The following is a 55,522-nucleotide window of genomic DNA, read 5'->3' as shown; positions in this document are numbered from 1 at the left end:
GCGCGTGCCGGCAATGCCAGAGCGCCCAGAACGCGAGGATTTCAGGCAACAGCGAGTTGGTCCGGCTGAGGCCGAAGCAGGGCCTTACACGCGAAGGCGCGCAGGCTGCAGAGCGGAAAAAACGGAACAGGGACGCACTCATGCCCGCAGGCTCGCACAGGCCATGCGGGGCATTAAATTCGACTTTCTACACATTCAGTTGCGGCCCGACTAAACATTCCACCCCCTACTGCTCCGGCTTGTAGCCCAGGCGCAGGCCACCCCAGTGCCGGCCGTTGACATGGATCGGCACCGACAGGTCGTGCATCAGCTCGCCGGTATCGCGCATGTAGGTCTGCAGCAGCAACAGCTTCTCGTGGCTGCCACAACGGATGCCGGTGCGGTCGTTGAACAGGCGCTTGCTGCGGCTCTTCACGGTGTCGATGGCGCGGTCGCCCACTGGTGGATGGTTGAACGCGTTGTTATGGGTCGGCACGTAGCCTTCCGGTGTGGTGGCGATGGCGAACACCAGGCCTTCGTGACGGCTCAACAACGGCTCCTGCAAGGTCGGCAGGAGCTGGTCGGCGTAGCTGTCGAAACGGGTCTTGTACTTGGCCGGGAAGGTGTTGGGGATCGGCTGGTACTGGCGGTCGAACAGGTCCTGCTGGCTGACCCGCCCGGCGGCGATGTCCGCCTCGAAACGCGCGGCAATCGACGCCGCGCCTTCGCGGGCCAGGTCGTAGATGCGCTGGTGGTAATCGTCCAGGCCCACTTCGGCCAACTGCTCGCTGACGGTTTCCGCCAGGCCCACCAGGTGCTCGGCAGCAGTGCCCAGTTGCCGGGTCTGGCCTTCGCTGGCCAGGGCGTCGGCGCGCAGTTGCTCCACCGCGACGAACAGGCTGGCCAGGCGCTCGTGGTTGCTGGCCGTGCCGGAACTGATTTGCGCCACCTGCTCCTCCACGTCCACCGCCAGGGTGGCGATGCCCTGCAACTGCTCGCCGGTGTGCTCGACCTGGCGCGCTGCCTGGTCCAGCTCATCGGCCTGGCGCTGGATATGGGCCACCACCGCGGCGCTCTGCTGGCGGATGTCGGCGACCATCTGCCCCACTTCTTCGGTGGCGCTGGCGGTGCGGCCGGCCAGGTTGCGCACCTCGTCGGCCACCACCGCGAAGCCGCGGCCCTGCTCGCCGGCCCGCGCCGCCTCGATGGCGGCGTTGAGCGCCAGCAGGTTGGTCTGGCTGGCGATGGACTGGATCACCTGGGTGACCTGTTCGATCTGCTCGGTACGGGCGCTCAGGCCGTCGATCAATTCGCGGCTGGCGGCAGTCTGTGCGCTGAGCTGCTGCATCGCGGTGATCGCCTGTTGCAGCTCCTGCTGGCCGCTGGCGCTGTTCTGGCGCACGGTCTGCGCTGCGGCCAGGGTCTGCTCGGCGCGCAGGGCGTTGTCCTGTTCGGTGTGGGTGATGGCGTCGGCGCCCTGGCTGATCTGCTCGACCGCGCCAAGCTGCGATTGCAGCTTGCCCGCCAGCTGCTGCACGGCGTGGGACACCTGGGCGGCGGACAGGGCGTTGTGGCAGGTGTGGCGCGAGAGGTTCTGGCTCAGGCTGGAAAAGCGACCCTCTTCGGGCGTCGCTTCAGGCGCAGGCTCGTGCTGGCGTTGCCAGGGCCCGAGCCAGGGCCACAGGGCCAGCAGCAGGAAGGACGGGATGCTCACGTACCAGGGCATCACCACCTGTTGGTACACCGCCATCAGCGCGGCCAGCCCCAGCGCATGCAGCAGGCACGCCTGGGGGTAGCGGATAAACGCAGAACGCATGACAGACCTCGTTATTCTTATTCTGGCCATCCGGTGGCCAGGTAGGGTCATGGACGTGGCGGCCGTCTGGCGGACCGGCCACGGACTATCGCGTGCAATGTGTCTGACTACTGGATCGGCCTGAGCGGCGCAATCTGAAGGTCCGATCGGATGATGCCATCGCACGGGGCTGTCCAGCAGCCGTCGCGCGCCTGAGCCGATTCAACCACGGCAGGCCCTGCAGGCGCCATGGCACTTTGGTAGCACGGTCAGCCGGACAGGCTGTGGCGCTGCACGAAACTGCGGTCCAGGTAGTCCTTCCAGCGTCCGTAGAACTGCCCGCCGGCGCTCCAGTCGCGCCAGCCGAGCAGCGCGCCGCCATCGCCCGTGGCCAGCAGGGCTAGGCGTTGCCGATGAGGACGGTAACTGCGCAGCGGCGCACCCCGCAGCACCGCGCTCAGGTTGGCCGCGAGCACCGGTGCCTGGCGCTGCGCGTAGGCCATGCTGCGCTGGACGCCCGGCAGGCTGGCGCAATCGCCTACCGCGAAGAGATGGCCGTGGGAGTGGCTCTGCAGGGTCGGCGCCACCAGCACGAAGCCTTCGCTGTCACAGCTCAGGCCGCTCTCGGCCAGCCAGGGCAGCGCCTGGCTGCCGGTGGCGAGCAGCAGGCGCGCGGTGCGCCAGACCGGCTCGTCGGCACTGACCAGGCAATCGCCGTCGATCCGGTCCACCGGGCAGTGCTCGCGCACCTGCACCCGGCGCTGACGCAGATGGCCCAGGGCGCGCATGCGCAAGCCGGCCGGGTGGCCGTCCAGCAGCGGGCCGGCGCAGAACAGCGTCACCTGCGGCACCTGGCCAGCGATGGCCAGGGCCAGCTCCACACCCGCCGGGCCGCCACCGAGGATCGCCAGCGGTTGCGGGTCGGCCTGCCAGGCGCGCCAGCCCTGCAGGAAGGTAGCGAACGGCTTGACCGCCAGCACCTGCATGCCCTCGCCCGACTGCGGTGGGCAAACGGAGCCGGCACCGACGTTCAACGACAGCCAGCTGGCACCGAGGCGGCGGCCATCCTCGAGCAGCACCTGCTGCTCGGCGGCGGACAGCGCCTGCACGTTGCCCTGGATCAGCTCGACCTTGGCCGCCCGGCACAGCGGCGCCAGCTCGACCTGGCAATCCGCTGCCGGAAACCGCCCGGCCAGCAGCCCCGGCAGCATGCCCGAGCACCAGGTCTGGGGGTCGGGGCTGAGCAGGGCGATGCGACCGGGCGGCCGCTCGATCAGCGCCCAGCGCCGCAACACCCCGAGGTGAGCATGGCCGGCACCGATCAGCAGCAGGTCGTGGTGGTTCATGGGCGTTCGAGTCCTTCCCGGTACTGGCTGGGCGCCTGCCCGGTCCAGCGTTTGAATGCGCGACTGAAACTGCTGGTGTCGGCGAACCCCAGCAGGTAGGCAATTTCACTGATGCTGCAACGCGGGTCCCGCATGTGCTGCACCGCGAGGCTGTGGCGGGTCTCGCTGAGCAGGCTTTCGTACCCCGTGCCCTCATCGGCCAGGTGCCGCTGCAGGCTGCGCAGGCTCAGGTGCAGGGTCTGGGCGACACGCTCGGCCGACGGCTCGCCGTCCGGCAGCTGCGCCGCCAGGCAGGCCCGCACGCGGCTGCTCCAGGTTGCCGGTTGTAGACGCTCGAGACTGCGCTCCAGGGCACGCTCGTTGTGCTCGGCCAGCTCCGGGTTGCCGTCGTCCAGGCGCTGCTCGAAGGCCGTGCGGGAAAAACGCAGCAGGTTGTCCTCGGCGCCGAAGTGCACCGGGGCGCGGAACACCGCTTGCCAGGGCTGTGGGTCGGCCGGTTCGGGGCGTTGCAGGTGCACCGCCAGCGGCGCGAAATCACGCCCCAGGCGATTGCGGCAACTGCGCACGTAGATCGCGGCGAAGGCATCCAGCGCCTCGGGGGCCGGCGCCGGGCTGCCGGGCGGCACGCGAAAGCGGAATTCGTAGGCCTGGGGCGTTTCGTGCAGCACCAGCTCCAGGGCATCGCTGACCACCCGGTGGTAGCGCACGATGCGCTCGAACATCTCGCGCAGGCTGCTGCTGGCGAGCAGGGCGTAGCCCAAGGCATGGAAGGTGGTGGGGCTGACGAACTGCGAGGTCTTCAGGCCCAGCGCCGGATCGCCGCTGGCTTCGACCGCCAGTTGCCACAAGCGCGTGGTGCGCGACAGCGGGCAGCGCCCGTTGGGGTCGTCCAGCTGGCTGGGGTCGAGCCCGGCCGCCTGGCACAACGCCGTGCTGTCCAGGCCCAGCGCATCCAGCTGCTTGCGCAGGGCGCGGGTCCAGCTGGCCAGGGTCGTGGGTTCGTCAGTCATGCAGATTGGCGGGTCCGGTCAACAGGTTGGCGTTCAGGGTCAGGCGCTCGTTCGAGCCTGGCGGCACAGTGGCCGCACAGTCAACAAGAGGATGTAGGCATGTCCCATTCCCCTGCAAGTGCCCAGCAACGTGCCGCAATCATTCGCGAACAGGTGATGGCCCATGGCGTCGAGCTGCGCCAGCGCTTCCCGCTGCTCAAGCACCAGGACGCCCTCGGCGCCGGTATCCTGGCCTTCGCCCTGGCCGGCATGATCGGCTCGGCGGCGCTGTACCTCGGCGGGCACCTGGCCTGGTGGGCCTGCCTGCTGCTCAACGCGTTCTTCGCCTCGCTGACCCACGAGCTGGAGCACGACCTGATCCACTCCATGTACTTTCGCAAACAACCGGTGCCGCACAACCTGATGATGGGCCTGGTCTGGCTGGCCCGGCCGAGCACCATCAACCCCTGGGTGCGCCGCCACCTGCACCTCAACCACCACAAGCTCTCCGGCACAGAACAGGATCTGGAGGAGCGCGCCATCACTAATGGCGAGCCCTGGGGCATCGCCCGCCTGCTGATGGTCGGCGACAACATGATGTCCTCGTTCATCCGCTTCCTGCGCGCCAAGACCGCTCAGCACCGCTGGATGATCGTCAGCCGCACGCTGAAGGTCTATGCGCCGCTGGGCCTGTTGAACTGGGGCACCTGGTACGTGTTTCTGGGCTTTCATGCCATCGACGGCCTAGCCAGCTTGGCCGGCGCGCCCATCGACTGGTCGGCCACCACCCTGAGCGTGATGAACGCGGTGAACATCGCCGTGGTGGTACTGGTCGGCCCCAACGTGCTGCGCACCTTCTGCCTGCACTTCATCAGCTCGAACATGCATTACTACGGCGATGTCGAGCCGGGCAACGTGATCCAGCAGACCCAGGTCCTCAACCCCTGGTGGCTGTGGCCGCTGCAGGCGTTCTGCTTCAACTTCGGCAGCAGCCATGCGATTCACCATTTCGTGGTCAAGGAGCCGTTCTACATCCGCCAACTGACCGTGCCCTTCGCCCACCGGGTGATGCGCGAACACGGCGTGCGCTTCAACGACTTCGGCACCTTCGCCCGGGCCAACCGCTGGACGCAGCGCGAACAGGTCAGCCCCCTGGCCCAACAGTCGAACGCCTGAGCTCGCCGGGCCTTACTCCAGGGCGGCGGGCGGCGCAAGCGGACGATCGGCCAATGACGACTGCTGCCGAGTGAGACCGCCAGCGCAATCACGACTGTCGCGTTCGGCTAGACTGCAGGGGCGCCAGTCCGTCCCCGGAGCCCCGGAAAGACAGGGCCTGGCGCCATCGCAGTATGGATTTGGGCGCCAGGATGACTCAGCTGCTACGACATTTCGTGCTCGGCCTGCTCGCCGCCCTCTGGCTGCCGCAGGGGCTGGCCGCTGCCCTGCCGACGCTGCACCTGAGCGCCGAACAGCTGCAGACACCGGTCGCCATCCGCGAAGCCCTGCTGCTGGAAGACCCGCAAGGCCTGCTGACGCCCCTTGAAGCCCTCACCCGCATCCGCGCCGAGGGCGTACCGAGCGGCGGCCCGCCCAGCATGGGCTATTCCACCAGCGTCTGGTGGGCGGCGCTGAACCTCGAAGCCCCCGCCCTGCAACGCCTGAACCTGCTGATCGCCCACCCCTTCCTGGATGACGTGGAAGTCTGGCTGTACGACCGCGAACACTTCGTGGCTGCGCTCTACAGCGGCGATGACCGGCCCTTCCTGCAGCGCGGCGAACCCTACCCGCAGCTGATGCTGGCCCTGCCCCGCCTCGGCCAGGGCCCGCAGACCCTGCTGATACGGGTGCAGAGCGGCTCCTCGATCAGCCTGCCGATGCACCTGGTCAGCGCCGAGCAGAGCAACCTGCTGATCGCCCGCAGCTGGCTGCAGAGCGGCCTGCTGATCGGCGCCCTGCTGGGCATCGCGCTGTTCTACCTGGTCAAGTACAGCACCCTGCGCGAGCCGCAACTGGCCTACTACTGCATCACCGTATTCGGTGTGGCGGTGTACAACGCCTCGCTGCACGGCATCAACGCCATGCTGGTGCCGGACTGGCCCGGCTTCACCAGCCTGATGACCAACCTGTCGACGCCGGTGATGCTGATCTTCAGCACGCTGTTCCTCACCAGCGCCCTGAAGCTGCGCCTGGGCCGCCTGCGGCACCTGCGCAACGGGCTGTTCGTGCTGGTGGTGCTGGTTTGCGGCTGGAGCGCCGTGGAGGGCAGCGCCAATGCCTACCGCACCCTCAACGTGCTGATCCTGCTGACCGGCCTGGTGCAGCTGAGCTTCGCCCTGCTCGGCCTCTACCAGCGGCGGCCCTACGCCCTGGGCTACCTGCTGTGCTGGAGCACCGCGCTGGTGCTGATGCTACTGGTGCCGCTCAGCCGCGCCGGCTACATCCCGCTGCCGCCGGGCTTCAACTACCTGCACGCCTACCTGCCGGCGATCAGCATGCTGCTGTTCGGCGCCCTGCTCGACAAACAGCTGGAGCGGGTGCGCCGCGCCCTGCTGCACAGCCAGGCCCAGGCCATCGGCAACCTGGAGCAGTACCAGGCACTGTTCCGCAGCGCCAGCGAAGGGATTTTCCGCTGCACCCGCTCCGGCACCCTGCTGGAGGTCAACCCGAGCCTGGCGCGCTTCCTGGAGGCCAGCGAAAGCCCGGACGCGCTGGTCGGCACGCCGATCCAGCAACTGCTCGGCGACGACCAGTGGCAGGCCCTGGCCGCCAGCCTGAGCCCCAGCCAGACGGCGGTGAGCCAGGAATGCCAGGTCTTCGACCAGCAGGGCCAGGCGCACTGGATCTACCTGTCGCTGCACCTGCGCATCGCCCAGGACTGCATCGAAGGCATCGTCGTCGACCTCAGCGAGCGGCGCGCCCTGGAAGAGCGCCTGCAAGTGCTGGCCTCGCGCGATTCGCTGACCGGCCTGCTCAACCGCCGCGAGCTGGAGCGCCTGCTGCAGGACAGCCTCACCGGCAACAGCAAGCGCCGCTTCAGCCACCTGCTGTGCCTGGACCTGGACCAGTTCAAGCACGTCAACGACCTGTGCGGTCACTCCGCCGGCGACCAGTTGCTGCGTCAGCTCTCCGGCCACCTGCTCAGCCACCTGCCGCGGCACGCCGAGCTGGCGCGCATCGGCGGCGACGAATTCGCCATCCTGCTGCGCGAGGCCGACGACGCCGCCGGCATGCTGCAGGCCGAACACCTGCGCGCCTGCGTCGAGCAATTCGTCTTCACCTGGCAGGGGCGGCCGTTCCGGGTGTACGCCAGCATTGGCCTGCTGGCCCTGGGCGACGGCGTGAGCGACTGGGAAACCGCATTGAACTGGGCCGACAGCGCCAGCCAGCAAGCCAAACACCAGGGCCGCAATCGGGTGCAGCAGTTCAACCCCGGCGACGGCGCCCTGCTCGAGCACCAGCGCCAGCTGCAGTGGATCACCCGCCTGCGCGAAGCCATCGACCACGCGCATTTCGAACTGTTCTTCCAGCCGGTGATGCCGCTGCAGAAGCCGGCCGACGGCCTGCACTACGAAGTGCTGCTGCGCTACCACGATCCGCAGAGCGGCAAGTGGGTCAGCCCCGGCGAGTTCCTCAGCGCGGCGGAGCGCTATGGCTTCCTCGGCGCTATCGACCGCTGGGTGATCCAGCAACTGCTGCAGTGGCTGGCCAACAACCCGGAGCATGTGCGGCAGCTGGCCCAGGTCAACATCAACCTCAGCGCCAGCTCGCTGCTGGATGCCGAGTTCCACCACCTGCTGCACAGCGAACTGCAACGCCACCGGATACCGGCCAACAAGCTGTGCATCGAAGTCACCGAGATGGTGGCGCTGGGCGAGCTGGGCGTGTCGTCGCAGTGGATCAGCCAGTTGCGCGACCAAGGCCTCAAGGTGGCGCTGGACGACTTCGGCAGCGGCTTCGCCTCTTACGCGTACCTGCGTCACCTGCCGCTGGACATCCTGAAGATCGACGGCAGCTTCATCGTCGGTATCGAGAACGACCCGATCAACCAGGCCATGGTCCGCTCCATGCAGCAGATCGCCGAACAGCTCGGCCTGCAGACCGTGGCCGAATTCGTCGAACACCAGACCACCCTCGACTGCCTGCGCGACCTGGGCATCGACTACGCCCAGGGCTACTTCATCGACCGCCCCCAACCCCTGGTACGCCTGGCCGACGACGCCACCACCCCCGCCGAGCTCACCAACCCGTAGGGTGGGTTAGGCGCACGCCCACGCAGGATGCAACATCACACGAACCGGATGCGCCGTAACCCCACCAAGGCGCAGCCCGACCCGACGGCCAATGGTGGGTTACGGGACGCGCCGATTGCGCGGTTATCATCCAGACCCACCATGCGCCCCTAACCCACCCTACGAAAGCCCCACCAAACCCGTAGGGTGGGTTAGGCGCATGAGCCACGCACGACGCAACGCCGCACGAACCGATGGGCCGTAACCCACCAGAGCGCACCCCGGCCCGATGGCCAACGGTGGGTTACGGGGCGCATCGATTGCGCGGTTACCATCCAGTATCTCCAGGCGCCCCTAACCCACCCTACGAAAGCCCCACCAAACCCGTAGGGTGGGTTAGGCGCACGAGCACGCACGACGCAACGCCACATGAACCGGATGCGCCGTAACCCACCAGAGCGGACTCCGAGCCAATGGCCCATGGTGGGTTACGGGGCGCATCGATTGCGCGGTTACCTCCCAAGACCACCAGGCGCCCCTAACCCACCCTACGAATGCTTCCCACCAGAGCCGTAGGGTGGGTCAGGCGCACGAGCACGCACGACACAACACCGCATAAACCGGATGCGCCGTAACCCACCAGAGCGCACCCCGGCCCGATGGCCAACGGTGGGTTACGGGGCGCGTCGATTGCGCGGTTATCACCCAGACCCACCATGCGCCCCTAACCCACCCTACGAAGCCATCCCACCAAACCCGTAGGGTGGGTTAGGCGCACGAGCACGCACGGCGCAACACCGCATGAACCGAATGCGCCGTAACCCACCACATGCGCCCAGCGCGAGACCACCGATGGGTTATGACAGGCAAAAAAAGACCCGCCGAAGCGGGTCTTTTTATCCGGCTGGGAATCAGGCCAGTTCGTCGAAGCACTCGGCGATGATCGCCAGGCCCTTGTCGAGCAGGGCGTCTTCGGCGGTGATCGGCACCAGCACGCGCAGGACGTTGCCGTAGGTGCCGCACGACAGCAGGATCAGGCCCTTGTCGCGGGCCTTGGCCACCACCTGGCCGACCAACGCGGCGTCCGGCTTGTGGTGATCGCCACCCTGGAACACCTCGACCGCGATCATCGCACCCAGGGCACGCACATCACCGATCGATTTGTGCTTGGCCTGGATGGCCTTGAGGCCGGTCACCAGGCGCTCGCCGACAGCCTTGCAACGGTCCAGCAGGTGCTCTTCCTCGAACACCTCCATCACCGCCAGGGCCGCGGCGCAGGACAGCGGGTTGCCGGCGTAGGTGCCGCCCAGGCCGCCCGGGGCGATGGCGTCCATGTACTCGGCCTTGCCGCACACACCGGCCAGCGGGAAACCACCGGCGATGGACTTGGCGAAAGTGGTCAGGTCAGCGACCACGCCCATCTGCTCCATGGCGAAGAAGGTACCGGTACGGCCGGCGCCGGTCTGCACTTCGTCAGCGATCAGCAGGATGCCGTGTTGGTCGCACAGCGCACGCAGGCGCTGCATGAAGGCCTTCGGCGCCACGTAGAAACCACCCTCGCCCTGTACCGGCTCGATGATGATGGCGGCGATGTCCTTGGGCTCGGCGTCGTTCTTGAAGATGCGTTCGATGCTGGCAATGGCGTCATCCACGCTCACGCCATGCAGCTCGCACGGGTACTGGGCGCGGAAGATGCCGCCCGGCATCAGGCCCATGCCGGCGGAGTACGGCACCACCTTGCCGGTCAGGCCCAGGGTCATCATGGTGCGGCCGTGGTAGCCGCCGGTGAAGGCGATCACCCCGGCGCGGCCGGTGGCGGCGCGGGCGATTTTCACGGCGTTTTCCACCGCTTCCGAGCCGGTGGTCACCAGCAGGGTCTTCTTGTCGAAGTCGCCCGGCACCTTGGCGTTGATCTTCTCGCACAGCTCCACATAGGGCTCGTACGCCAGCACCTGGAAGCAGGTGTGGGTCAGCTTGCCCAGCTGCTCCTGCACCGCCGCGATCACCTTCGGGTGCAGGTGGCCGGTGTTGAGCACCGCAATACCGCCGGCAAAATCGATGAACTCGCGCCCTTCGACGTCCGTCACGGTGGAGTTCTTCGCCGACTCGGCGAAGATCGGGTGGATCTGGCCCACGCCGCGCGGAACGGCAGCGGTGCGGCGTTGCATCAGGGATTCGTTGGTCTTGCTCATGACGTCCTCATTCGCCGCTCATCGGTCGGCGTGGTTCAAGGATAATGACCGGGTTAGCGCCGCAGCAGCATACGATGATCGACTGCTACGGCCCTCCCGGCCACAGGGAAATTTACTGCCATCCCCTGTTCACTACGTCCTGTGCGGAGCGTAGCGAGCGAAGGTCAGGCAAGGCGGCGGGTTCGGAAAAAAGCGGAGTTGGCTCCTGCCAATGAGCATTTTTTCCGGGCCCGCCAACGCAGCATCACCGAAGCGCAGTAGCGACTTAGTTAAATGCCCAGGCAGAGGTACTTGATCTCCAGATAATCCTCAATGCCGTACTTGGAGCCTTCACGGCCCAGGCCCGACGCCTTCACGCCGCCGAACGGCGCCACTTCGTTGGAAATCAGGCCGGTGTTGATGCCCACCATGCCGTACTCCAGCGCTTCCGCCACGCGGAACACGCGGCCCAGGTCGCGGGCATAAAAGTAGGAGGCCAGGCCGAACTCGGTGTCGTTGGACATGGCGATCACTTCGGCCTCGTCCTTGAAGCGGAACAGCGGCGCCAGCGGGCCGAAGGTTTCTTCCTTGGCCACCGCAGCGGTCTTCGGCACGTCGACCAGAATGGTCGGCTCGAAGAAGCTGCCGCCCAGCGCGTGGGGCTTGCCGCCGGTGAGCAGCTTGGCGCCCTTGCTCAGCGCGTCTTCGATGTGTTCCTGGACCTTGGCCACGGCCTTGTCGTCGATCAGCGGGCCGGTGGTGGTGCCCTCTTCCAGGCCGTTGCCAATCTTCAGCTTGGCGACCGCGTCAGCCAGCTTCTTGGCGAAGGCATCGTACACGCCGTCCTGCACATAAATGCGGTTGGCGCAGACGCAGGTCTGGCCGTTGTTGCGGTACTTGGAAATCAGCGCGCCTTCGACGGCGGCATCCAGGTCAGCGTCGTCGAACACGATAAAGGGCGCGTTGCCGCCCAGCTCCAGCGACACCTTCTTGATGTCCTTGGCGCACTCAGCCATCAGCTGGCGGCCGATCTCGGTGGAACCGGTGAAGCTCAGCTTGCGCACGATCGGGTTGCTGGTCAGCTCACCGCCCACTTCACCGGCGCTGCCGGTCACCACGCTGAGCACGCCTTTCGGGATGCCGGCACGGTGCGCCAGCTCGACCAGCGCCAGGGCGGAGAACGGGGTCTGCGAGGCCGGCTTGATGACCATGGTGCAGCCAGCGGCCAGGGCCGGGCCGGCCTTGCGGGTGATCATCGCGGCCGGGAAGTTCCACGGGGTGATCGCGGCGGTCACGCCGATCGGCTGCTTCATCACGATCAGGCGCTTGTCCGGCTGGTGGCCCGGGATCACATCGCCGTACACACGCTTGGCTTCTTCGGCGAACCACTCGATAAAGGACGCGGCGTAGGCGATCTCGCCCTTGGCTTCGGCCAGCGGCTTGCCCTGCTCCAGGGTCATCAGGCGGCCGAGGTCGTCCTGGTTTTCCATCAGCAGTTCGAACCAGCGGCGCAGCTTGTTCGCGCGCTCCTTGGCGGTCAGGGCACGCCAGGCCGGCAGGGCACGGTCGGCCGCTTCGATGGCGCGGCGGGTTTCTGCTGCGCCCATTTTCGGCACGCTGCCGAGGATCTCGCCGGTGGCCGGGTTATTGACCTTGATGGTCTGGCCACTGTCGGCGTCCAACCAGGTGCCGTCGATATACGCCTGCTGACGGAACAGCTGGGTGTCTTTCAATTGCATGGCAGTCTCCTCGATCCGACACCCAGGCGTCGGACAGTTGTCATCAGCCACCGAAGGGCTTGGGAATGGTCATGGTCTGGCGTGCGCGACGCCTGTCAGTACTACGAGCGGGACAATTTGCCCTGAGTTCCGAAGCACGGCGGGGCGAGCGTTTGAAATCTCAAACGAATCCTAGGGTCGCGAGGGGTAAAGGGCAATACTCCGTTCGAAAAAATTAACGAAACAGCCGTTTGACTGACATTTTTCTGATCACCGGCCCGGTTGCGTCATCCTTTCGTGTGAAATCACGAACAAGCTGGCAGCATGGACGCGCACCAGCGAGATGCGTATGATTGCGCCCCGCAACGCACTCGTAGCTCAGCTGGATAGAGTACTGCCCTCCGAAGGCAGGGGTCGTGGGTTCGAATCCCGCCGAGTGCGCCAGACATGAAAAAGCCCCAGGTGAATGCCTGGGGCTTTTTCGTTTTCGGGCAGACGGATTTATCGGGAACCGGCGCTGGCAGCGCCTTGCAGCCTTCTCCTACCAGCCGTATCGATTAACACCGACCTTCTACTCCAGTGATCCGTCTTGCGCCTCTGGCTCCCGAACGCCTACAGTTCGCCCGTCGCTGCCAATTCAGCGACCGGGTTTGGTCACCTGAGAAAATCAAGGCGCATAAGCGCCACCGCATCGGAGTAGGCGCTTTTTTGTGTCTGCTGAACCGATTTATGGTGGCTGTGCGTGGGGCGCATTCGTGCGCGCCGGGTTCCTTGATTCCCGGTTGACCAACCTGCGTACAGCCGCCACCCATTTCGTTTGGTCACGAACGTGGCGGCTTCTCAAATCAAGGAGCCGTACTCATGAAGGATTCATGCAGCCCCACCCCAGCCGCCAGCGCGGCCAGAACCATCAGCACCCTGTTCCATCCATGCAACGCCGCTCGGCAGCCGCTTTTCGCCGTGCAGCCCGGCGTGCCGGTGGCCGATGCATTGGACAGTGCCTATTGCCTGCTGGATGTGGCCGAGGAACTGGCCCTTCAGTTGAACCACACCGACGCGCAACGCCGCGAGCAGATGGGCCATGCCTGCGCCTGCCTGGTAGAAATGGCCAAGGCCACGGTGCGGGCGTGTGTCGAGGGGATTGGCAAGGCGTCGCGGCAGCATTGAGTGCGCGGTGAGCGAGCGGCGCCGGGGCAACGATCGTCCCGGGTGTCGCTTCGCTCGACCCAGGCTACGGATGCAGAAAGCCCGGCATATGCCGGGCTTTTTTGTGCCTGTGGATAACCGCGCCAGCGGGCGCGCAATGGATCAATCCCACCACAGCCCCACAGCCTGGTGGGTCTGCAGCCAGCGTTGCAGGGCCTTGTAGGCGAAGTGCTTGTCGGCAGGATCGAGGCCTTGCAGCAGCGCTTGCTGGTCAGGGGCTGGGGTTTTCTGTTCGGCCATGGCGGCGAAGCTGTCGAGGGTGTCGGGGCAGAATTTGCCGATGTCCTTGGCCAGTTTGCCGAGGTCGTCGGGCAGGCGCTCGAACTGCACGGTGAGGCGGTCGGTGCTGACGTCGAGCACGTGGATGCCGTAGTCCTTGTCCCAGCGCTGCAGCTTTTTGACGATGGCCTCGGTGTTCAGGCCGTGGTTGGCGCCCTGGGTGTAGTGGCGGTAGAGGTCGAGGTACTTGGCCTTGGCGCCGCCGTTGAGGGCGGCCTTGGGAATGGGGCTGCGTTCGGCGCCCGGGTGCTGGGCGGCCAGCCAGTCGGCGACCTCGTGGTGACCGGCATCGCGCGCGTACCAGGCGGCGGTCTGGCAGCTGTCGGGGCCGTTCCAGGCGCGGCACACGTCGGCGCCGTGGCGCACCAGCAGTTGCACCATGTCCAGCAGTCCGTCATTGGCGGCGCTCATGAGCAGGGTCATGCCGTGTTCGTCGACCCCTTTGCCCTCGACCGAGGCCCCGCGCTGCAGCAGCAGTTCCGCCACGTCGCCGTGACCGTTGAACAGGGCCGCGCCCAGGGGAGCGGCGTGCGCTCCCTCCACCGGGCAGCCCTTGTCGAGCAGCGCCTGCACGGCGCGCAGATCGCCGGCAGCGGCCTTGTCTTCCAGGTCGAAGAGTTCCTCGCCACGGCGGTCGGCCTTGGCGGCTTCGAGCAGTTTGCGGATCTTGCGGTATTCGGTTTCCACCACACGATCCTGGCGGCGCATGAGGCAGGCCAGCCAGGGTGTCAGGCCGTTGCCGTCGGCGAGGTGCGGATCAGCGCCCAGTTCCAGCAGCAACTTGACCACCGGTGGATACCCCATGCCGCCGCTGATGGCTTCGGTCAGCGGCGTGCAGCCGTTGTCGTCGAGGCCGTTCAGGTCGGCGCCGGCGGCGTGGCGCTCGCGGATGCCGTCGAGGTCATGCCAGTACAGGCCTTGCAGCAGGGATGTGGTCATCAGACGTTCCTTGTTCGGTGAGAAGTGGCAAAGGGCCACGTTATTGTTCCCAACGCAGCACCCATTCTTACCGCAATGACGGGGCGGATTCAGTAGACCACCACACACTAAACGCGACAGATTGTCATTTGTGCGACAGGGTTTTTCGGGGAGGAATGGCTGGGAAGGGTGGGGGGGTGAGCGGTTCAAGGCGTAAGGCCGCTCCTACAGAGAACGCCGTCATGTAGGGTGGATCACGCTTCACCGATCCACCGCGGCGACACACCGGGTGAGCGACATCCACCCTACGGGTACACGGAGGCTTCCAGGCACACCAGCGTTCGCGGAAGCGGGCCACCCGCGCGCTTTTCTCGAATCGGAAATCGTTGAGGCTCGCGGCCGAGGCCGCTCCTACAGGGGATGTAGAAGCGGCTGGAGCGTGAGCGTGTCAGTACAGCTCCTTGTGCACGCGACCGGTGCTCACCAGGTCCTGGACGAAGGCTTCGGCGGCCTCGTCGTCGAGCTTGCCGTGCTGGCTGGCAACGGTGACCAGGGCCTGTTCGATGGCGCTTTCCAGGTTGGCCTTGTTGCCACACAGGTACAGGGGGGCGCCCTGCTCGATCAGCTCCCAGATGTAGGCGCCGTTGTCGATCAGTGCGTCCTGCACGTAGTAGCGCCGGTCGCTGTCGCGGGAGAAAGCGGTGAGCACCCGCTCCAGTACGCCACGCGCATGCCAGCCGGCCAGGCGCGGGCGGTAGAGATAGTCCGAGGCGCGGCGGCGGTCGCCGAACACCAGGCAGGTGCGGGCGGTGCTGTTTTCCCGTTCGCGCTGTTCCAGCAGGGCGATCAGCGGGGCGATGCCGGTACCGGTACCGATCAGCAGCAGCGGGTGCTGCGCGTCCCGGGCCAGGTGGAAGCGCGGGTTGCTGCGCACGAAGACCTGCACCTCTTGGGTGTCGCGGGTCAGGTAGCCGGTGGCCATGCCCGTGCGGTCGCGGCCTTCCAGGGAATAGGCGACCTCGCGGATGCACAGGTCCACATAGTCGGCGTGGTCGTGGGAGGCGATGGAGTAGGCCCGCGGCAGCCGCTCGGGCAGCCAGTCGGCCAGTTCCTGCAGGCTGAACTGCCCCGGCGCGCAGAAGTCCGTCAGCACGTCAAAGAGGTCCTTGCCGTACAGGTAGCCGTCGAGGTCCTTGCGCGCGCTGACCTTGAGCAGGTCCTTGAGGCTGTCGTTCTGCGAGGCCTTGGCGAGGTCGCGCAGGGTCGACTTGCCGATCTGCCGCAGTTCCTTGTGGCGCAGCAGGTCGCTGGGGGCGCTCAGGCCGAACCAGGCATCGATGCGCGCCAGCAGCGCCGGGTCGTTCTCGGCCAGCACGTAGAGGTTGTCGCCGGCGCGGTACTTGATGCCGCTGCCCTTGAGGTCGAGCCGCAGCTGGTAGGCGTAGGGCGCGGTGGCGTTGAGTTCGATGCGCGAGAGGATGCGCGCCGGCCAGGCAGCGTTCTCGCCATAGGCGGTGACTTGCAGGTCCAGGCGCAGGCCGGCCTCGGCATCGCCCTTGAGCACGGCGTCGAAGGCCGCGCACCAGGTGTCGAAGAAGCCTTCGAAATCGATGTCGGCATCCACCCGGTTCATGAAGGGGATGGCCTTCTTCTCCAGCAGGGCCGCGTCCACGGCCTTGGTGAAGCCGCAGAAGGTCGGGTAGGCGGTGTCGCCCAGGCCGAAGAGGGCATAGGGCACGCCCTCCAGGGTCGCGCATGCCGCCGCCTGGTCGAGGAAACGGTCGGCGTTGCCCGGCGGCTCGCCGTCACCGAAGGAGCTGGAGACGATCACCAGCCGGTCCCTGCGGGTGAGGCTGTCGAGGGACAGGCTGTTGAGATCCTGCACGACCACGGCGTACGGCTGCACGACGGGCAGGCGTGCAAGACGCTCCGCCAGCCCGTGTGCGTTGCCGGATTCAGAGCCATAGCCGATCACGATGCGTTCGATCGAGGCTGGCATGGCGGCTTACCTGTCGTAGTAGTCGTCGAATTGTTCCTTGGAGAATTCCAGGGCTTCGAAGTCGGCCATCAGGTCGTTGATGACCCGGCGGATGCTGATGTACTCGACGATGGCGCCCTGCTCGTCGAACACCGGCTGCACCGTGGTATCGACCACGTACAGGCCGCCGTTCTTGCCGACATTGGGGATCACGCCAGTCCAGATCTCGCCCTTCTTGATGGTGTCCCACATCTGCTTGTAAGTGGCCTTGGGCACGGCGGCGTGGCGCACCAGGCTGTGAGGCTGGCCGAGCAGCTCTTCGCGGGTGTAGCCGGTGAGCGTGCAGAACAGGTCGTTGACGTAGGTGATGTTGCCTTGAAGGTCAGTGGTGGAAATCACCATGACGTTCTCCAGGGCCTGCAGGACTTTGCTGTTGATCGCTTGCATCGGTCGGTTCCTAAGGCGGATGAAAAGAGGCCGGCGGGAACGCCGGCGCAAGAGTCACCTGGGGTATTTCAGAAACCGTGCCAACAAAAAACATCAGCAAAATCAGGCAATTGGAAAATTCATTGTCCTAATGACACCACGCTTTCCAAGTCATCATGACCCGTGGTTCGTCCTAATGACTCGACGGTCCGGGCAGCCGGAAACGACGAAGGCCCCGGGTTCGCACCCGGGGCCTTCGTGGTATCGCCGTCACGCCTGGTTCAGGAGGCTGGCGGCTCGCCGCCGAGGATGCTGCTCAAGCCTTCGATTTCGGCACGCGCCACCGCGCGCTGGTCGAGCTTGATCCGCGCTGCCTCGGGCAGGTCGGTGTACTGGATGATGCCCCGCTCCACCAGGACGCTGACCACATCTTCCAGTACGCGCACCAGTTCGAGATCCGAACTGTGCAGGCTGGCCAGTCGCGCACGTACTTCTTCCTTGGCGTTCAGCCAGGCTTTCAGTTCGTCGCTTTCCACCGCCAGGTTGTCGGTCATGCCGTCGAAGGGCTGATACTCGACCCGAAGCAGGCGTCCGTGCTCGTCACGCTGTACATAAACCATGGAATTCCCCCGCCATTGCCCCCTCAGGGGGCCGATCGCATCGTTCCTTGAGACCCACACAAACGCAAGATCGTTGCATAGTCTCCTGATGCCTGCACACAGCCCGATCATCGCATAAAGGCACAGTGCCACCATACTGGCGACATTATGAAGGCATCCGGGGTGTTGCTGTCGACCCCAGCGTGGGCCTTCGGGCTTGGGCGCAGGATAACCCGAACCGCATCGATTCATGAGCGGGAGCCTCGTTGAACTGTGACCGCGAAAACACTTGGGCGTAGCGACGCCCGGCAGCGGGGTGTCACGGACGGACCGGGCGGCCCGCCGCTCATGACAGCAGGCTGACCACCGCGAAACGCGTGAGGTTGGCCTGGGCCAGCACCGTCTGCGAGACCACCGAGTAGCCGGGCGACTTGCGTCCGCGCGTGTCGAACACCGAGGAGGCGAAGCCCAGGGCCCACTGTTTCTCGTCCTGGCTTTCCTGGCGGGCAAGGAAGTCGCGCACGTCGGCCTGGCGCTGGCTGAGCTGCTCACGCAGGGCGCCCACGCGGTCCAGGGCCGAGACCACCGAATCGAGCAACTGGCGCAATTCGCGGAAGGTGTCCTGGCCCAGCTCGGTGGGGAACGCGAGCAGGCCGTCGTCGTGGCTGGCGATCGGGGCGGCGACCTTGCTGAACAGCTTGCCCTCGCCCTGCATACGCAGCTGGCCCTTGATGGTCTGCCAGTCGCCTTCGGGGGCGGAGAATTTCAGGGCGCCGTCCTGATCCAGCTCGGCGCGCATGCCGGCCTGGCCCAGGCTGCTGTTGAAACGACGCAGCACCTGCTCGCTGCTCATGCCGTCGTCCAGCACCACGGCCAGCGGCTCGGCGAGGTAGCGCCCGGCGCTGAGCAGCAGGGTTTCCTTGCCGGAGCGCTGCACCGCTTCGATGGATTCCAGGCCCTGCAGGCTGAAACGGCTGCGCAGCGGCTCGTTGAGGCGCAGCTTGAAGGTGGCATCCAGCGATTCGCCGGAGCGCTTGGCGCGCTGCTCCAGCAGGCTGTTCACCTGCTGCAGGGAGCGGGCGATGCTGTCGCGCTCGTTGACCGTCTGCGGCGAGCTGATCTGCCGGCTGAGGTTGAGCTTGAGGGCCGACAGCTGGTCCGACAGCTCGCTGAGGTAGCGCTCGGCGGACTGCATGGACGACAGCTGCTGGTTGAGCTGCAGGCTGAAACCCGCGCCCTTGCCCAGCAGGCGCTCGGTGCCGGCGGCCAATTCGTTGGCCCGCGCCGGGGAGGCACGGCGCGGCACCAGGGGCGAATCCGGGAGCTGCGCCTGATCGCGCGCCCGCGGATCGAGAATGGTCGTGACCGGTAGCTGCTTGTCGATCTTCATGGCGCGGACCCCGGCGGCTTACAGCAGGCTGAACAACGACAGCTCGTTGACCCGCAGGTAGGTCTTCTGGGTCGCCTGCAGCGAGAGCTGGTAGTTGTTGAGGTCGATGGTGGCGCCGGCGTAGTCGAGCTTGGACAGCTCGCCGTCGATCTTCTGGTTGACCAGGGACACTTCCTCGTTGCTGTCGTTGAGCAGGCTCAGGGTGTTCTGCCGCCCGCCCAGCTCGGTGATTGCGCCCAGCACGCCGCCGTGGGTGGCGTCGAGCTGGTTGAGGGTGTCGGTGATCTGCTGGCGCACGGCCGGGTCGCTGGCATCCAACGCCGGGTCCTTGAGCATGGCGACCAGGCCGTGCAGGTCGTTGAGCATGTCCATGTTCGGTCCGAACACGTCCAGGGCGGTGACGTTCTCGGCCACCAGCACGCCGTTGGCCACGGCGGCCTGGCGGTGCTTGTCGTTGCCGGTCATCACGTAGGTGTCGGTGCCGGCGTCGTAGGTCACGGCCGGCACGTCGCTGAGGGTGCCGGAGAACAGGTAGCGGCCCTCTTCGTCGCGCACGTTGGCGAAGCTGAGGATGGTCTTCTCGATGTTCTCGAGCTCGCCGGCGATGGCCGCCAGGTCCTGGCTGGTGTTCGAGCCGTTGGAGGCCCACAGCAGCAGGTCGCGCACGTTGAGCATGGCGTCCGAGGTGGACTGCAGGTTGGCTTCCTGGGTCGAGAGGTTGCCGGAGACGTTGGCGATGTTGGTGCGGTACTGCTCCAGGCTCGCTTCTTCACGCTGGATGCGCAGCACCCGCACGCTGGCGATCGGGTCGTCCGAGGGCAGCAGGATGCGTTTGTTCAGCGCCATCTGCTGCATCAGCTTGGCCACCTGCGCAGAACTGCTGTTCATCGAGTTGTGCATCAGGGCGGTGGTCTGCGCGTTGGTAATCCGCATGGGTCGATTCTCGGCTGGTTAACGGCGCGGCATTCAGAAGGACGCGAGCATCTCGTCGAACAACTGGTTGGCGGTGCTGATGACTTTCATGTTGGCGGTGTAGGCCTGCTGGTAGGTCATCAGGTTGACCGCCTCTTCATCCAGGCTCACGGCGCTGACGCTGTCGCGCTGGGCCTGGGCCTGCTGGGTCACGGCGGTGGCGGACTTGAGGTCGGCCTGGTTCTGCCGGCTGGTGCTGGCCACCTGGCCGAGCAGCCCGGCGTAGGCGTCGTTCAGCGTCACCTGGCTGCCGCCCACGGTGATGGTCTGGCCCTTGAGCTGCAGCAGTTCCAGCAGCACTTCGTTGTTGCCGCTCTCGCCCGCCGCCGAGGACAGCGCCAGCTCTTCCGGCGACACGTCGTTCAAGGTGAGCATGGCGGTGGTGCTGGTGGCGTTGTAGGTCAGCAGCGGCTGGCCCGGGTTGCCGTTGAGGTCGAAACCGGTGGCCAGGGTGTCGTTGATCATCTGCGCCAACTGGCCGGCCATGTCGTGCAGGGCGTCCTGGGAGGTGCGCAGGCTGCCGTACTCCACGTCGTACAGGCCACCGAAGGCGCCGCCGAAACCGTCCTGCTTGAGCGGGAAGCTGGTGCCGGCGAAGGACAGTGCGACTTCCTGCTCGCCGGTCGGGGTCTTGGTGATCTGCAGACGCCCGGCGGTGGCGCCGGCCACCAGCGGCTGGCCGTTGGCAAGGGCGACACTGAGCGAGCCGTCCGGCACTTCGTTGACCCGCAGCTTGGCGTACTTGCTGAGGTCGTTGACCAGGCTTTCGCGGTGGTCACGCAGGGCCGAAGTGTCGCCACCGATGGACTGGGCTTCGACGATCTTCTTGTTGAGCAGCGCGATGTTCTCGGTCAGGCCGTTGATCTCGCTGCCCATGGCCGTGCGCTGGTCGTGCAGGGCGTTGATCTGCGCGTCGATGTTGCTGTTCAGGCCGTTGAAGCGCTGGCTGAGGTTGCGCGTCTCGCTGATGATCTGCTGGCGCAGGGCGACCGAACCCGGCGTGGCGCTGGCTTCGCTGAGCGCGGCGAAGAAGCGGTCGAGGCCGACGCTGATGCTCGAGCCGTCGCCGGACATCAGGCCTTCGAGGGAGGTCAGGTACTGCTGCGAGTTGCTGTAGTAGTTCTGCTCGGTGGTGGCACGCCACAGCTGCTGGGTCTGGAAGTCGTTGGAGAGCCGACGGATGCTGGTGACTTCCACACCGCCGCCGACGTTCAGCCCGCCCTGGCCCGACAGCGAGCTCATCACCGTGTGCAGGCGGCTGAAACCGGGCGTGTTGACGTTGGCGATGTTCTGTCCGGTGGTGGACAGCGCCACCTGGGCCGCGCGTACGCCGCTGAAAGCGATCTGGTTGAGGGTGCTCACGCGTCAATCTCCTTGCGCTCAATGCGGATCGATTGAGCAAATGCGGCGGAGCGGGATTGATGACCTGCGTCCGCCACCGAATGGGCTGTTCTCTCCGGTAAGGCGACGTAATCGGCCGGTAACTTAAATCGGTGGATCTGTGCCGACAGCGGCGCCTCGGCCGGCAGCGTGCGCGCCGGGGCGGCGGTGTCCAGGCGCTTGCTGGCGGCGCTGCCGAGCACCAGGCCCTGGTCGGCCCCGACCGCGGTGCCGAGCTGGGCCTGGGTCTGCCCCGACAGCGGGCTGACGTCGCCCTGCGGAGGGGACGCCGGCGTTTTATCCACAGGCGGCGCGGACGCTTGCAGGTCGCTGAGGATCTTGTGGGTGTAGTCGCGGGTTTCCTGGAACGGGATGCGCTGGATCCACGCGCCCACACTGATCTCGCCACGGCGCGGGTCGCCGTTGCGCTGCAGCCATTCGTCCACGCGGCCAGGACCGGCGTTGTAGGCAGCCAGGGCCAGCGCGTGCTCGCCGTCGTAGCGGTCGAGCATCTTGCCCAGGTAGGCGCTGCCCAGTTGCTTGTTGTAGCTGGCGTCGCTGGTCAGCCGCGCCTCGTCGAATTCCAGGCCCAGTTCGGCGGCCATTTCCCGGGCGGTGTCCGGCATCAGCTGCATGATGCCCCGGGCGCCCTTGGGCGACACGGCATCGACCCGGCCGCCGGATTCCTGCTGGATGACCCGGTCGACCAGGGCGACGAAGCCTTCGGAGCTGCGCTGCCAGGCGCTGCTCAGGGTGTCGACGCCACGCTGCCAGGTGCTGCGCAACGGATCGAGCAGGCTCGGCGAACGCTCCGGCAGGTCGGCGCTGCGGGCGGCTGCGGCGGCCTGTTCGAAGTCCAGGGGCTCGCCGGCATTGCCAGACAACTGCTTGACCAGCAGGTCGGCGATGCCGGTCTGCTTCTTGCCCGCCAGGGTCTCGGCCAGCACTTCGTCGTAGAAGTCGCGCATGGTGTCCAGCTCGCGGCTGCGCATCGGGTTGTCGGCCGACAGCACGTCGCTGGCCTTGCGCATCTGCTTGAGGATCTGCTGCAAAAACAGCGCCTCGAACTGCTCGGCGGCGACTTCCAGCTGCTCGCGCCGGGGCGAGCCGATGCCGTCGGCGGCGCCGCGGTGGGTGTTCAGGTGCTGGGCGAGGGAAACGATACTCATGGGCCGCCTGCGCTTAGATGACGATCAGTTCGGCGTTGAGCGCGCCGGCCTGTTCCAGGGATTGAAGGATGCTCATGACGTCGTCCGGGGTCGCGCCCAGGCTGTTGACGGTGTTGATGATGCTTTCCAGGCTGGCGCCTTCGGGCCACTTGAACATGCCGTTGGCTTCCTGGGTGACGTCCACGTCGGAACGTGGCACCACGGCGGTCTGCCCGCCGGAGAAGGCGCCGGGCTGGCTGACCTGGGGGTTCTCGCTGATGGTCACGGTCAGGGTGCCGTGGGCCACGGCAGCGGCCTTGACCCGCACGCCCTCGCCCACCACCACGGTGCCGGTGCGGCTGTTGAACACCACCTTCGGCCGGGTACGGCCTTCTTCCACTTCGACCGCTTCGAGCATGGCCATGAAGCTGATGCGCTGGTTGCTGGACACCGGCGCGCGCAGCGACACCTTGGTCGCGTTGAGCGCGGTGGCGGTGCCGCTGCCGAAGCGCGCGTTGACCGCCTCCACCACGCGGCTGGCGGTCTGGAAGCTCGGCTGGCGAATGTTCAGCATCACCTCGTCGCGCTCGGAGAAGTCGCTGGGGATCATCCGCTCCACCGTGGCGCCGTTGGGGATGCGGCCACTGTTGGAGGTGTTGATGGCCACGCTGGAGCCGCTGCGGCCTTCAGCGTTGACGCCGCCGACCACCAGGGCGCCCTGGGCCAGGGCGTAGGTTTCGCCGTCCACACCCATCAGCGGGGTCATCAGCAACTGGCCGCCGCGCAGGCTCTTGGCATCGCCCAGGGACGACACGGTGACGTCCACGGTCTGCCCGGCGCTGTAGGACGGCGGGATCTCGGCGGTGACGGTCACGGCCGCGACGTTCTTCAGCTTGGGGTCGACGTTCGGCGGCAGGTTCACGCCGAACTGCTTGATCATGTTGGTGACCGACTGGCTGGTGAACTTCACCTGGTTCTTGTCGCCGGTGCCGTCCAGGCCGACCACCAGGCCGTAGCCGATCAACTGGTTGCCACGGATGCCCTCGATGTCCACCAGGTCCATCATCGGCACGGCGCTGGCCATGCCCTGGGCGAGCAGCAGGCCAGCGGCGGCGAGAAACTTCAGAAACGGGCGCATGCCGTCAGGCTCCAGTTACAGGGGGAACAGGGGGTGGGTGAAGAAGCGCGTCAGCCAGCCCGCCGAGTTGCTGTCGTTCAGCACCCCGCGACCGGCGTAGGAAATGCGCGCGTTGGCCACGTTCTGCGACGACACCTGGTTGTTGCGGTTGATATCGTCCAGGCGCACCAGGCCGGTCAGGCGGATGTACTCGTCGCCCTGGTTGAGGCGCAGGGCCTTCTCGCCCTTCACCACCAGGGTGCCGTTGGGCAGCACCTTGTGCACGGTCACCGCGATGGCGCCGCGCAGGGTGTTCTGCTGCGAACTGCGCGCCGAGCCGGTGAAATCGCGTTCGGCCGAGGCCGAGCTTTCCAGGTCCGAGTAGGTGCTGCCGAGCACGGTGGGCACCGGCACCGACAGGCTCGACGATTTGCCGAAGCTGGTGCCGGCGCTCTTGCTCGACTGGGTCGATTCGTCGAGCACGATGGTCAGGATGTCGCCGACCCGCACCGCGCGCTGGTCCCGCAACAGCGAGCCGCCGTAGCCGGAGCGGAACAGGCCGCCGCTGGTGGTCGGCGGCAGGCTGTAGTCCAGTTCCAGCGGCTGGTACTCGCTGGAATCCTCGTCGGGCAGCATCTCGTTGAAGCTGGCGCAGCCACCGAGCAACAGCACCAGCAGGAGCGGGAAAAGGCGCGTCATGGCGGTCACACGGTCTGGTTGAGGAACTGCAGCATCCCGGAGGAGGCGTCCAGCACCTTGGCGTTGGCCTCGTAGGCGCGCTGGATGGAGATCATGTTGACCATGGCCTCGACCACCTGCACGTTGGAGCCTTCCAGCACGCCCTGCTTGATCGTGCCCAGGCCTTCCTCGCCCGGCACGCCTTCGACCGGCTCGCCGCTGGCCACGGTCTCGCGGTACAGGTTGCCGCCCATGGCTTCGAGGCCAGCCGGATTGACGAAGTTGGCCAGGGTGATCTGCCCCAGCTCCACCGGCACGGTGTCGCCCGGCAGCACGGCGGTGACGATGCCGTCGCTGCCCACGGTGAAGCCACGGCTGCCGGCCGGCACTTCGATGGCCGGCACCAGCGGCAGGCCCTGGGCATTCACCAGCACGCCTTCGGCGTTGGGTTGCAGTTGGCCGCTCTCGGTGAAGAAGATTTCACCGGCCGCCGATTCCACCTGGAAGAAACCCTGGCCGACGATGGCCAGGTCCATGGGCTGCCCGGTGGGCTGCATGGCGCCTTCGGTGAAGATCTTCTGCGTGCCGGCCACGCGCACACCGCTGCCGAGCTGGATGCCCGACGGCACGGTGTTGACCAGGTCGGCCTGGGCGCCCGGTTGCAGTTCGATGGAGTAGAACAGGTCCTCGAACACCACGCGGTCGCTCTTGAAGCCAGTGGTGTTGACGTTGGCCAGGTTGTTGGCCACGGCCGACATGGCCTTGTCCTGGGCCGCGAGGCCGGTCTTGCTGACCCAAAGTGCAGAGCTCATCGGTATCTCCCTTAGCTGCCGCGAATCATGCGATTACCCGCCTCGGACAGGTCCTCGGCAGCTTTCATCATCTTCACCTGCGTTTCGAACAGGCGGTTGAGGCTCATGGTCGCCACCAGCTGGTCGACGGCCGAGACGTTGCTTTCTTCCAGGTGGCCGGCGATCAGCCGCACGTTTTCATCCACCGGCAGGGCTTCGCCGTTGCGGGTGACCAGCAGGCCGGCTTCGTCCTTCACCAGTTCGGCGGCCGGCACGTCGACGCGCTTGATGCGGTCGACCTCGGCCATGACGAAGTCGCCGCGCGGCATCACCGAGACCACGCCATCGGAACCGATGTGGATGCTGTCGTACTCGGGCAGCACGATCGGGCCGCCCTCGCCCATCACCGGACGGCCGTTGATGGTCAGGTTCAGCTCGGCGTCCACCTGCATGCTGCCGTTGCGGGTGTAGACCTCGCCTTCCGGCCCTTGCAGGGCGATCAGGCCGCGGCCATTGATGGCGAAGTCCAGGTCGCGCCCGGTGGCCATCATGGCGCCGGGCGCCAGGCTCACGCCGTTGCTCTGCACCAGCGCCAGGTGGCGGCTGTCGTAGCCGTAGCCTTCCACCGCCACGGCCTTGGCCTGCTCAAGGTCGGCGCGGAAACCCGGCGTGTTGGCGTTGGCCAGGTTGTTGGCGCGCACCGACAGCGAGGTCATGGTGCGACTGGCGGCGGTCATCGCGGTGTAGCCCAAACGGTCCATAAATCAGCCTCAGATCGCGCTGAACAGCACTTGGGTGAGTTCTTTGTCGGTGGACAGCACCTTGGTGTTGGCCTGGTAGTTGCGCTGGCTTTCCATCAGGCCGACCAGTTGCTGGGTCAGGTCGACGTTGGAGCTTTCCAGGGCCGAGGCCGCCAGCTCGCCCAGGGCCCCCACGCCCGGCACGCCGATCAGCGCCGCGCCGGATTCGGCGGTCTCGCTCCAGGCGGTGCCGTTCTCGTTCTTCAGGCCGCCGGCGTTGATGAACGAGGCCAGGGCCACCTGGCCCTGGAGCATGCGTTCGCCGTTGCTGTAGTTGGCGTAGACCATGCCGTTCTTCTCGATCGACAGGCCGGTCTGCTCGCCCGCGGCGTAGCCGGAGGCGCGGTTGGTGGTGACCACGAAGTCCGAGCCGTACTGGCTGCTGCCGGTGTAGTCGATGGCCACGGCCATGGGGTCGACGCCCGCCAGCGGGAAGTTGATGGCCACTGGGGCGACCGGGCCGGTCAGCGCGCCGTTGGTGCCGAAGTTCAGCGCCTGGGGGCCACCCACGGCGACGCCGTCGGCGTAGTAGTGCGCGGCCCAGTCGTTGGCGCCGGTCTTGACGAAGTACTGGGTCAGGGTGTGTTCGCGGCCCTGGGAGTCGAAGACCTTGGTGGTGTAGGTGGAGTTGAAGGACTCGGCGTTGGCCGGGTCGAACGGCGCCACGGTCGGCACGGTTTCGTTGGAGTCCAGGTTCATCACGAACGACAGGGTGTCGGTGGCGCGGGCCGGCAGGTTGGCGTTCTGCAGTTGCAGGTCGCCCAGGTTGCCCACCTGCAGGTTGCCGTCGGCGTCTACCGGGTAGCCCTGCAGGCGGCCGGTGTTGCCGATGATGAAGTTGTCCTTGTCGGTGTCGAACACACCGGCGCGGGTGTAGCTCACGTCACCGTTGCTGCTGCGGGTGACGAAGAAGCCACCGCCGGTGATGGCCAGGTCCAGGCTGCGGCCGGTACCGACCAGCGCACCGCCCTTGCTGATGCTCTGGGTCAGGCCGAGGACTTCCACGCCCATGGCCTGGCTGTCGGCGTACACGCTGCCAAACTCGGTGCGCGAGGACTTGAAGCCGGTGGTGCCGACGTTGGCGATGTTGTTGCTGATGGTGTCCAGCTGGTCGGAAACGGCGTTGAGGCCGGTCAGGGCAATGTTGAAGCTCATGGCGTATTAACCTTTTGAAAGAGAGAGAAACGCTCGACTAGAGCAGACCGGCCAGTGACGACTGACCAAACTCGGTGATCTTGTAGAACGGCACGGAGCCCGCCCCCTTGATCTCCAGGACCGGCCCTTCGGCGCTGACCCGGACGTTGGTGACCAGGCCAGCCACTTCCACCGGCGGGAACTCGCCGCTGTCGGTGGTGACCTCGACCTTGTAGCGGCCGGGCTCCAGGCCCAGGGCCACGGGGTCGATCTCGAAGTCCACCGCACCGGCCACCTGGGCGCCGAGCTGAACCTCTTTCTTCACGCCGTTGCTGTCGGTCAGGGTCAGCACGGTCTTGCCGGCGCTGTGCTCCAGATTGACCCGGCCGCTGATCTTCTCGTCGCTCAGTTGCAGGCTGTCCACTGCGACCTTCACTTCCTGGCCGACCAGGCCGGCGGCGGTGAGGGTCTGCAGGTTGTCCAGCAGCACCAGGTTGCTTTTGCTCAGGGCCGTCATGTTTTCCATGCTCTTGACCTGGGACATGGCCGAGAACTGGTTGAGGAACTCGGTGCTGTCGACCGGCTTGGTCGGGTCCTGGTTGCGGATCTGCGCGACCATCAGGCTGATGAAGTTGTTCTCCATCTGCGTCGCGTCGCTGACGTTGACGCCCTGGCGCACCGCGTCATCGCTGCCGTAGGTGTTGGTGCCCGAGCCGGTGGAACTGACGGTGGCCATCACGCTTCTCCCAGTTTGAGCAGGCCCTGCTGCATGCCCTTGATGCGGTTGAGCACCTCGACGCTGGTCTCGAAGCTGCGGCTGGCGGACATCATGTCGGTCATCTCTTCGATCTCGTTGATGTCGGCGTAGAACACGTAGCCATCGCGGTCGGACAACGGGTTCTCCGGCTCGTAGCGGCGCACCGGCTCACGGCCGGCGGTGACCACGTCGAGCACCTGCACATGGGCACCGCCCATGCCGGCGCCGCGGGTCAGCTGGCCGTTCTCGTAGATGGAGGCGAACACCGGCTTGCGCGCCTCGTAGACGTCCTCGGGGCGGGCCGCGGCGGAGTCGGCGTTGGCCAGGTTGCTGGCCACGGTGTTCAGGCGCACGGTCTGTGCGTTCATCGCCGAGCCGGCGATGCGGTAGATCGAGTCGAATGACATGGCTTAACGCCCCTCGATGGCTTGTTTCAGGCCACGGAATTTCGAGTTGAGAAAGGTCAGGCTGGTCTGGAAATCCATCGAGTTCTTGGAGAACTCCGCTTGTTCCACACTCAGCTCCACGGTGTTGCCATCCTGCGAAGCCTGGGTCGGCACCCGGTACTGGTAGTCGGGCGAGCGCGTGGCCGCGAAGAACGAATCGAGGCTGCCGCCTTCGAGGCGACGCATTTCCGCGGCGAAGTCGATGTCCCGGGCCTGGAAGCCGGGGGTGTCTTCGTTGGCCAGGTTGGCCGCGAGGATTTCACTGCGCTCGACCCGCAACTCCAGGGCACGCGCATGAACGCCCAACGCCTCATCAATCCGTATACTCATCACCCACTACCCTTCAGCAAGGTTCAGTCCGGGAGTGCTGGAGCACAAACCATGCCCAACCCGACAAAGGTGCTTAAGCAGTTGATTTCAGTGGCTTTTACAAGAAAGAAGAACGCACGGAGCGCCGCATTGCTTCCGCATTCGCCGTACACGCCAGCAGGAAGCGGAAGCGTTTTTTCCGCATGGCGACCACTGCGCCTGGCGGCCGGTCTGGTGATCGGTCTGCTGCCGCTGGCGGCCCAGGCCGAGGTCAGCGCCGGCCAGCAGATCGACGACGCCGTGGAGCGCTACATCGCCCAGGCGGTGGCCGACGAAGCCACAGCCCAGGGCTGGACCGGGCAACGCTTCAGCCACGCCAGCACCTCGCTGAACAGCACCGCCGCCCTGGCTCCCTGCACGCAGGCACTGACGGTCAGCCCCAGCGACGCCGGTGCCTCGCTGCTGGCGCGCCAGCGCCTGGACGTGCGCTGCGCCGACCAGCCGGGCTGGGCGGTGGTGGTGAGCAGCCAGGCCAGCGTGTTCGTGCCGGCGGTGTTCAGCAGCCAGGCCATCGAGCGCGGCCAGACCATCGGCGCACCCCAGCTGACGCTGCAGGAGCTGGATGTCGGCAAGGCCTCGCGCGGCTTCTTCACCGACCTGGACGACGTGGTCGGCATGGGCGCCAAGCGCCGCATCCGCCCGAACCAGGCGCTCAGCCCCAGCCTGTTGACCAAGCCGCTGCTGATCAAGCGCGGCCAGCAGGTGAAGATCGTCGCCAACCATGACGGCATCGCTGCCTCGACCATGGGCGAGGCACTGGAGAACGGGGAGCTGAAGGCGGTGATCCGCGTGCGCAACCTCAGCAGCGGCAAGACCATCGAGGCCAAGGTGCTCGAAGCGGGCGTCGTCACCAGCACCTTTCGTTAGGGCTGTGCGGGGTTTGTGGGTGGGCGCGCTCCTGTAGGAGCGGCCTCGGCCGCGAGCTCGGCGGTTGCCAGGCCTGCATCGGGGTTTCGGTGGGAGAAGAGCTCGCGGGCAATCGGTATGCCGCCCAGCCGCTCCTACACAGATAGCGTCGCCGGTGTTGTGGATGGGCACGTTCCTGCGGGGCGGGAAGACCGGTCGTAGAAAAATTTCCAGGCGCCATTTAAGCGGCGGCAAAAGTCTGTCGCCTTACCCTTTCAGCAGGCAATCACAGCCAGCTCTAACCAAGCTCTCACGCAAAGGGAATACTCAAATGGCTCTGTCGATTCATACCAACTACTCCTCGTTGATCACCCAGACCAACCTGAACAAGACCAACAACGCCCTGTCGAACAACCAGCAGCGCCTGGGCACCGGCCTGCGCATCAACTCCGCTGCCGACGACGCCGCCGGCCTGCAGATCGCTACCCGTCTGAACGCCCAGTCCCGCGGCATGGAAACCGCCATGCGCAACACCAGCGACGCCGTCTCGCTGCTGCAGACCGCCGAAGGCGCGTTCAACGAAATGACCGACATCATGCAGCGCATGAAAGACCTCGCCACTCAGTCCGCCAACGGCACCAACGCCCAGGCTGACCGCGATGCCCTGCAAGCCGAATACGACGAGCTGGGTAAAGAGCTGGCCAACATCATGACCAACACCAGCTACGCAGGCGAAGCCCTGTTCGGCGCTGACGGTGCCACCGGCAAGTTCGGCGCTGCCGTGACCTTCCAGATCGGTTCCACCGCTGCCGAGACCCTGGAGCTGGACGCTTCGGCCGAATCCGCTGCCCTGGGCACCGCTCTGGACGGCCTGGCCGCCAGCTACGGCGACGCCACTGCCACCGGTACCGAAATCGCCACCGCTGCTGGCGCCAACGGCATGATCACCACCATCAACACCGCCCTGGACGACATCGGCGCCCTGCGTGCTCAGTTCGGTGCCAACATCAACCGCCTGAACCACACCGCCAACAACCTGGCCAACATGAAAGACAACACCGAAATGGCCAAGGGCCGCATCATGGACGCCGACTTCGCCAAGGAAAGCGCCAGCATGAGCAAGAACTCCATGCTGATGCAGTCGGGCATCTCCATGCTCAAGCAAGCCGGCCAGATGCCAGGCATGGTCATGTCCCTGCTGGGTTGATCCCGCAGCTCCTGATCAGGCGCAACGGACTGCGCCACCCCAGAACGCCCCACTCGGGGCGTTTTTTCGTGGGCGCTTTTCAGGCCCGCCACCGCCGCCTGTGCACACGTGATACCCGCCCGTGCAAACAACCCTTAAAGTCATTGGCTACGCTTGCCGATAAACGGTGCAACACGCAATCAACTGTCATCATACAAGGGCACAATTCCGATGCTGCATACCGCGCAAAGGTTCGACTTAGAGCGCTTTGTTGCCCACTTCATGGAGCACCGGACAGGCACCGTTTTTCAGCAAAAATCAGGTCTTCGAACAGGGCGGTGCCAGTCAACGGCCAATGGCACAAGACTTGCGACGGTCTTTTTCTGACGCCAGAATGCCGCCAACTTTGAAGAGCCCGGCATATTCCCCCGATGGACACACCCTCATCGTCATGGAACGCATGAATACACTGAGCGAGAATCAAGCCGCAGATGCCGGGGCAACGCTCTCCTGTCTGATCATCCGGACAGGCCGTGCGGACTGTTACGCGCACTTCTACCCGGCGCTCTATCAGCTGCAGCTGATCCGCGACGGCGCCGAGGAAAAGGTCGACCTGGGCTTCTCCGGCAGCCGCCTGCTCGAACGCCTGCTGCAGAACCCCGGTGAAGTGGTGGCCCGCGAGGAGCTGATGAGCCATGCCTGGTCCGATCGGGTGGTCGGTCAGGGCAGCCTGAACCAGCAGATCTACACCCTGCGCCAGGTGCTGGCCGACGAGAAGAACCGCGAGATCATCCAGACCCTGCCGCGCCGCGGCTACATGTTCAACCCCAATTTCCTCTCCACCCCGCCGGCGGCCGAACCACTGCCGGAAGCCAGCGAGCCGTCCACCGAGGACGCGCCGCCGGCCCCGCTGATCACCGTCGATCCGCCGCAGACCACGCGCAACCAGCGCAGCCTGCTGCTCGCCCTGCCCATCAGCCTGGTGCTGCTCGGCGGCGCGGTGCTGCTTTACCTGTTCGACCTCGCCCAGCCCTCGGAGCTGCTCAGCAACCAGCTGACGATCGGCCAGGCGACGGTGATCTACATCGACCGCGACGAATTGCATCTGCAGCAGCTGACCCATGCCGCACAGCCCCTGGCCAAGCGCATGGCGGCTTTGGCCAAGAGCCCCACGGACCTGGTGTTCGGCATGGCATCGGATTACTACGAGGTGCTGTGCGTGGCGGGACAGGACAGCGTGCGCTCGCTGATGGTGCATGAGAGCCAACTGGAACGCATCGCCGATGCTCAACTACAGGCGTGCCTGCCATGAAGGCCCTTGATTCCCTCGGCCGCAAGTGCGTGCTGATCAGCCTCGGCCTCGTGCTGGCCCTGGTGCTGCTCGGCACCATGCTGTGGATAAACTTCACCTCCAGCAGCGAGCTGGATGGGCGCTACAGCGCCAGCGGGCAGATGCAGCTGAGCAGCGGCGAGGTCATCGATGTCTCGCACACCGTGCAGGTTCGCGACGGCCGCTTCTACGCCATGACCCGCCAGGGCAATGCCGTGCTGGAGACTGCCGGCGTCGTCGAGTACGGCTTTCTCGGGCGTTACCGCCTGCGGGTCGAGTCGGGCGAGGTGACCGGCCTGGCCGGCGATACCGACAATGACCTGGTGTTCAACATGATGTACGGGCGCCACAAGGGCTCGACCATCCACCTGGTGCCCTTCCGTTCCTGCCTCTACGGCCAGGAGACCCGCCAGGTCTACTGCATCGCCAAGCAGCAGAGCCCGCTCTGACTCACAGCGCTTCCGGGGCCGGTTGCGCGGCCTGCTCCGGGGCCGGCGGCGCGACGAATTCGGTACCGCTCTGCGAGTAGTGCGCCTGGGCGTACCCTTCTCCGAACAGTTCGCGGTAGAGCATTTCCGCCTTGCTGGTCAGCAGCAGGATTTCGATGCGCCGGTTGGCGCCGTTTTCCGGCTCGTCCGGGCGCAGCGGCATGACGTCCGCCTGGGCCGCCACCTGGAGGATGCCGCTGGCCGGCAGCCCGCCATCGACCATCACGTTGCGCGCGCGCAGGGCACGGTCGCCCGACAGGTTCCAGTTGTTGTAGCCGGCCTGCTGACGGTACTGGGTGGCGTCGGTGTGGCCACTGATGATCAGCTTGTTGTCGACCTTGGCCAGCACCCCGGACAACCCCACCAGCAGACGCTGGAAATGCGGGGTGAGCACCGCGCTGCCGCGCTGGAACATGAAGCGCTGCTGGTCGTCCTTGATCAGCACGCGCAGGCCCTGGGGCACCACCTGCACCTCGATATTGGCCAGGGCATCGACCTCTTCGGCCAGGGCTTCCATCAGCTCGGCCAGCTCCTGCATCTCGGCCGGCGTGCCGTAGCGCGTCTTGCCGTCTGGCCCGTTGGCGGGCTTGCTGTCCTGGGGCTGGTCGGCGTCGTTGGCCGGGTCGACCTCGCGGCTCACCGTGACCGGCATGCCGTCCAGGTCCAGGGGGGTGCGGCTGGTGCCGTCGAACACCCCGGCGCCACCGTCCACCAGCGGGTTGGTGAGCATCTCGGCCTGGGCCTGCACGGTGTTGTCGTTCTGCGGCTGGACGATCCACAGCACCATGAACAGCGCCATCATCGCCAGGGTGAAGTCGGCAAAGGCGACTTTCCAGGCGCCGCCGTGGGCATCATCGTGGCCCTTCTTGGAACGGCGCTTGATGATGACTTCGTGGTCTTTGTCGCCGCGCTTCTTCATGCCGCGTCCCTTTCATCCTCGTAGCGGTTGACCCAGGTCTCCAGCTGCTTGAAGGCGGGTTTCACGTCCTGCTCGATCAGCTTGCGCCCGGCGTCCACCGCCAGCAGCGTCGGCTTGCCGGCCACATGCGCCACCAGGGTGGTGCGCACGCACTCCAGGGCCGACAGCTCGGTCTTGATGCGCTGGCTCATGGCATTGCTCAGCGGGTCCATCAGGCAGTAGCAGAAGAAGATACCGAGGAAGGTCCCCACCAGGGCCGCCGCCACGTGGGCGCCGATCTCGGCCACCGAGCCGCCGATGCTGCCCATGGTGATGATGATGCCCATGATCGCCGCCAGGATGCCGAACCCCGGCATGGCCTCGCCGATCTTGTGCAGCGAGCGCGAGGGCTGCAGCAGGGTGTGCTCCATGGCGTCCAGCTCCTGCTCGAGGAAGCCTTCCAGTTCATGCGCGCTGATCTTGCCCATGGCCATCAGGCGGAAGTTGTCGGCGATGAACGCCATCAGGTTCTTTTCCTGGAGGATCAGCGGGTACTTGGCGAACAGGTCGCTCTGCTCCGGCTCCTCGATGTGCGCGTCGAGCACCTTGAGGCCGCCGACGTCGACCATTTCCAGCAGCTCGTACAGGAGCATCAGCAACTGACGCTGGAACTCCTCGCCACGGCGCTTGAAGATGAACACGCCCTTGATCTGCGAGCACATCTCCAGCAGCACTTCCTTGGGGTTGCCGACGATCAGGCTGCCCAGGCCGGCGCCGAGAATGATCACCACCTCGGCCGGTTGCCAGAGCACCCGCATATCGCCGTTGGCCATGGCGTATCCGCCCAGCACGCAGGCCACGATGATCAATGCACCTAATACTTTCTGCACGGCTAATTTCTCTCGGTTAGGTAACGGCAGGCCTTGTTGAGCGCCTGCTTGCTGAGCTGACACACGCGGGCATCACTGAGCTCGAGCACCAGGGCGATTTCCTTGAGGCTCAGCTCATGCTGGTAGTAGAGGGTGAGGACCAGGCGTTCACGCTCGTTCAACTGGTCGAGGGCCTGGGTCAGCAGGCGCTCCTTGAGCACCCTTTCCTCGACCCCGACGCTGCCCTCGATGAAGCCTTCGTGGCCGTTCTGCAGCAGGTCGTCGAGGCTCTCGATGGCCTCGCAGGACTCGGCCCGCAGGAACTCCTGGTAGTCCTTTTCGGCGAGCCCGGTGAAGCCGATGATTTCTTCATCGGTCGGCACCCGGCCGAGCTGGCGGCTGAGGGTGCGGATGTCGTCGCGCACCTTGTGCGCCTGCTGCCGCACCTGGCGCGGGCGCCAGTCCTGGCGGCGCAGTTCATCGAGGATCGCGCCGCGAATGCGCAAGGCGGCGAAGCGGCCGAAGTTCTCGTCGGGGGTGCCGTAGCGGCGCAACCCTTCGAGCAGGCCCATCAGGCCGATCTGCTCCATGTCCTCGCGGTCGAGGACCTGGTTGGCCTGCAACGACAGCTGGCTGACGATGCGCTTGACCAGTGGCAGGTACTGCATCAGCCACTTCTGCTCGGCGCCCGGCGCGAACACCGGCAACCCGTTCGGGTCGGCGCTGTAGCCATAGTCGATTGCGCAGTTCGCGTTCATCGCCGTGGCCTACTGGACGATCAGCTTGCTGACCAGCACATGGTCGAACGGCACCGCCAGCTTCTTGCTGGAGAAGTCCTGCAGCAGTGCGGTCTCCAGGGACACCTGCAGGTCGGCGATGGGCATGGCCCGCAGCTGAGCGAAGCTCATCGACGACAGGTGAGCGACCGCCGAGGTGCGGACCATGGGATCGAGCTGCTCGAGCTTCTTGGTATCGGCCTCGATATCGGCCTGCAGCACCAGGTCGAGCACGAAGTAATGTTCGCGGTTCTCGCCCTGCAGGCTGACGATGATCTTCTGGATCGGGAAGAAGGTGTACTCGCTGGTGGCCTCGTCTTCCACGCTGCTCGCGGCCCCATCGCCCTGTACCAGCGCGCCGCTGCGCAAGGGTTTGAGCATGGTGTAGGTGAGTGCGACACAGCCCAGGGCTATGGCTGTGTTCAGCACCAGCATTATCAGAATCACCCGTTGCATCGTCATAACCGACTCTCGATCCACTACCGCTGTTTGATTGATTGGCCAGGCGCGGCAGGCCGTGCCGCGCGTTCCGTCACACCGTGATCAACACGTCGTCACGGCGTTGCGTCGCGCCGCTTTGCACTGGCGCGGTGAGATTGGCCGCCACCCCCGGCTCCTCGTCGAAGCGCGGCGTGCGCTCCTGGCGGGCATGCTGCTGGCCGGATTGGCCATCGCTGGAGACACCGACGCTGACCTGCATGAAGTTCTGCCCCACCAGTTCCTGGCGCAGGCGTTCGCTGGTGCTCTGCAGCAACCGCGCGACATCGGCCTGGGCGGCGGAGATCTGCACGCTGAGGCGACCGGATTCGTGGCTGAGGAAGATTTCCATGCTGCCCAGCTCCGGCGGATCGAGGCGAATGGTCGCGCTCTGCATGCGTTGCTGGACCTGCATCTCGACGTTCTCGCGCAGGGCATGCAGCATCTGCTCGCCCCACTTGTGCTCCGGCCCCTGCAGCTTGAGCGTGCGCTCCGGCAGGGCGCTGTGCGCGGTGGGCTGGGTGCCGGTGGTGGTCGGGGTTTCCGTGCGGCTGGCCGGTGCGCTGACGGCACGCTCGATGGCGCTCGCCGTCTCGGCATCCAGGGTTTCTGGCGCGAGGGCTTCGAACACCGCCGCGGTGTTCGCCGGCAGCGTATCCAGGTCCACGGCCCCCACACTGCTGCCGCTGCTGCGCAGCGCCGCGTCGTAGTCCGCAGCCGGCGCCACGGGGCCACCGGTGGGCAGCGTGAGCGGGCCATGCAGCACCTGCGCGTCAGCGCCTTCATCGATCGCCGTGACCGCATCGCCGGCGGGTGGCAGCGGTTCACCGTCACGGGCCTGCACCTGGGCATCGCGCTGGCCGAGCATGCTCAGCAGCCATTGTTCGGCGTCCGGTTCCGGGGCGGCCGGGTTGCGCTCGTCGGCCTGCAGCGGCAGCTCCACGGGCGTCGCGTCGCGGGCGTCCAGGGACTCGACCGTCGCGCCGTCCAGCAGCTCATCGAGGCTGTCCAGTTCGCTGGCAAAGCCGGGAATGCTCGGCAGGGTCTCGGCCTGGCCCGACGTGGTGCTGGCGAAGCCGGCGGGGCGCGGCAGGGCCTGGGCATCACCCAGGGTGGGCAGGCCGGAGGCGCCGCCCGGATTCAGTAAGGGGTGCACGGCCTATCTCCCGCCCTGGTACAAGTCGATTCGCTGGTAGGCAGAGCGCCCTTCCACGTATTCCAGGTGCGTGAGCAGCACCTGGCGCAGCTTTTCACAGGCTTCGGCGCAGCCAGCCAGCGCCGCGCCATACAGCTCCTTGAGCAACTGCTTGGCCTGCAGCACTTCGGTGCTCGGCTCGGCGCAGGCGGACAAGGCGTCCAGGCACTCGCGCACGCGCTGGTCGATGGCGGCGAAGCGCTCCCAGTCGCGGGCTTCCATCGCCGTGCGCAGTTGGCCGTGCACCGTGCTGAACATCAGCAGCAGACGCCGTTCCTCACCGGGCTGCATTGACACCTTCCCACCCCTCGCGCAGCACGCCGAGCAGGTGCACCACCTCGTCCAGCCCTTCCAGCGACAGGGTCACGCTGACGTCGGAGAGCCGGTAGATGCAGTAGTCGTACAGGCGCGACAGCCCCTGCACCACCTCACCGCCGTTGTCGTAGTCCAGAGCGCTGTTCAGGCCGTTGAGGATGCTCAGGCACTTCTCCAGGGACTGGCCCTTCTGCTGGTAGCGCTTGGCTTCGATGTGGCCACGGGCACGGGCCAGCTCGTCGAGCAGGCCGTCGAACAGCACCAGCACCAGCTCGTAGGGCGATGCCGCGGCGGCGCGGGCCTCGAGGTCGACGGAGCGGTAGCTGTCGTAGCTTTCATTCATCTGGTAGGTGCTCATCAAAACATCCCGTAGGTTTGTTCCATCGCCGACATCGTCTGCATCATGCTGGTGTACTGCTTCAGGTAGCGGCTGTAGTAGCTGTCGTACTGCTTCTGGATGTTGTCGAACTGGTCATCGACCCGGCGCAGCATGCTGTTGAGGCTGTCCTTGCGGGTTTTCATCAGGCCGTTGGCGCTGCTGGTGTACACCGCGAGGTTCTTGTCGATGCTGTCGAGCAGCGCGCCCTTGTCGGTGAACAGCTTCTCGAAGCCTTCCGGGTTGGCCGCCACGGCCTTGTCGAAGCGCGCGCCGTCGATGGTCAGCTTGCCGTTGCGGTCGGCGACGATGCCGAACTCCATCAGGCTGGCGCCGCCGTATTCGGTGCGCAGCACCTGGTTGAGCATGTTCTCGATGGAACGGATGCTCGAATCGCCGGCCAGCACCCCGCGGGTGCTGGTCTCGCCACCACTGGCCGTCAGCGAGTCGAAGCTGCTCATCAGGCTGTTGAGGGCAGTAACGAAGGCCTGGGCCTTTTCCTTGGTAGCGGTGCTGTCCTGGCCGATGTCGACGCTCAGGGGCTGATCGCCGGCCTTGTGCGCGCGGTTGAAGGTCAGGCTGACGCCATCGATGATGTTCTCGAAGGTGTTGCTGGCGTTGGTCAGCAACATGCCGTTCTCGCCGCCGAGGCGCACCTGGGCGTCCTGGGCCTTGCTCAGCTCCTGCTGGTTGCTCAGGGCAGTGGCCAGGGCCGCGTTGCCCGACGAAGACAGGCTGATGGCGTTGTCCGCCCCGCTCTTCTCGCTGCTCAGCACCAGCGACACTTCGCCATTGCTGCGCACCAGGGTGGCCTTGACCCCACTGTTGTCGGCGGCGCCGTTGATCGCGCTGGCCAGCTCTTCGAGGGTGGAGGCGCCGCTGACGTCGACGTTGAACGACTTGCCGTCCTGGCCGATGGTCAGGGTGCCGCTGCCCAGGTCGCCGGGCTGCAGGCCACCGACCGACACCTGGTGCCGGCTGGCCAGTTGCTCGACGAAGAACTGGTAGTTGCCCGGTACGGCGTTGGTGCCGACCGTGGCGGTGGCATAGCCTTCCTGGCTGAACTTGGCGCTGTTGATCAGCATCGTGCTGCCGGCGCTCTTCATGCCCTTGATCGAGGAGCTGAAGGTTTTCAGCGCACTCTCCAACGTGCTCACCGCGCTGAGCTGAGCCTTGTAGCTCGCCTCGTTGCGGTTAGCCTTGGCCAGCGCAGCCTGCACCTCGTAAGAGGCCAACTGCGAGGACATCTGCTTGACGTAGTCGGAATCGATTGCCATGAAATAACGCTCCTTTGTAGGGGTATCAGCAATAACGGTGCCAATCGCGAAACCTAGTTTTCATGCGGGTTTCAGGCAGGTCCATGCAGAAGGGAAACTTCCGCTCGAAGCTGAATCGGCAACAGGGGGAAGGGCCATTTCCGCATCGACGCAAAGGGCCCGGCACGTCCCTTAAACAGGCGACGGCAACGGCACTTTTCTTAAGCACCGGGGCGGGAGAAATACGGCGCGAACGCGGGCACCGGCGAAGCACCAGTGGAAGGCAGGAAGGGAGCGGTGAAACTCAGAAGAAATGCGGGGTGTACAACTGGTTATCGAGCTGTTCGCCGAGCATCTGGTTGAGAATGTCGTTGTGCATCGCCAGCAGCTTTCCGTTGCGCTCGTTGAGGCGCTTGCACTGCAGCACCAGCTGGTTGAGCTGCTGCCAGGTCTGGCGCAGGTGGTCGCCGCGGCCCTCGGGGTACAGGCCGAACAACTGCTGCACGGCCGGGGCGCCGGCCCCCAGGCCGAAGGCGGTGAGGATCTTGCTGCGGCGCTCGGCGCGGCCGCGCACCTGGTCGACCAGGTGGGAGATCTGGTCGTTGAGCAGGTCGATCTGCTGGCTGTTGCGGCTGAGCAGCTGCTGATACAGCTCCTGCATCAGGCCACGCAGGCTCAGGTAGTCGGCACAGTCCTGCTGGACGTCCTGCTCGGCGACCTGGAGCAGCTGCTCGCGTCGACTCACGCGTCGCTACCGCTGTGGTAGGCCAGCATGCTGCCGGCCAGGGCCGCGCTGTCGCTGACGATCTCGCCGCGCTGCAGGGCCTGCTTGATGGCCGCGACCTTGTCCAGGTCCACGTCGGGCAGAGCGCGCATGGCGTCCTGCAGGGCCTCCAGGCGCGACTCGGCGGCATTGCCCGTGGTGCCGGCGGCCGCTTTCGCCTGCTCGGAACGCTCGACGCGGGTCTGGGCCGGCGCCTCGGTCTGAACGCTGAAACCGGCTTTGAATTGCCTGCTGATTTCCATGGTGTCATCCAACTCTTGGGGTTACAGCCAAATAAGCGACCGGCGAGGGCGCCGACTTAAATCTTTTTTCGAAAAATCTGTGGAAACCGGTGTGCAGGTGTTTAGTGGGTGGGTGGTGAAGCCCTGAAAAGCTCGCCGCTGAAGCGCCTCCTACAGGTCTTTGCCATCCCACCAATCCGCAGGAGGGGCTTCAGCCGCGAGCTTCAAACGCTCGGCGACCACACCCTTTCTGAATCCCCGCAATCCTTCGCCGCTAAAGCGCCTCCCACAAGGCTCTGTCATTCCTCCGCTCCGTGGGAGGGGCTTCAGCCGCGACGGTCAGGCGCCCTGGGCGCGCATCCACGCCTGGGCGGCCAGGCCATCCTGAATCTTCTGTTCCTGTTGCGCCAGGGCGGCCTGCCACTGGGCCATCTTGGTGTCGATAACCTGCATCACCACCTTTTCGCTGCGCATCGCCGCCAGCAGCTCGGCCTGGATGCGCGCCAGGTTTTCCTCGGCCAGTTGCAGCTCGCGGCGCTGCAGCTCGACCATCTTGTGCAGCGTGGCCTTGTACTGCTGCTGGTTGTCGCGCTGCAGCGGCGTGGTCATCGGCACGGTGAAACCGCACAGGCGGTTCAGGCCGGTGATGTTATTGCGGTAGCGCTGGCAGAGGTTCTGCTGGTAGTTCACCCGCCCGAGCATCTGCTGCACCCGGCTGCCACGCAGGCTGGCCAGGCGGGACAGCACGTCGATCTGGTCTTTCATGGACGCTCCTACTTGATGATGCCCTGCAGGGTGGTGATGCTCTGCTCGAGATCGGCGCCGGCCCCGACTTCCTGGCGCAGGAAGCGCTCGATGGCCGGTGCCAGTTGCACCGAACGGTCGGTCTTGCTGTCCATGCCGGGGGTGTAGCCGCCGAGGGGGATCAGCTCCTTGATCTTCTCGAAGGTGCTGTAGAACTCCTTGAACTGCCGGGCAGCGCCCTGGTGCGGCAGGTTGCTGACCTGGCTCATGCAGCGGCTGACCGAGGCGGCGATGTCGATGGCCGGGTAATGGCCGACGTCCGCCAGGCGCCGCGACAGCACGATGTGGCCGTCGAGAATGGCCCGGGCGCAATCGGCGATCGGGTCCTGCTGGTCGTCGCCTTCGGCCAGCACGGTGTACAGCGCACTCAGGCTGCCGCGCTCGCTCTCGCCGTTGCCGGCGCTTTCCACCAGCTCGGGCAGCAGGCCGAAGACCGACGGCGGGTAGCCCTTGGTGGCCGGCGGCTCGCCCAGGGCCAGGGCGATTTCGCGCTGGGCCATGGCGTAGCGGGTCAGGGAGTCGACCAGCAGCAGGACGTCCTTGCCCTGGTCACGGAAATACGCGGCGATGGTGTGGCACAGCTCGGTGGCCTTGAGGCGCATCAGCGGCGATTCGTTGGCCGGCGCCACCACCACCACGGCCTTGCGCCGCCCTTCTTCACCGAGCGAATGCAGGATGAATTCCTGCACCTCGCGGCCACGCTCGCCGATCAGCCCGACCACCACCACGTCGGCCTTGGTCTCGCGGGTGATCATGCCCAGCAGCACGCTCTTGCCCACGCCGCTGCCGGCGAACAACCCGACACGCTGGCCCTTGCCCAGGGTCAGCAGCGCGTTGATGGCGCGCACCCCGACATCCAGCGGCTCGGACACCGGCTTGCGCTTGAGCGGGTTGACCCGCGGCAGCTCGGTGGGCAGCGGATCGCGGCCGGTCAGCTTGCCCAGGTCATCCAGCGGTTCGCCCAGGCCGTTGAGCACCCGGCCCAGCCAGGATTCGTCGATTTGCAGCGAGGCCTCGTCCTTGGCCGGGAATACCCGGGAACCCGAGGTCAGGCCCACCGGTTTCTTGAAGGGCATGAGGTAGGTGAGGTCGCGGTTGAAACCCACCACCTGGGCATCGAGCATGCTGCCGTCGCCCTGCTCCACGTAGCAGCGCTGGCCGGTCATGCGCTGGCAGCCGAGGCTTTCCAGGAGCATGCCGGACACGCGCACCAGGCGGCCGCTGACCTTGGCCAGTTGCACGGTGTCCAGCGAGCGCAGCGCCTCGTCGAGCTTGAAGCCTTCCAGCATCGGTCAGCTCTCGGCCAGTTTCAGGTGCTCGGACAGGGTGTCCACACAGGAGTCCAGGCGCTGCTGGCACCCGATGTCGGCCTCGGCCTGGGCGGTGACCACCCGGCACTCGCCCAGGGCCAGCTTGTCGTCCGGCACCAGGCGCCAGGCGGCGGCGCGCTCGGGCACCAGGTCCTTGATGCGCGCGCATTCTTCGGGGTTGAGCAGGATGCGCACGTCGCTCTGGTCGCCCGGCATCGCCGCCAGGGCCTCTTCGGCCAGGGTCAGCAACTGGGTCGGGTGCAGAGTCAGCTCGCAGCGGATGACCTGCTGCGCGACCTTCTTCACCAGCTCCAGCAGTTCCTGGCGACGCTTGAGCTCCAGTTCGCCTAGGAAGCTGCGCAGTTGTTCGCTGACGTGTTCCAGGGGCCGGCTGGCCTCCTCGAACACCCGACGACCTTCGATGCGGCCCTCTTCACGGCCCAGGCGCAGGCCTTCTTCCCGGCCTTTGTCGAAGCCTTCGCGCAGGCCTGCTTCCTGGCCCTGTTCCAGGCCTTGCTGGTAGCCCTTCTCGGTGCCTTCCTGGAAGCCATCGGCGATGGCCCGTTGCATGGCGGCCGGGTCGCCGCTCCAGTCGCCAGGCAGCGCGTTGCTGCTGCGCGGTGGGAAGCGGTACGGCCGCCAGTTGCGGCTGGCGCCCTTGATCACCTTGACGGTCATGTGCGGCTCCTCATTCCACTGTCTGTTCGCGGAACAGCTGCACCTGCAGCTCGCCGTCGGCGGCCATCTCGCGGACCACGCCCATGATGTCCTTGCGCACCTGCTCGACCCGGCTCAGCGGCACCGGGCCCTGGCGGCGGTTGATCGACTCCATCTGCTGCGCCTGGCGCTTGGGCATGGCGCCCTGGATGGCCTTGACCAGCGCCGGCTCGGCGCCCTTGAGCGCGACCACCCACTCTTCCAGGGGGATGACTTCGAGCAGGGTCTGCAGCACGTCCTGGTTCTGCCGCGAGAGGATGAAGAAGTCGTACATTTCGTCTTCGATCCTGCCGACCAGGTCTTCGTTGTGGGCGCGCAGCAGCTCGAACATCTGGTTCCGGTCGCCCTTGAAGCGGTTCATGATGTCCGCCGCCTGCTTCACCCCGCGCACCTGGGAGCCCTGGGTCGAAAGCACTGACAGGCTGCGCTCGATCAGGTGCTCCAGCTCCTGGATCACGTCGCTGTTGATCTCGCTGAGGTTGGCGATGCGGTACAGCAGTTCGTCCTGGCGCGAGGCCGGCATGCATTCGAGCACTTCGCTGGCCATGCCCGGCGGCAGGAAGGCGAGGAACACGGCCTGCATCTGCGCGTGCTCCTTGGCGATCAGGGCCGCGAACTGCTTGGGATCGATCCATTCCATCTTGGCCATCTTGGCGCGGATTTCCTCGCCGTAGATGCTGTCCAGCAGGCTGCGGGTGATGTCGCTGCCCAGGGCCTTGCCGAGCATGCCCGACAGGTAGGCGCGCGACGCACCCTTGATGCTGCTCTGCTCCTTGTAGTCATCGAAGAAGCGGCTGATGACGTCCGACACCATGGGCTGCTTGACGTTGGACAGGCGCGCCATGGCTTGGCTGATGCTGACGATCTCCTCGCGGGAGAAATGCCGCAGCACGCCGGCCGAGGTGGTATCGCCCATGCTCAGCATGAGGATCGCCGCCTGCTCCATCGAGCTCATGGTGCGCATCTGCGAGCGCGTCTGGAGCTCTTTCTTGGCGGATGAGCCACGCTCATCAGGCCGGGTTGAGGTCTCTTTCATTTCGCCCTATCCATTGCTTGATCACTTCCGAGACACGCTCAGGATCGTTCTTGGCCAACATCTGCAAATGTTCGATCTGTAGCTCCAGGCCCGAGCCCGGTGCCGGCAGGCGGATTTCCGAGAGCGGGTTGAGCTCGCCGAGTACGTTCAGCCCGCCCATCTCGTCCTGGTGACGCCCCAGCAGGCGTTCGGAACGCTCCGCGAGCAAGGCCAGGGTCTCGTCGTTGCCGTCTTCGGGCAGCGCGGGCTGGGCCGGACGGGTCAGGCTGCGCACCGCCGGCCGCACCACCATCAACAGCAGCAACAGGCTGATCAGGCCGAACACCGCCAGCTTGGCCAGGTCATGCAGGCGGCTGTTCTCCCACCAGGGCAGCGCCTCGATCGGCATCTCGCTGGCGGTGAAGGGGAACACGCTGAGGGTCAGCAGGTCGCCACGGGCCTGGTTGAAACCCACCGCGCTCTTGACCATGGCTTCCAGGTCGGCGCGGGCCTCGGGGGTCCAGCCGCCTTCCGGCGCGCTGCTGGCATTCAGCACCACCGCCACGCTCTGCTGACGCAGGGCGAACGGCGCGTGTTTGACGTGGGTGACGCTCTGGTCGTAGTCCAGCTGGCGGTTGGATTCCTTGCGCAGGGAGGTAGCCGCCTTGTTGGCCACGTCGGCCTCCGGATCGGCCGCCGCGCCTTCTGCCGGTGGCTCCGGGGCAGGCACCGGGCGGTTGCTCAGGGAGCCGGGCACGCCGAGGGCCAGTTGATCGAGCACGCTTTCGTCGCGCAGCACTTCGTTGCGCAGGCGCGGCGACTCGCCGTAGGCCTGGAAGGTTTCTTCGCGCTGGCTGAAGTCGATGTCGGCGGCCACGCTGATGCGGTAGTTGCCGTTGCCGAGGATCGGTGCCAGCACCTCCTCGACGTTGCCCACGGCCTTCTGCTGGTAGTCATCGACCACCTGCCAGTTCTGCACCGGCCCGTTGGCCAGGTTCAGCCCGCGGGACAGCAACACGCCATGCTGGTCGACCACACTGACGTTATCGGTGCCCAGCTGCGGCACGCTGTTGGCCACCAGGTTGACGATGGCGCCCACCTGCTCCGGCGTCAGCTTGTAGCCCGGCGCCATCTGCAGCATGACCGAGGCCTTGGCCGGGTCGCGCTTGCTGACGACGAAGGAGTTCTGTTCCTGCAGGGCCAGGTGCACCCGCGCGGAGTCGACGCCCTTGAGCGACATTACGGTGCGCGCCAGCTCGCCTTCCAGGCTGCGCTTGAGGCGCACGTCCTGGACGAACTGGCTGGTGCCCAGGGGCTCTTCCTTGTCGAACAGTTCGTAGCCGGTGGGCACCGCCACCTGCACGCCCTTGGCGGTCAGCAGCATGCGCGCGCGGCCCAGCTGGTCTTCGCGCACCAGCACCTGGCCGCTCTGCGGGTGCAGGCGGTAGGCGATGGCGTCGGCGTCCAGCACCTGCATGACTTCGGCGGCGGGGAACGCCTCGCCGGCGCCATACAGCGGCCGGTACGCGCCCTGGTCACGCCACAGGTAATAGACCACGCCCACGGCCAGCAGCGCGGCAACCACCGCCAGGGCCAGCAGCGTGATGCGCGGGTCCGGTTTGAAACCGCCCGCGGGCAGCTTGCTCTTGATGAGTTCCAGCACGGCTCAGCACTCTCGCCCGGTCACATTGGCATCCTCATGACTTCCTCGAAAGCCGTGGTGATCTTGTTGCGCACCTGCAGCAGCGCGGTGAACGAAACGCTGGCCTTCTGGCTCTCGATCATCGCGCCCACCAGGTCGTCGCTCTTGCCGCTGTCCACGGCGGCGGCCGCGGCGCTGGCCTGGTGCTGCTGGTTATCCACAGCCTGCAGGACGTTGTCGAAAGCCACCGCAAACCCTGCCTGCGGCTGGGCTTCGAACAGCTGGGCGGGCTTGATCACCGAACCCTCGGACAGGGTCTTGATCTGATCCATCCGGCCCAGCATGTCCTGCTGCACCTGCATGAGTGAATTCATCCTCTGCTCTCCGAACCTGTGGCTGTCTAGATGGTTATCTGCACGCCCTGCTCACGCATGGCATTGAGGCGGTAGCGCAGGGCCCGGGGCGTCATGCCCAGGCTTTCTGCGGCCTTGGTCTTGTGCCCGCCGAAGCGGCGGATGGTGTCGATCACGTGCTGGTACTCGGCCCACTTGCCGCTGGCGCGCAGCGCGGCCTTGCCGCCGCCCTCGACCGTCAGCGGCTGCGCCAGCGTCGGCAGGCTGGCGACGGCCGTGGCCGGTGCGGCCAGGCCCAGGTCCTGGGGCTGGATGAACAACCCGTTGCGCAGCACCAGGGCGCGCTGCAGGGTGTTTTCCAGCTCGCGCACGTTGCCCGGCCAGTCGTGGGCCATGAGCGCGGCGCAGGCGTCGTCGGTGAGCAGGTTGTCGTGCTGTTCCTGGGGCGCGTACTGGCGGATGAAGCGCCGCGCCAGGGGCAGCACGTCGTCCTTGCGCTCACGCAGGGGCATGATGTGCAGGGGCAGCACGTCCAGGCGGAACATCAGGTCGGAACGGAAGCGTCCTTCCGCCACTTCGACCTGCAGGTCGCGGTTGGTCGCGGCGATGATGCGCACGTCCAGCTTGATTTCCTTGCGTCCGCCCAGGCGCTCGACGCGCTGCTCCTGCAGCACGCGCAGCAGCTTGGCCTGGAGGCCCAGGGGCAGTTCGCCGATCTCGTCGAGCAGCAGCGTCCCGCCGTTGGCCAGTTCGAACTTGCCGGGCTGGGCGTTCACCGCGCCGGTGAACGCGCCGCGCTCGTGGCCGAAGAGAATGGACTCGAGCATCTGCTCGGGGATGGCCGCACAGTTCACGGCAATGAAGGGCGCATTGTCGCTGGCGGAGAAACGGTGGATGTAGCGCGCCATCAGCTCCTTGCCGGTGCCGGTCTCACCGGTGATGAGGATCGGCGCGCGGGTCGGTGCCACGCGCTGGGCCATGGCCAGCAGGCGGCGACCGGCCTGGGAGCAGGAGACGAAGCTTTCCTCGGCGGCCAGGGCCGATTCCTGACGGCGCAGCAGGGCGGTCAGTTGCGATTCGCTGAAAGGCGACAGCAGGTAGTCGACGCACCCCAGTTCGAGCAACGCGGCGGCCTTTTCCTGGTCCGCGTATTCGACGATGGGGATCACGCTGATGTGGTGGGCGCCGCGCATCATCGCGCCGACCTGGGTGAACAGGGCGTGGGCCGGCAGGCTGCTGATGAACACGAAGACCAGGCTCGCCTGGGCCAGGACCCGGGCATCCAGATCGGCGCAACTGGCGTAACGGCTGACGCGGCAACCCTGGCGTTGCAGGCCTTTGCTCAACAGCGCGTAACTGTCTTCGCTGGCATGCCCCACAATAATGGTCGTCTGCTGCGCCGGCAGCTCATCGAACATTCCGTCGCAGGCGTAATTCACTGATTGACTGAAAGGCTTCAATGTAAAGCACCTGTTTATTTAATGGCCGGCGGCCGCGCCGTGCAGAAAAAACGTCATTACATTTTTGTGACGTCAGTTAAGGAACTTCTGCATTCGGTCGTCTCTAATAAGCACCTGTCTCAGGCAATTGCTGTATCGCCAGACCGACAGATCGGGGTCACGTCGCGAACGTTAACAAGTGCACAAAAAAAGCCCGAATCACTTAGCGTAAATTTAAATCAAGCGCCGCCAAGGCTTATCAAAAACAGCATTTGATATCTATTGATTTAATTTTCAGCCCCGCCCTCCCTAGACTCGCCCCTCATCTACACAGGCCTCTATCGCAGGCACTGTGCGGCTTGGGCCGTTGTCGCCGCCAATCAGGCAGCCCCTCCAGTCCATAGACACTGTTTTCTATCACGACCGCCTGGCGGGCCAGAGAACGTCCTGCATTAATTTCCAGGAAGACAGCTCACAACATGACTGGCAATGCAAAAGTCCACCATGGCGTGCCCGCCGAAAGTCTGACCCGGTTAAAGCCGCAGAAGTTGGGCAGGCACTATCACAAGATTCCGCTGTATATCCGGGAGTTGTCGAGCAAACACCCGCGGATTATCAGTGACTACTTCCTTCGTAATTACCGGATCAACCTCGAACTGAATAATGTGGTGGTGCACGAACAGCGCGCAGAAGCTGCCGAGTGCATATACCGGTCCCCCCTGGGCAAAGTGGGTTTCAGTATTGATCGCCCGCTGCTGACCGAAGCCCTGGAGTGCTATTACGGCGGCACATCGCTGCCGAGTCACGACACCCCGCCGATCAGTACCTCCGAGCAGCGCATGCGCAGCCGCCTGGGTGTGGACATCGCGCAGATCTTCGCCCGCTCGATTCTCGCCGGCGCCACCTTTGGCGAGCTGACCCCCTATGAAAACGCCTACGTGGAAACGGTGTGGGAGTACGTGGCCGAGTTCCGCTACAGCAGCCACATGACCGCCACCCAGTCGTCGATCTTCATCTACCTGGATACCCAGCTGGTCGACGAGCTGACCAGCCGCCTGACCAGCCCCAGCAGCGGGCAACTCAGTGGCAACCCTATCGAGCAGATCAAGCACCTGCCGGTGCACCTGGACTGCGTGATCGCCGCCCTGCAGATGCCGCTGTCGCAGGTGCTCGACCTGCGCCTGGGCGACATCCTGATGGTCCGCCTGCTGGAGCGCTGCGACGTGCAGATCAACCAGCAGAAGCTGTTCCGCGGTGCCCTTTTCGAAGAAGACGGCTCCTTATTTCTGACTTCTCTTGAGAGCGTGAAAACCCCATGAACGGCCCCCTTTCCGATAACGAATTCGACAGCCTAATCAACGACAGCGACCTCGGCCTGCCGGCGATCGGCAACGAGCAGGCCGCCGTGGAAAGCCCGCCCCAGCTGCCCCAGCAGGACCTGAGCTTCTTCGGCAAGATTCCGGTCAACGTCACCCTGGAAGTTGCCTCCACCGAGATCTCCCTGAAGGAGCTGATGGACGTCGACGCCAGCAGCGTGATCGTCCTCGACAAGCTGGCCGGCGAGCCGCTGGACGTGAAGGTCAACGGCGCGCTGTTCGCCAAGGCCGAAGTGGTGGTGATGAACGGCAACTACGGCCTGCGCATCGTCGAGCTCAGCGGCGCCAGCCTGAACGACCTGACGGCATGAAGATGCGGCGGCTGTTCGCCTGGGGTCTGCTGCTCGGCGGCCTGACGTCGCCGATGCTGGCGCAGGCGGCGGGGGGCGAGATTTCACTGCTCAGCCTGAACGACACCGAGAACGGCCAGGAGCTGAGCGTCAAGCTGCAGATCCTGCTGATCATGACGCTGCTCGGCTTCCTGCCGGCGATGTTGATGATGATGACCTGCTTCACCCGCTTCATCATCGTGCTGGCCATCCTGCGCCAGGCCATCGGCCTGCAGCAGAGCCCGCCGAACCCGGTGCTGATCGGCGTGGCGCTGTGCCTGACGCTGCTGGTCATGCGCCCGGTCTGGCAGGAGATCTACACCGAGGCCTATGTGCCGTTCGAGGCCGACCAGATCAGCCTGGAACAGGGCCTCGGCGCGGCCAAGACCACCATCAGCCGCTTCATGCTGTCGCAGACCAACGTCAGCTCGCTGGAAACCATGGTGGCGCTGGCGGGCGAGGAAATGCCCAGTGACCTGGCCGAGCTGGACTTCTCCCTGCTGCTGCCGGCGTTCGTGCTCAGCGAGCTGAAAACCGCGTTCCAGCTGGGGTTCATGATCTTCGTGCCGTTCCTGGTGATCGACCTGGTGGTGGCCAGCGTGTTGATGGCGATGGGCATGATGATGCTCTCGCCGATGATGATCTCGCTGCCCTTCAAGCTGATGATCTTCGTCCTGGTCGATGGCTGGACGCTGCTGGTCGGCACCCTCACCACCAGTATCCAGCCGTTCTAGCGAGGCCCCGCGCATGCTCACTCCGGAAGTCGCCGTCACCATCGTTTCCAACGCGGTCTATATCACCGGCCTGGTGGTGTGCGTGCTGATCGTGCCCAGCCTGATCGGCGGCCTGCTGGTGAGCATTTTCCAGGCGGCCACGCAGATCAACGAACAGATGCTCAGCTTCCTGCCGCGCCTGCTGATCACCCTGGCGATGCTGATGTTCGCCGGGCACTGGATCCTGCGCACCCTGAGCGACCTGTTCATCGAAACCTTCAAGCAGGCTGGCCATCTGGTCGGCTGACGCGCATGCAAGCGAGCGAACCCCTGCTGCAGGCCAGCCAGTACCTGAACGCGATGCTCGCTTACTGGTGGCCGTTCTGCCGCATCCTGGCCCTGTTCAGCATGGCGCCGCTGTTCAACCACAAGGCGCTGTCGATCCGGGTGCGCGTGCTGCTGGCCCTGGCGCTGACCATCGCCCTGGGCGCCTCGCTGCCCGAGCCGCCGCAGATCGAGCCGCTGTCGCTGAAGGGCCTGCTGACCACGCTGGAGCAGGTGCTGTTCGGCATCCTGCTGGGGCTGACCCTGCAACTGGTGTTCACCATCTTCATGCTGGTCGGGGAAGTGATCTCCACGCAGATGGGCATGAGCATGGCGCGCTACAACGACCCCATGAACGGCGTGTCGTCGTCCTCCATCGTCTACCAGCTGTACTTCATCCTGCTGGTGTTCCTGTTCCTGGCCATCGACGGCCACCTGCTGACCGTCAGCGTGGTGTACCAGAGCTTCATCTACTGGCCGGTGGGCAGCGGCCTACAGTACCTGGGTTTCGAGCGCTTCCTGCAGGCGATCGCCTGGGTGTTCTCCGCCGCGGTGCTGATCACCCTGCCGGTGGTGTTCTGCATGACCCTGGTGCAGTTCTGCTTCGGCCTGCTGAACCGCATTTCGCCGGCGATGAACCTGTTCTCCCTGGGCTTTCCCATCACCATTCTGGTGGGGCTGCTGTGCATGTACCTGACCATGCCCAACCTGCCGGAAAACTACCTGCACCTGACCCGGGAGCTGCTGCACAACATCGGCACGATCCTGCAGGAGGGCGCCGATGTCTGAGCAGAACGCCAGCTCCCAGGAAAAGACAGAGGAGGCGTCCCAGCAGAAGCTCAAGAAGAGCAAGGATGACGGGCAGGTCGCGCGCTCCAAGGACCTGGCCACCACCATCTCGCTGCTGGCCACGCTGTTCGTGCTCAAGTTCAGCGTGGTGCTGTACTACGAGACGCTGCAGGAAAGCTTTCGCCTGTCGTACCTGAACTTCCACGCCAGCGAGATCGGCCTGGACGACCTCACGCTGATCATCACCCACAACCTGGTGCTGTTCATCATCCTGCTGTTGCCGCTGTTGGTAACGCCGCTGCTGGTGGTGGCGCTGTCCCTGGTGCCGGGTGGCTGGGTGTTCGCGGCGAAGAATTTCTACCCCAAGTTCAGCAAGCTCAACCCGCTGACCGGCCTGGCGCGGATCGTCTCGGCACAGAGCTGGAGCGAGCTGGCGAAGTCGATGCTGAAGATTGTGGTGCTGCTGATCGTGGCGTGGATGCTGATCATCGATGCCTTCCCGCGGTTGATGGCCCTGCAGCGCAGCGACCTGCTCACGGCCATCGGCAGCGCCCTGTCGCTGACCTTCAACATGACCCTGACGCTGCTGCTGGTGTTCGTGCTGTTCGCCTTCATCGATATCCCGCTGCAGAAGTTCTTCTTCCTGAAAAAAATGCGCATGACCAAGCAGGAGCGCAAGGAAGAGCACAAGAACCAGGAGGGGCGGCCGGAGGTAAAGGCGCGGATCAAGCAGCTGCAGCGGCAGATGCTGCAACGCCAGATCAACCGGGTGATCAAGAACGCCGACGTGGTGATCGTCAACCCGACGCACTTCGCCGTGGCGCTCAAGTACGACCCGAAGAAGGCCCAGGCGCCGTTCGTGCTGGCCAGAGGCGTGGATGAGACGGCGCTGTACATCCGCAAGATGGCTGGCGCCCATCAGCTGGAAGTCATCGAGATGCCACCGCTGGCCCGGGCCATCTACTACACCACCCAGGTCAACCAGCAGATACCGGCGCCGCTGTACACCGCCGTGGCCCACGTACTGACCTACATCCTGCAGCTGCGCGCCTATCGACAGGGGCGCCGGGGCAAACCGCAACTCCCAAGCAACCTCAACATTCCAGACAGCATGGCGAACAGGGCTTAAACATGAATTTCCTTCAGCAACTCATGCCGACGTTTCGCAGCGGTCGCATCGGGATCCCCCTGATCATTCTGTCGATCCTGGCGATGATCATCCTGCCGCTGCCCCCGCAGCTGCTGGACATTCTGTTCACGTTCAACATCGCCATGGCGGTTCTGGTGCTGCTGGTCAGCGTCTCGGCCAAGAGCCCGCTGGATTTCTCGCTGTTTCCCACGGTCATCCTCATCACGACGCTGTTGCGCCTGTGTCTGAACGTGGCCTCGACCCGGGTGGTACTGCTGGAAGGTCACACTGGCACCGGTGCGGCGGGCAAGGTGATCGAGGCGTTCGGCGAGGTGGTGATCGGCGGCAACTTCATCGTCGGCCTGGTGGTGTTCGTGATCCTGATGATCGTCAACTTCATCGTGATCACCAAGGGCGGGGAGCGGATTTCCGAAGTGACCGCGCGTTTCACCCTGGATGCACTGCCGGGCAAGCAGATGGCCATCGACGCCGACCTCAACGCCGGCCTGGTCAGCCAGGAGGAAGCCAAGAGGCGGCGCGAGGAAGTGGCCAAGGAAGCGGATTTCTACGGCGCCATGGACGGTGCATCGAAATTCGTCCGGGGCGATGCCATCGCCGGCATCCTGATCCTGCTGATCAATCTGTTCGGCGGTTTCGCCATCGGCCTGTTCGTGTATGACCTGAGCGCGGGCCAGGCTTTCCAGCAGTATGCCCTGCTCGCCATCGGCGATGGCCTGGTGGCACAGATTCCGGCGCTGCTGCTGTCTACCGCGGCAGCGATCATCGTCACCCGCATCAACGAGTCCTCCGATATCACCCATCAGGTGCAGCGGCAGCTGCTGGCCTCGCCCTCGGTGCTGTACACCGTGGCAGGCATTCTGTTCGTTCTGGGTATCGTGCCCGGCATGCCCCACCTGGCGTTCATCAGCTTCGCCGCGCTGGTGGCATTCATCGCCTGGCGCGTGTCACGCAACGAATCCCCCACCGAGGCGTCCAGCCTGGAACAGGTGCAGGCCCTGGGCAAGGCACTGGAACAGGACCGCTCACAGAACCTGGCCTGGGACGATATTCCACTGGTGGAACGCCTGTCGATTTCCCTCGGCTACAAGCTGGTGGGGTTGGTCAACGAAGCAGCCGGAGCGCCGCTGGCGCAGCGGGTACGGGGAGTGCGCCAGACACTCTCTGAAACCCTGGGCTTCCTCCTGCCCGAAGTGCAGATTCGCGACAGCCTGCGGCTCAAGGCCTCGCAGTACAACATCTACATCAACGGTGAGCGCATCGACGGCGCCGAGCTGCATGCCGACCGCCTGATGGCGATTCCATCGCCTGAACTGTATGGCGAGATCGACGGCATCCTCGGCACCGACCCGGCGTACCGGATGCCGGTGGTGTGGATTCTCCCGGCGGACAAATCCCGTGCACTCAATCTCGGCTACCAGGTCATCGACTGCGCCAGTGTGGTAGCCACCCACCTGAACAAGGTGGTGCGGGCCAACCTGCCGGAAATCTTCAAGCACGACGATGTCGAGCACCTGATGCAGCGCCTGTCGGTACAGGCTCCCAAGCTGGCCGAAAGCCTGAAGGCACAGCTGAGCTTCACCCAGCAGCACCGGGTCTATCGCCAGTTGCTGCAGGAAGAGGTGTCGCTCAAGGACATCGTCAGTATCGCCACGGCGCTGGTGGAAGGCAGCGAGAGCACCAAGGACCCGGTACTGCTCGCCTCCGATGTGCGCTATGCGCTGCGCCGCACCATCGTCTCGAGCATCGCCGGTGAACGGAACGAGGTGGCGGTCTTCGTGCTGGAGAACGCCCTGGAAAATACCCTGCTCAGCGCCCTGAGCATCGCTCAGCAGGCCGGGCCGGTAAGCCTGGACAACATTCCCGTAGAGCCCAGCCTGCTCAATCAGCTGCAAAGCACCATGCCGGTGGTGAAGGAGAAGCTGCGCAAGGAAGGCCATCCGCCAATCCTGACCGTGATTCCGCAGCTGCGCCCGCTGCTGGCGCGCTATGCACGGGTGTTCAGCCCGGGGCTGCACGTGCTGTCGCAGAACGAGATTCCCGAGCGGGTCGGGGTGAACATCCTAGGCACCCTGGGCTGAACGCTCCCGTTCAGCCGACGCGGGTGATCGGCTGAGCGGGTATCAGGCCTGTACCTTGCGCTTGGCGCGCATGCCGTTCACCAGGTCGGTGAACGCGGCAGAGGGCTCAGGCAGAACAAATCCCGCTTCGAAGTGCCCGGTCCGGGTGTTCTCCCGTGCCCACAGGCACAACGCCTCGATATCCACCTGACGCATCTCGCCCTCCTTGTCGCGCATCCGCAGGCGCAACGCCATGATGCTGTCGACCTCCATGAGCGTATCGCTGAGCAACCTCAGGCCGTTATCCGACACGTCCCCGACATAACCGATCAGGCGATCCTCGGGGCGCTTGCTGACTTTGATGCGGAAGATGGAGCGGAAGGTGATGCGGCTGTGCTGACGCATAATGATTGGCTTCTTTTCCTGGTCCTGGAAAGGCAGATAGCGCTGCCCGGGGACATGAAAGCAGCAGGCGTGTACTGCACGCGCTGCACCCTGGTCATCCGGAATAAGGCGACCCTGAGGATCGATAAATTAAGGGGCCGCGCCCAACCCTGGATCGAGCGGGCACTGCTGCCCTTGCCGCTCAAGTGCCGGTCATGGAGCTGTTGGGCGAGTCGCCCCGGCTGACTGAGTTCGGTCGGCACGCAGCGGGGGCGTTTCGCAATCACGCTCGAGCGCGTGTTCGAAGCCGGGAGAGCTACTCGAGAGCAGTGTGTTTATCCCGCCAGACGAACGCCGGTATCGCACGAATGTAGATCAGTTCGCCGAACAGCTCGACCAGCGTCTGTGTAATCACTGCCGCAGCAGCCAGCCCCCGGATATCCTCGGGCAATGCCAGGGCCAAGGGCAGGACCACCAGAGAATTGCGTGTGGATGAACTGAAGGTGACCGCCCTGGCCGCCGGGGAAGGCAGCCTGGCCATCCTGGACACCAGCGCACCGATCAGCGGTGCCAGAATCAGGAAGCCGATGTATACCGGAATGACCGGTGCAAGCAGGTGTATATCGCGCACCACCGAAGAAATCTGTGAGCCGACCACCACGATCAGGACTGCGGCCATTGCGGGTACTGGCAGCCATGCCCAGGCGGCGTTCCAACCGGCAATCACACTTGAACGTTTGGCGGCCGTGGCGGTTGTTACGGCTAAAAAGAGCGGGGCAACGATCAGCAGAAGGAATGCCTCGGCGAACGGTCCCACGGAAATCACAACGTCGGATTGTCCGCCTAGCATAAAGGCTAGGTATGCGGGCAGCAGGGACAGTTGAAGCAGCAACAGAACCGGCGTTGCCGCCAGAATCGCACGTGCGTCTCCTCTGCCGATGTGAGTGAAGACCACCACATAATCGATACAGGGAGTGAGCAATACCAACAGAGCACCAACAAGGAGGGCCGGGTGATCTGAAAGGCTTCTGGTGATGACCCACACCAGCAGAGGAATCAGCACGAAGTTGGCGATTAGCAAAGCCGACATGAAGCGCTTGTTACTCAGCCCTGCGCGCAAATCGAGAAAAGGGATCTGCAGAAACATTGCGTACATCAGCACCGCAATGGCAGGGGTTATCAGGGCATCCAGATTCTGGGCGGCTGCGGGGGCCATCAGCCCACCGGCGGCAGCCGCTGTTACGACAGCGAAGTAGACCGGTATCTGATTCCGTTCAAGTGTATCCCTGTTCATTTCTACTCCTGGGCACGAGAGAGTATCAGCCTACTAGATCGGCCTGATAAGGGCTTCGAATTGCATGGGCAAAACCGGATACAGGATCCTCGCTTCCCCAGGGAACCCTTGGGGCTCCATCGAAGTGTCCGGCCCACGTCTGACACAGGCCTGGCTGGTGGCGACAAGCCCGTGCCTCAGGCTGTTTTTCCGCC

Annotated in this window: 54 protein-coding genes and 1 tRNA gene; 15 read left to right on the top strand and 40 right to left on the bottom strand. The window is 65.4% G+C overall.

The genetic code is table 11. From position 1 onward, the window contains the following. Window positions 1–226: 226 nt before the first annotated feature. The 3 genes from N5C28_RS16120 to N5C28_RS16110 all read right to left on the bottom strand — a co-directional run bounded on the left by N5C28_RS16120 (window position 227) and on the right by N5C28_RS16110 (window position 4,130). The gene (locus N5C28_RS16120; protein WP_279823868.1) at window positions 227–1,795 is read right to left on the bottom strand and encodes a methyl-accepting chemotaxis protein; all 1,569 of its coding nucleotides are present in this window, start codon (window positions 1,793–1,795) and stop codon (window positions 227–229) included. A 248-nt stretch (window positions 1,796–2,043) separates the two neighbouring features. Beyond that, window positions 2,044–3,120: an FAD-dependent oxidoreductase gene (locus N5C28_RS16115; protein ID WP_279823867.1), complete on the bottom strand. Its 1,077-nt coding sequence runs from the start codon at window positions 3,118–3,120 to the stop codon at window positions 2,044–2,046. Further along, a complete protein-coding gene (locus N5C28_RS16110) occupies window positions 3,117–4,130 on the bottom strand; it encodes an AraC family transcriptional regulator (protein ID WP_279823865.1) in 1,014 nt (337 codons plus the stop codon). Before N5C28_RS16110 ends, N5C28_RS16115 begins: the two co-directional genes overlap by 4 nt. Before the next feature lie 99 nt (window positions 4,131–4,229). On the opposite strand from N5C28_RS16110, the gene N5C28_RS16105 reads away from it, so the two are divergent. Together N5C28_RS16105 and N5C28_RS16100 are read left to right on the top strand one after the other, a co-directional pair. Next, a complete protein-coding gene (locus N5C28_RS16105; RefSeq protein WP_279823864.1) occupies window positions 4,230–5,285 on the top strand; it encodes a fatty acid desaturase in 1,056 nt (351 codons plus the stop codon). Between the two features lie 191 nt (window positions 5,286–5,476). After that, window positions 5,477–8,359, top strand: coding sequence for an EAL domain-containing protein (locus tag N5C28_RS16100; protein ID WP_279823862.1), 2,883 nt, complete (start codon window positions 5,477–5,479; stop codon window positions 8,357–8,359). A gap of 890 nt (window positions 8,360–9,249) precedes the next feature. Here N5C28_RS16100 and gabT read toward each other — a convergent pair. Together gabT and gabD are read right to left on the bottom strand one after the other, a co-directional pair. Next, on the bottom strand, window positions 9,250–10,530 hold the full coding sequence (gene gabT / locus N5C28_RS16095; RefSeq protein WP_279823860.1) for a 4-aminobutyrate--2-oxoglutarate transaminase: 1,281 nt from the start codon (window positions 10,528–10,530) through the stop codon (window positions 9,250–9,252). 269 nt (window positions 10,531–10,799) lie between these two features. Further along, complete coding sequence (gene gabD, locus N5C28_RS16090; RefSeq protein ID WP_279823859.1) at window positions 10,800–12,248, bottom strand: NADP-dependent succinate-semialdehyde dehydrogenase; 1,449 nt, start codon at window positions 12,246–12,248, stop codon at window positions 10,800–10,802. A gap of 346 nt (window positions 12,249–12,594) precedes the next feature. Here gabD and N5C28_RS16085 point away from each other — a divergent pair. Both N5C28_RS16085 and N5C28_RS16080 read left to right on the top strand, forming a co-directional pair. Next, a tRNA-Arg gene (locus tag N5C28_RS16085) sits at window positions 12,595–12,671 on the top strand. A 417-nt stretch (window positions 12,672–13,088) separates the two neighbouring features. Continuing rightward, a complete protein-coding gene (locus N5C28_RS16080; RefSeq protein WP_279823858.1) occupies window positions 13,089–13,394 on the top strand; it encodes a DUF3077 domain-containing protein in 306 nt (101 codons plus the stop codon). 141 nt (window positions 13,395–13,535) lie between these two features. On the opposite strand, the gene N5C28_RS16075 is transcribed toward N5C28_RS16080, so the two are convergent. From N5C28_RS16075 to flgB, 16 genes are all read right to left on the bottom strand, one after another. After that, window positions 13,536–14,651, bottom strand: coding sequence for an ankyrin repeat domain-containing protein (locus tag N5C28_RS16075; protein ID WP_279823857.1), 1,116 nt, complete (start codon window positions 14,649–14,651; stop codon window positions 13,536–13,538). Window positions 14,652–15,078: 427 nt separating this feature from the next. After that, window positions 15,079–16,629 (bottom strand): sulfite reductase flavoprotein subunit alpha, encoded by a 1,551-nt coding sequence (locus N5C28_RS16070; RefSeq protein ID WP_279823856.1) that lies wholly within the window; start codon window positions 16,627–16,629, stop codon window positions 15,079–15,081. 6 nt (window positions 16,630–16,635) lie between these two features. Further along, on the bottom strand, window positions 16,636–17,055 hold the full coding sequence (locus N5C28_RS16065; RefSeq protein ID WP_279823855.1) for a PAS domain-containing protein: 420 nt from the start codon (window positions 17,053–17,055) through the stop codon (window positions 16,636–16,638). A 260-nt stretch (window positions 17,056–17,315) separates the two neighbouring features. Beyond that, on the bottom strand, window positions 17,316–17,654 hold the full coding sequence (locus N5C28_RS16060) for a tryptophan synthase subunit beta (RefSeq protein WP_279823853.1): 339 nt from the start codon (window positions 17,652–17,654) through the stop codon (window positions 17,316–17,318). 325 nt (window positions 17,655–17,979) lie between these two features. After that, window positions 17,980–19,023: a hypothetical protein gene (locus tag N5C28_RS16055; protein WP_279823851.1), complete on the bottom strand. Its 1,044-nt coding sequence runs from the start codon at window positions 19,021–19,023 to the stop codon at window positions 17,980–17,982. Between the two features lie 18 nt (window positions 19,024–19,041). Beyond that, window positions 19,042–19,956 carry a flagellar hook-associated protein FlgL gene (flgL, locus tag N5C28_RS16050; protein ID WP_279823850.1) on the bottom strand — a complete coding sequence of 305 codons (915 nt, stop codon included), beginning with the start codon at window positions 19,954–19,956 and terminating at the stop codon, window positions 19,042–19,044. Window positions 19,957–19,989: 33 nt separating this feature from the next. Further along, entirely contained in the window at window positions 19,990–21,357 is a 1,368-nt protein-coding gene (gene flgK / locus N5C28_RS16045) for a flagellar hook-associated protein FlgK (RefSeq protein WP_279823848.1), read from the bottom strand. After that, a complete protein-coding gene (locus N5C28_RS16040) occupies window positions 21,354–22,544 on the bottom strand; it encodes a transglycosylase SLT domain-containing protein (RefSeq protein ID WP_279823846.1) in 1,191 nt (396 codons plus the stop codon). Before N5C28_RS16040 ends, flgK begins: the two co-directional genes overlap by 4 nt. A 13-nt stretch (window positions 22,545–22,557) precedes the next feature. Beyond that, a complete protein-coding gene (locus tag N5C28_RS16035; RefSeq protein WP_279824113.1) occupies window positions 22,558–23,607 on the bottom strand; it encodes a flagellar basal body P-ring protein FlgI in 1,050 nt (349 codons plus the stop codon). Between the two features lie 69 nt (window positions 23,608–23,676). After that, window positions 23,677–24,339, bottom strand: a complete 663-nt coding sequence (gene flgH / locus N5C28_RS16030) for a flagellar basal body L-ring protein FlgH (RefSeq protein WP_279823843.1) — start codon at window positions 24,337–24,339, stop codon at window positions 23,677–23,679. Window positions 24,340–24,344: 5 nt separating this feature from the next. Further along, window positions 24,345–25,130, bottom strand: a complete 786-nt coding sequence (gene flgG / locus N5C28_RS16025; RefSeq protein ID WP_279823841.1) for a flagellar basal-body rod protein FlgG — start codon at window positions 25,128–25,130, stop codon at window positions 24,345–24,347. Between the two features lie 11 nt (window positions 25,131–25,141). After that, window positions 25,142–25,870, bottom strand: a complete 729-nt coding sequence (locus N5C28_RS16020; protein ID WP_279823838.1) for a flagellar basal body rod protein FlgF — start codon at window positions 25,868–25,870, stop codon at window positions 25,142–25,144. A gap of 9 nt (window positions 25,871–25,879) precedes the next feature. Next, entirely contained in the window at window positions 25,880–27,064 is a 1,185-nt protein-coding gene (flgE, locus tag N5C28_RS16015) for a flagellar hook protein FlgE (RefSeq protein ID WP_279823837.1), read from the bottom strand. A 37-nt stretch (window positions 27,065–27,101) separates the two neighbouring features. Continuing rightward, window positions 27,102–27,779: a flagellar hook assembly protein FlgD gene (gene flgD, locus N5C28_RS16010; protein WP_279823834.1), complete on the bottom strand. Its 678-nt coding sequence runs from the start codon at window positions 27,777–27,779 to the stop codon at window positions 27,102–27,104. Then, on the bottom strand, window positions 27,779–28,207 hold the full coding sequence (gene flgC / locus N5C28_RS16005; RefSeq protein WP_279823830.1) for a flagellar basal body rod protein FlgC: 429 nt from the start codon (window positions 28,205–28,207) through the stop codon (window positions 27,779–27,781). The genes flgD and flgC overlap by 1 nt, the downstream gene beginning before the upstream one ends. A gap of 3 nt (window positions 28,208–28,210) precedes the next feature. Continuing rightward, window positions 28,211–28,576, bottom strand: coding sequence for a flagellar basal body rod protein FlgB (gene flgB / locus N5C28_RS16000; RefSeq protein ID WP_279823826.1), 366 nt, complete (start codon window positions 28,574–28,576; stop codon window positions 28,211–28,213). A gap of 213 nt (window positions 28,577–28,789) precedes the next feature. On the opposite strand from flgB, the gene flgA reads away from it, so the two are divergent. From flgA to N5C28_RS15980, 4 genes are all read left to right on the top strand, one after another. Beyond that, window positions 28,790–29,482: a flagellar basal body P-ring formation chaperone FlgA gene (gene flgA / locus N5C28_RS15995; protein ID WP_279823821.1), complete on the top strand. Its 693-nt coding sequence runs from the start codon at window positions 28,790–28,792 to the stop codon at window positions 29,480–29,482. A 310-nt stretch (window positions 29,483–29,792) separates the two neighbouring features. Then, complete coding sequence (gene lafA, locus N5C28_RS15990) at window positions 29,793–30,668, top strand: lateral flagellin LafA (RefSeq protein WP_279823819.1); 876 nt, start codon at window positions 29,793–29,795, stop codon at window positions 30,666–30,668. Window positions 30,669–31,107: 439 nt separating this feature from the next. Next, window positions 31,108–31,959, top strand: coding sequence for a winged helix-turn-helix domain-containing protein (locus N5C28_RS15985; RefSeq protein ID WP_279823818.1), 852 nt, complete (start codon window positions 31,108–31,110; stop codon window positions 31,957–31,959). After that, window positions 31,956–32,426, top strand: a complete 471-nt coding sequence (locus tag N5C28_RS15980) for a hypothetical protein (protein WP_279823816.1) — start codon at window positions 31,956–31,958, stop codon at window positions 32,424–32,426. Before N5C28_RS15985 ends, N5C28_RS15980 begins: the two co-directional genes overlap by 4 nt. Before the next feature lies 1 nt (window position 32,427). Here the strand turns inward: N5C28_RS15980 and N5C28_RS15975 are convergent, their stop codons facing one another. The 17 genes from N5C28_RS15975 to N5C28_RS15895 all read right to left on the bottom strand — a co-directional run bounded on the left by N5C28_RS15975 (window position 32,428) and on the right by N5C28_RS15895 (window position 46,891). Next, window positions 32,428–33,384 carry a flagellar motor protein MotB gene (locus N5C28_RS15975; RefSeq protein WP_279823814.1) on the bottom strand — a complete coding sequence of 319 codons (957 nt, stop codon included), beginning with the start codon at window positions 33,382–33,384 and terminating at the stop codon, window positions 32,428–32,430. Beyond that, window positions 33,381–34,253 (bottom strand): flagellar motor stator protein MotA, encoded by an 873-nt coding sequence (gene motA / locus N5C28_RS15970; RefSeq protein WP_279823810.1) that lies wholly within the window; start codon window positions 34,251–34,253, stop codon window positions 33,381–33,383. Before motA ends, N5C28_RS15975 begins: the two co-directional genes overlap by 4 nt. A 2-nt stretch (window positions 34,254–34,255) precedes the next feature. Further along, window positions 34,256–34,990, bottom strand: coding sequence for a FliA/WhiG family RNA polymerase sigma factor (locus tag N5C28_RS15965; RefSeq protein ID WP_279823808.1), 735 nt, complete (start codon window positions 34,988–34,990; stop codon window positions 34,256–34,258). 9 nt (window positions 34,991–34,999) lie between these two features. Continuing rightward, a complete protein-coding gene (locus N5C28_RS15960) occupies window positions 35,000–35,470 on the bottom strand; it encodes a flagellar basal body-associated FliL family protein (RefSeq protein ID WP_279823806.1) in 471 nt (156 codons plus the stop codon). 70 nt (window positions 35,471–35,540) lie between these two features. Beyond that, window positions 35,541–36,641 (bottom strand): flagellar hook-length control protein FliK, encoded by a 1,101-nt coding sequence (locus tag N5C28_RS15955; RefSeq protein WP_279823802.1) that lies wholly within the window; start codon window positions 36,639–36,641, stop codon window positions 35,541–35,543. Between the two features lie 3 nt (window positions 36,642–36,644). Beyond that, window positions 36,645–36,971: a hypothetical protein gene (locus N5C28_RS15950; RefSeq protein WP_279823799.1), complete on the bottom strand. Its 327-nt coding sequence runs from the start codon at window positions 36,969–36,971 to the stop codon at window positions 36,645–36,647. Next, window positions 36,958–37,353, bottom strand: a complete 396-nt coding sequence (fliS, locus tag N5C28_RS15945; protein ID WP_279823797.1) for a flagellar export chaperone FliS — start codon at window positions 37,351–37,353, stop codon at window positions 36,958–36,960. Before fliS ends, N5C28_RS15950 begins: the two co-directional genes overlap by 14 nt. Continuing rightward, window positions 37,353–38,648 carry a flagellar filament capping protein FliD gene (gene fliD, locus N5C28_RS15940; protein WP_279823795.1) on the bottom strand — a complete coding sequence of 432 codons (1,296 nt, stop codon included), beginning with the start codon at window positions 38,646–38,648 and terminating at the stop codon, window positions 37,353–37,355. Before fliD ends, fliS begins: the two co-directional genes overlap by 1 nt. A 283-nt stretch (window positions 38,649–38,931) precedes the next feature. Further along, window positions 38,932–39,372, bottom strand: coding sequence for a flagellar export chaperone FlgN (gene flgN, locus N5C28_RS15935; RefSeq protein WP_279823793.1), 441 nt, complete (start codon window positions 39,370–39,372; stop codon window positions 38,932–38,934). Next, entirely contained in the window at window positions 39,369–39,653 is a 285-nt protein-coding gene (gene flgM, locus N5C28_RS15930; protein ID WP_279823792.1) for a flagellar biosynthesis anti-sigma factor FlgM, read from the bottom strand. The genes flgN and flgM overlap by 4 nt, the downstream gene beginning before the upstream one ends. A gap of 318 nt (window positions 39,654–39,971) precedes the next feature. Further along, complete coding sequence (locus N5C28_RS15925; RefSeq protein WP_279823791.1) at window positions 39,972–40,397, bottom strand: flagellar FliJ family protein; 426 nt, start codon at window positions 40,395–40,397, stop codon at window positions 39,972–39,974. A gap of 8 nt (window positions 40,398–40,405) precedes the next feature. Then, window positions 40,406–41,725 carry a flagellar protein export ATPase FliI gene (gene fliI, locus N5C28_RS15920; RefSeq protein WP_279823789.1) on the bottom strand — a complete coding sequence of 440 codons (1,320 nt, stop codon included), beginning with the start codon at window positions 41,723–41,725 and terminating at the stop codon, window positions 40,406–40,408. Between the two features lie 3 nt (window positions 41,726–41,728). Next, on the bottom strand, window positions 41,729–42,424 hold the full coding sequence (gene fliH, locus N5C28_RS15915) for a flagellar assembly protein FliH (protein ID WP_279823787.1): 696 nt from the start codon (window positions 42,422–42,424) through the stop codon (window positions 41,729–41,731). A 10-nt stretch (window positions 42,425–42,434) separates the two neighbouring features. Next, a complete protein-coding gene (locus N5C28_RS15910; protein WP_279823786.1) occupies window positions 42,435–43,499 on the bottom strand; it encodes a FliG C-terminal domain-containing protein in 1,065 nt (354 codons plus the stop codon). Beyond that, window positions 43,474–45,141, bottom strand: a complete 1,668-nt coding sequence (fliF, locus tag N5C28_RS15905) for a flagellar basal-body MS-ring/collar protein FliF (RefSeq protein WP_279823782.1) — start codon at window positions 45,139–45,141, stop codon at window positions 43,474–43,476. Before fliF ends, N5C28_RS15910 begins: the two co-directional genes overlap by 26 nt. A gap of 20 nt (window positions 45,142–45,161) precedes the next feature. After that, window positions 45,162–45,494 carry a flagellar hook-basal body complex protein FliE gene (gene fliE / locus N5C28_RS15900; protein ID WP_279823778.1) on the bottom strand — a complete coding sequence of 111 codons (333 nt, stop codon included), beginning with the start codon at window positions 45,492–45,494 and terminating at the stop codon, window positions 45,162–45,164. A 26-nt stretch (window positions 45,495–45,520) separates the two neighbouring features. Further along, window positions 45,521–46,891 carry a sigma-54 dependent transcriptional regulator gene (locus tag N5C28_RS15895; RefSeq protein ID WP_279823775.1) on the bottom strand — a complete coding sequence of 457 codons (1,371 nt, stop codon included), beginning with the start codon at window positions 46,889–46,891 and terminating at the stop codon, window positions 45,521–45,523. A 500-nt stretch (window positions 46,892–47,391) separates the two neighbouring features. Between N5C28_RS15895 and N5C28_RS15890 the strand changes: the two genes are divergently transcribed. From N5C28_RS15890 to N5C28_RS15860, 7 genes are read left to right on the top strand one after another with little or no spacing between them, the layout of a single operon-like run. After that, a complete protein-coding gene (locus tag N5C28_RS15890) occupies window positions 47,392–48,231 on the top strand; it encodes a FliM/FliN family flagellar motor C-terminal domain-containing protein (protein ID WP_279823773.1) in 840 nt (279 codons plus the stop codon). Continuing rightward, entirely contained in the window at window positions 48,228–48,599 is a 372-nt protein-coding gene (gene fliN, locus N5C28_RS15885; RefSeq protein ID WP_279823771.1) for a flagellar motor switch protein FliN, read from the top strand. Before N5C28_RS15890 ends, fliN begins: the two co-directional genes overlap by 4 nt. Then, a complete protein-coding gene (gene fliP, locus N5C28_RS15880; protein WP_279823770.1) occupies window positions 48,596–49,351 on the top strand; it encodes a flagellar type III secretion system pore protein FliP in 756 nt (251 codons plus the stop codon). The genes fliN and fliP overlap by 4 nt, the downstream gene beginning before the upstream one ends. Before the next feature lie 13 nt (window positions 49,352–49,364). After that, entirely contained in the window at window positions 49,365–49,637 is a 273-nt protein-coding gene (locus tag N5C28_RS15875) for a flagellar biosynthetic protein FliQ (protein ID WP_279823768.1), read from the top strand. A 5-nt stretch (window positions 49,638–49,642) separates the two neighbouring features. Continuing rightward, window positions 49,643–50,443 (top strand): flagellar biosynthetic protein FliR, encoded by an 801-nt coding sequence (fliR, locus tag N5C28_RS15870; protein ID WP_279823766.1) that lies wholly within the window; start codon window positions 49,643–49,645, stop codon window positions 50,441–50,443. Further along, a complete protein-coding gene (locus tag N5C28_RS15865) occupies window positions 50,436–51,572 on the top strand; it encodes a flagellar type III secretion system protein FlhB (RefSeq protein ID WP_279823764.1) in 1,137 nt (378 codons plus the stop codon). Before fliR ends, N5C28_RS15865 begins: the two co-directional genes overlap by 8 nt. 2 nt (window positions 51,573–51,574) lie before the next feature. Next, the gene (locus N5C28_RS15860) at window positions 51,575–53,671 is read left to right on the top strand and encodes a flagellar biosynthesis protein FlhA (RefSeq protein WP_279823763.1); all 2,097 of its coding nucleotides are present in this window, start codon (window positions 51,575–51,577) and stop codon (window positions 53,669–53,671) included. Between the two features lie 42 nt (window positions 53,672–53,713). Here N5C28_RS15860 and N5C28_RS15855 read toward each other — a convergent pair whose 3' ends face one another. Together N5C28_RS15855 and N5C28_RS15850 are read right to left on the bottom strand one after the other, a co-directional pair. Next, window positions 53,714–54,055, bottom strand: coding sequence for a PilZ domain-containing protein (locus N5C28_RS15855; protein WP_279823762.1), 342 nt, complete (start codon window positions 54,053–54,055; stop codon window positions 53,714–53,716). Window positions 54,056–54,350: 295 nt separating this feature from the next. After that, window positions 54,351–55,328 carry an arsenic resistance protein gene (locus tag N5C28_RS15850; protein WP_279823761.1) on the bottom strand — a complete coding sequence of 326 codons (978 nt, stop codon included), beginning with the start codon at window positions 55,326–55,328 and terminating at the stop codon, window positions 54,351–54,353. Window positions 55,329–55,522: the final 194 nt, after the last annotated feature.

Origin of the sequence: Pseudomonas sp. GD03944, from assembly GCF_029839275.1 — a bacterium.
GTDB lineage: Bacteria > Pseudomonadota > Gammaproteobacteria > Pseudomonadales > Pseudomonadaceae > Aquipseudomonas.
This window is presented reverse-complemented; position numbering and strand designations above follow the sequence as displayed.

What these genes read in the sequence shown, in the direction of transcription:
- N5C28_RS16075 (WP_279823857.1), bottom strand. Translation starts at nt 14,651, where the DNA reads ATGACCACATCCCTGCTGCAAGGCCTGTACTGGCATGACCTCGACGGC.
- lafA (WP_279823819.1), top strand. Translation starts at nt 29,793, where the DNA reads ATGGCTCTGTCGATTCATACCAACTACTCCTCGTTGATCACCCAGACC.
- fliI (WP_279823789.1), bottom strand. Translation starts at nt 41,725, where the DNA reads ATGCTGGAAGGCTTCAAGCTCGACGAGGCGCTGCGCTCGCTGGACACC.
- fliN (WP_279823771.1), top strand. Translation starts at nt 48,228, where the DNA reads ATGAACGGCCCCCTTTCCGATAACGAATTCGACAGCCTAATCAACGAC.
- N5C28_RS16115 (WP_279823867.1), bottom strand. Translation starts at nt 3,120, where the DNA reads ATGAACCACCACGACCTGCTGCTGATCGGTGCCGGCCATGCTCACCTC.
- flgE (WP_279823837.1), bottom strand. Translation starts at nt 27,064, where the DNA reads ATGAGCTTCAACATTGCCCTGACCGGCCTCAACGCCGTTTCCGACCAG.
- N5C28_RS16020 (WP_279823838.1), bottom strand. Translation starts at nt 25,870, where the DNA reads ATGGACCGTTTGGGCTACACCGCGATGACCGCCGCCAGTCGCACCATG.
- flgG (WP_279823841.1), bottom strand. Translation starts at nt 25,130, where the DNA reads ATGAGCTCTGCACTTTGGGTCAGCAAGACCGGCCTCGCGGCCCAGGAC.
- N5C28_RS15865 (WP_279823764.1), top strand. Translation starts at nt 50,436, where the DNA reads ATGTCTGAGCAGAACGCCAGCTCCCAGGAAAAGACAGAGGAGGCGTCC.
- flgH (WP_279823843.1), bottom strand. Translation starts at nt 24,339, where the DNA reads ATGACGCGCCTTTTCCCGCTCCTGCTGGTGCTGTTGCTCGGTGGCTGC.
- N5C28_RS16110 (WP_279823865.1), bottom strand. Translation starts at nt 4,130, where the DNA reads ATGACTGACGAACCCACGACCCTGGCCAGCTGGACCCGCGCCCTGCGC.
- fliH (WP_279823787.1), bottom strand. Translation starts at nt 42,424, where the DNA reads ATGACCGTCAAGGTGATCAAGGGCGCCAGCCGCAACTGGCGGCCGTAC.
- N5C28_RS15895 (WP_279823775.1), bottom strand. Translation starts at nt 46,891, where the DNA reads ATGTTCGATGAGCTGCCGGCGCAGCAGACGACCATTATTGTGGGGCAT.
- N5C28_RS16035 (WP_279824113.1), bottom strand. Translation starts at nt 23,607, where the DNA reads ATGGCCAGCGCCGTGCCGATGATGGACCTGGTGGACATCGAGGGCATC.
- N5C28_RS16105 (WP_279823864.1), top strand. Translation starts at nt 4,230, where the DNA reads ATGTCCCATTCCCCTGCAAGTGCCCAGCAACGTGCCGCAATCATTCGC.
- flgD (WP_279823834.1), bottom strand. Translation starts at nt 27,779, where the DNA reads ATGGCCACCGTCAGTTCCACCGGCTCGGGCACCAACACCTACGGCAGC.
- N5C28_RS16120 (WP_279823868.1), bottom strand. Translation starts at nt 1,795, where the DNA reads ATGCGTTCTGCGTTTATCCGCTACCCCCAGGCGTGCCTGCTGCATGCG.
- N5C28_RS15860 (WP_279823763.1), top strand. Translation starts at nt 51,575, where the DNA reads ATGAATTTCCTTCAGCAACTCATGCCGACGTTTCGCAGCGGTCGCATC.
- N5C28_RS15890 (WP_279823773.1), top strand. Translation starts at nt 47,392, where the DNA reads ATGACTGGCAATGCAAAAGTCCACCATGGCGTGCCCGCCGAAAGTCTG.
- N5C28_RS16080 (WP_279823858.1), top strand. Translation starts at nt 13,089, where the DNA reads ATGAAGGATTCATGCAGCCCCACCCCAGCCGCCAGCGCGGCCAGAACC.
- N5C28_RS15875 (WP_279823768.1), top strand. Translation starts at nt 49,365, where the DNA reads ATGCTCACTCCGGAAGTCGCCGTCACCATCGTTTCCAACGCGGTCTAT.
- flgC (WP_279823830.1), bottom strand. Translation starts at nt 28,207, where the DNA reads ATGTCATTCGACTCGATCTACCGCATCGCCGGCTCGGCGATGAACGCA.
- gabD (WP_279823859.1), bottom strand. Translation starts at nt 12,248, where the DNA reads ATGCAATTGAAAGACACCCAGCTGTTCCGTCAGCAGGCGTATATCGAC.
- N5C28_RS15980 (WP_279823816.1), top strand. Translation starts at nt 31,956, where the DNA reads ATGAAGGCCCTTGATTCCCTCGGCCGCAAGTGCGTGCTGATCAGCCTC.
- fliR (WP_279823766.1), top strand. Translation starts at nt 49,643, where the DNA reads ATGCAAGCGAGCGAACCCCTGCTGCAGGCCAGCCAGTACCTGAACGCG.
- N5C28_RS15960 (WP_279823806.1), bottom strand. Translation starts at nt 35,470, where the DNA reads ATGACGATGCAACGGGTGATTCTGATAATGCTGGTGCTGAACACAGCC.
- N5C28_RS15925 (WP_279823791.1), bottom strand. Translation starts at nt 40,397, where the DNA reads ATGAAAGACCAGATCGACGTGCTGTCCCGCCTGGCCAGCCTGCGTGGC.
- N5C28_RS15850 (WP_279823761.1), bottom strand. Translation starts at nt 55,328, where the DNA reads ATGAACAGGGATACACTTGAACGGAATCAGATACCGGTCTACTTCGCT.
- fliD (WP_279823795.1), bottom strand. Translation starts at nt 38,648, where the DNA reads ATGGCAATCGATTCCGACTACGTCAAGCAGATGTCCTCGCAGTTGGCC.
- flgL (WP_279823850.1), bottom strand. Translation starts at nt 19,956, where the DNA reads ATGCGGATTACCAACGCGCAGACCACCGCCCTGATGCACAACTCGATG.
- N5C28_RS15985 (WP_279823818.1), top strand. Translation starts at nt 31,108, where the DNA reads ATGAATACACTGAGCGAGAATCAAGCCGCAGATGCCGGGGCAACGCTC.
- flgM (WP_279823792.1), bottom strand. Translation starts at nt 39,653, where the DNA reads ATGGAAATCAGCAGGCAATTCAAAGCCGGTTTCAGCGTTCAGACCGAG.
- N5C28_RS16060 (WP_279823853.1), bottom strand. Translation starts at nt 17,654, where the DNA reads ATGGTTTATGTACAGCGTGACGAGCACGGACGCCTGCTTCGGGTCGAG.
- N5C28_RS15910 (WP_279823786.1), bottom strand. Translation starts at nt 43,499, where the DNA reads ATGAAAGAGACCTCAACCCGGCCTGATGAGCGTGGCTCATCCGCCAAG.
- N5C28_RS16070 (WP_279823856.1), bottom strand. Translation starts at nt 16,629, where the DNA reads ATGCCAGCCTCGATCGAACGCATCGTGATCGGCTATGGCTCTGAATCC.
- N5C28_RS16040 (WP_279823846.1), bottom strand. Translation starts at nt 22,544, where the DNA reads ATGAGTATCGTTTCCCTCGCCCAGCACCTGAACACCCACCGCGGCGCC.
- N5C28_RS16055 (WP_279823851.1), bottom strand. Translation starts at nt 19,023, where the DNA reads ATGAAGATCGACAAGCAGCTACCGGTCACGACCATTCTCGATCCGCGG.
- gabT (WP_279823860.1), bottom strand. Translation starts at nt 10,530, where the DNA reads ATGAGCAAGACCAACGAATCCCTGATGCAACGCCGCACCGCTGCCGTT.
- N5C28_RS15950 (WP_279823799.1), bottom strand. Translation starts at nt 36,971, where the DNA reads ATGCAGCCCGGTGAGGAACGGCGTCTGCTGCTGATGTTCAGCACGGTG.
- N5C28_RS15975 (WP_279823814.1), bottom strand. Translation starts at nt 33,384, where the DNA reads ATGAAGAAGCGCGGCGACAAAGACCACGAAGTCATCATCAAGCGCCGT.
- flgB (WP_279823826.1), bottom strand. Translation starts at nt 28,576, where the DNA reads ATGAGTATACGGATTGATGAGGCGTTGGGCGTTCATGCGCGTGCCCTG.
- fliP (WP_279823770.1), top strand. Translation starts at nt 48,596, where the DNA reads ATGAAGATGCGGCGGCTGTTCGCCTGGGGTCTGCTGCTCGGCGGCCTG.
- N5C28_RS16065 (WP_279823855.1), bottom strand. Translation starts at nt 17,055, where the DNA reads ATGCAAGCGATCAACAGCAAAGTCCTGCAGGCCCTGGAGAACGTCATG.
- N5C28_RS16100 (WP_279823862.1), top strand. Translation starts at nt 5,477, where the DNA reads ATGACTCAGCTGCTACGACATTTCGTGCTCGGCCTGCTCGCCGCCCTC.
- N5C28_RS15855 (WP_279823762.1), bottom strand. Translation starts at nt 54,055, where the DNA reads ATGCGTCAGCACAGCCGCATCACCTTCCGCTCCATCTTCCGCATCAAA.
- N5C28_RS15965 (WP_279823808.1), bottom strand. Translation starts at nt 34,990, where the DNA reads ATGAACGCGAACTGCGCAATCGACTATGGCTACAGCGCCGACCCGAAC.
- fliS (WP_279823797.1), bottom strand. Translation starts at nt 37,353, where the DNA reads ATGAGCACCTACCAGATGAATGAAAGCTACGACAGCTACCGCTCCGTC.
- fliE (WP_279823778.1), bottom strand. Translation starts at nt 45,494, where the DNA reads ATGAATTCACTCATGCAGGTGCAGCAGGACATGCTGGGCCGGATGGAT.